Here is a 52,263-nt window from a genome sequence, read left to right as displayed (position 1 = left end):
GAACACCGCCCCGCCCTCGGTCACCGCCCCGCCCGGGCGGGGGCCCCCCCCGGGCGCCACCCCCGGGGCGGGGCGCCCGGCGCACCACCCGCCGGGCGCCTCTCGCACGCCCGGGCCTGCTATCCACCGCAGCGGGGCCGGGGTGCGCTTCATACACCAGGACAAGCGGTGGTTGCCAACGATGTATGTGGGTGCTCTGACCCTGGACATCCTGCTCGGCGACGTACATTCGCTGAAGCAGAAGCGTTCCGTCGTGCGACCGCTGGTCGCCGAGCTGCACAGGCGTTTTCCCGGTGTCGCGGTGGCCGAGACCGGCCATCTCGACCTGCACCGCAGGGCGGAGGTCGGCGTCGCCGTAGTCTCGGGCTCGGCGGGCAACTGCCAAGAGGTATTGGACGCCTGCGAGCGCCTGGTGGCCTTCCGCCCTGAGATCGAGCTGCTGTCGGCGCGACACCGGCTATACAACGACGAAGACTGAACGACTGCACGGCCTCCGGGCCGTGCGTGAGGGGGAGCGAACATGGTGGATGCAGCACGAGCGCGCAAGCTCGCCGACCGCATCCAGCAGATCGTCGCCGAGATGCTGGAGCGCCGGATCAAGGACCCGCGCCTGGGCTTCGTCACCGTGACCGACACGCGCATCACCGCCGACCTGCGTGAGGCCACGGTCTTCTACACGGTGTTCGGCTCCGAAGCCGAGCGGGCCGACACTGCGGCCGCCCTCGAGAGCGCCAGAGGCATCATCCGCTCCGAGGTGGGCCGCCAGACCGGTGTCCGCTTCACTCCGACGCTGGAGTTCAAGCACGACCCGCTGCCCGACAGCGCGCGCCAGCTCGACGATCTGATCAACGCCGCCAAGGCCAGGGACGCCGAGGTGGCGCGCAAGGCCGAGGGCGCGACCTACGCCGGCGACCCCGACCCCTACCGCAAGCCGGAGGAGGACGACGAGCCGGACCTCCTCGGCAAGCCTGACGAGGACGGGCAGCCGGCGACGTGACGCCCGACGTGCGCGACAGAACCGATCGCCCGCCCCGCATGGGTGCGGGCGCGTCGGGTTCAGACGCTGCAGGTCCGGGCGCGTCGGGTCCGGGCGCGTCTGGTTCGGGCTCGTCTGGTTCGGGCGCTGGGGGGCAGGGTCGTCTTCAGGCTCCGCCGCCCAGCGGCCCGGACGGCGCGCTGCCGCCTTCCGGCTCGGTGATCCCCGAGCCCGCCTGGCGGCGCGCGCTCGACCTGATCGGCAAGGCCGACGAGATCGCGCTGGCCTGCCACGTGTCGCCCGACGGCGACGCGCTCGGCTCGATGCTGGCCACCGGCTCCGTCCTGCGGGCCCAGGGCAAGCGGGTCGTCGCCTCCTTCGGCGACCGGCAGTTCGACGTGCCGCGCCTGCTGCGCTTCCTGCCCGGCCAGGACCTGCTCGTGCCGCCGGCGGACTTCCCGGCGGAGCCGGAGCTGATGATCACGTTCGACTCCTCGACGCCCGACCGGCTGGGCCTGCTGGGCCCCAACACGGCCAAGGCCCACGAGGTCATCGTGGTCGATCATCACCTGTCCAACACCGGGTTCGGCACGCTCAGCCTCATCGACCCGCACGTGGCCGCGACGGCCGTGCTGGCCGAGCAGCTGATCTACCGTCTCGGCGGCAGTCTGGACCGTGACATCGCCACCTGCCTGTACGCCGGGCTGGTGACCGACACCGGTTCGTTCCGCCATGCCTCGACCACGCCAGAGGTGCACCAGATGGCCGCCCGGCTGGTCGCCACCGGGCTGCGTACCGACGAGATCGCCCGCGAGCTGTGGGACCGGTCCCCGTTCGGCTACCTCAAGGTGCTCGCCGCCGCGCTCGAGCGGGCGTCGCTGGAGGACGGCCTGATCTGGACGTATGTGCCCCGGGTCGACCGGGCCGCGTACGGTCTGCCCTACACCGAGCTGGAGGGCCTCATCGACATCGTGCGGCGCACGGACGAGGCCGAGGTGGCGGTGGTGCTCAAGGAGGACGACCAGGGAGCCTGGCAGGCGTCGAGCCGGTCCAAGGGCGCGGTCGACGTCGGCGCGATCTGCGCCGTGCTGGGCGGCGGCGGTCATCACAACGCGGCCGGATTCACCTCGCACCTCAGCGTCGAGGACACCATCGCGGCGTTCCGCGCGCTGCTGCCGAGTCGAGACGGAGAGGCTTGATGGCCGAAAGTGGCTTGATCATCGTGGACAAGCCGGCCGAGTGGACGTCCCACGACGTGGTGGCCAAGATGCGGCGGCTGGCCGGCACCCGGCGGGTGGGCCACGCGGGCACTCTCGACCCCATGGCGACGGGCGTGCTCGTGGTCGGCGTGGAGAAGGCGACCCGGCTGCTCGGGCACCTGGCGCTGACGGAGAAGGTCTACGAGGCCACGATCCGGCTCGGCGTGACCACCAACACCGATGACGCCGAGGGCGAGGTCACCTCGACCACCCCGGCGTCCGAGGTACGCCCCGCCGAGGTCGAGAAGGGCATCGCCGCGCTCACCGGCGCGATCATGCAGATCCCGCCGCAGGTCAGTGCCATCAAGGTCGGGGGGCAGCGGGCGTACAAGCTGGCCCGGGCGGGCGAGGACGTCGAGCTGGCCGCGCGGCCGGTCACCGTGCGGGAGTTCTCGGTGCTGGACATCAGGGCGCACGACGCCGTCATGGACATCGACGCGGTGATCACCTGCTCCAGCGGCACCTACATCCGGGCCCTGGCCCGTGACCTGGGAGCCGGGCTCGGCGTCGGCGGGCACCTGACGGCGCTGCGCCGCACCCGGGTCGGCCCGTACGACCTGTCGCGGGCCAGGACCATCGACCGGCTGGCCGAGGAATGCGTGGTGCTGCCCATCGGGGAGGCGGTGTCGGCGGCGTTCCCGCGCTGGGACCTCACCGCCGAGGAGGCCAGGGTCGTCAGCCACGGCGGGCGGTTGCCCGCCGCGGGGCATGGCAAGGGCCCGATCGGGGTGTTCGGGCCGGAGGGCGAACTGCTCGCGCTGGTGGAGGAGCAGGGCCGCATCGCCAAACCCCTGGCCGTATTCATCTCCTAAGAGCCACCCGTGGTCTGGTGGGCGACATTCGACGGCTGCCCGTAGCGGAAGGCGCGCACCCGGTAGGACGCGCGGCTCTCCTCAGGCAGTGTGACCAGGCCGAAGGCGTTGACGTCCGGATCGAGGGCGGCGACGACGCGGAAGTCCGCCCGGCCCGATGGGCGGTCCTCCAGCAGGAAGCCCTCCTCGTCGGAGGTCCGGTCGGTCCACCGGAACGCCACGCCGTCGGCCTGCGTCACGATGGCCCGCAGATCCGACGGCGCCGCCCCCTCGCTCCTGACCGGCCGCGCCCCTTTCGGGCCGCCGGGGACCGTCCGCGGCTCCGACCAGCCGGGCTGCGGCTTGGCGTACGGGCCGCCGCCCAGCGCCACGTCCACCGGCGCGGAAGCCTGGCCGTAGTAGGGCCGCAACCGGTAGTAGAACGGCGTGCGCGGGATCAGATCGGGATGCGTGTACGTGCGCTGCTCCGGCGGCAGGAACCCCAGGATCGTGTACGGCCCCTGCGACTCGGTGGCGAACTCCAGGACGTGCCCGGAGGCGTCCGGCTCACGGCCCTCCCAGCGCAGCGTGATGTCGGTCGGCGACACGAGGGTGGCCGTCAGGCGGACCGGCGTCTGCCGCGGCGCCGAGCAGGCGGCCGTCAGCAGGAGCAAGACCACCAGAGCTGCTCTCATCGCCGCTACTTGCGCCAGAACTGGATGCCGCTCCACTCGACCGTGGCCGGACCCTTGCCGCTGCCCGTCCGGTAGGCGCCGAACTTGTCGTAGAAGCTGCCGCTCTCACTCGACACGGTGTGCTTCAGCGACCCGTTGATGTAGGTCCTATGGGTGCTGCCGACCACGTGGACGGTGTTGACGCGGACCGTCGTGCCGATCGTGGCGCCGGTGGCGATGGTGTTGCCGCCGTGCACGGAGTAGAGCCGGCCGCCGCGTTCGACGGCGAGCATGAAGAACGGGCCGGTCGTCTTGAAGGTCTGCTTCAGGCTGATGCGGGTGCCTTCCAGACTGGTGATCTTGAAGTAGCCCTCGAACTGGCGGGTGCCGCTGGAGTAGGTGGCGTAACGCCGCTCGGCCCGCTGGTCGCCGCTGCCGGTGGAGCAGCTCAGCTTGAAGGTCAGGTCGTTGACGTCACCGCATCCTCGCTCCTGGACGGTGAACGTCGGCTCGTACGAGGTCCAAGGTCCCGACTCCACCGGGTCGGCCGCGGCGGGCAGGGCTGTGACGAGTAATCCGATCGCTAGCGCGCCCGTGGTGACTAATCGCATCGTTCCTCCCGATTAGGAAACTTTCCTATCAGGATTCATAGGATCACTCGCCACACTCCTCGTCAAGAGTTGTGATGTGAGCTGTCGGAAGTGGGGGAGAGGTCCGACCTCTTATGGCTTGCGGGCCACCATGATGTCGCGGACGATCGCCTGGTCGACCCAGTGCTCGAAGTCGGGCAGATCGACCACGTCGAGCCCCGCCTCGGTGAGGATCGCGGCCAGGTCGTCGCGGGTGCCGCCATAGGTGTTCCACGAGATGCCGAGGGCACCGCCGGGCCGCAGCAGCTCCGCCCAGACGGGCACGGCCTTCCTGATGAGCTCCAGGGGACTACGCGAGAGCCCGCCGCCGCCCCTGCTGCCGTGCTGCACGCCATAGGGGGCGTCGGTGACCACGACGTCGAAGGAGCGCGGCTTGAAGAACTCGCGGCTGCGCAGGGTGTCGGCGTTGACCACGGAGACGCGCTGCGTGTCGCCGGCCTTGAACTCCTCCTTCGACCGGCTGAAGGAGACGTTCAGCCGCCGGCCGACCAGCGCCCGCTCGCGGCGTACGGGCACGATCTCGGCGGTGTGCTTGAACCGCTTGTTCTTCAACCAGGTCTTGAGGAAGCCCGTGTACGCCTCGAAGTCCTTGCTGTCGACATCGGCCCCATAGGCGTCATATCCGTACATGAGGGCCTGGTTGAGCGTGGTGCCACGCCCGCACAGCGGGTCGAACACCGACAGCCGCTCGTCCAGCCGCCGCTCGCTCGCCAGCACCGTGACGTTCAGCAGCAGCTTGGTGAAGTGCTCGTTCGTCTTGCCGGCGTACTTCTGGATCGTGATCAGATCGCTGCTGAGCCGGTCGAGCGGCGACACGGTGAGCGGCCGCAGCAGCTCGCCCTCGATCCCGTAGAGCGCGTAGACCGAGGAGAGGTTGGACAGCAGCGCGACGTCGCCGGCACCGAGCGGCGCGGCGGTCTCGAAGGTCACGTACGGCAGGCCGCCGATCACGCTCTCCCCGAGGTCCGAGACCTCGGTCTCCAGCGCCCGCCGGCCGAAGAAGGCCAGCTCGGCGAGGGTCAGGCGGACCGCGCTCTCGCCGTAGACACGGTTGAAGGCAGGCAGGATCAGAAGTGCGTATCGAGGCATGGTGCGGCCGATGCTACCCCCTCGATTGGAGCTGACGTGGCGCCGCATGGCAGGCTGGTGGGGGATTGATCCGCCACAAGCGAATGGGGCCGGGCGTGCAGGGTTCGGAAAGGTCCGCCGTCACGATCGGCGTGTTCGACGGCGTGCACCGCGGGCACCAACAGGTGGTCGAGCGGGCCGTGGCCGCCGCCCGGGAGCGCGGTCTGCGCGGTGTCGCGGTCGTCTTCGAGCCGCACCCCGCCGAGGTGGTCCGGCCGGGCTCCCACCCGGTCCGCCTGACCACGCCGAGGCGCAGGTCGGAGCTGCTGACCGGGCTCGGCGTGGGCGAGGTGTGCGTTGAGGAGTTCACGCTGGAGCTGTCCAGGATGAGTCCCGGCGAGTTCGCCCAGTCGATCCTCGCCGACCGGTTGCGGGCCGCCGTGGTCGTGGTGGGGGCGAACTTCACCTTCGGCCACCGCGCGGCCGGCACCACCGAGACCCTGGTCGCGCTCGGCGAGAAGTACGACTTCACCGTCGAGGTGGTCCCGCTGCTCGACGGGGTCTCCTCAACCGAGATCCGCGGCCGCCTGACGGCCGGTGACGTCGAGGGCGCCACGGCGGGCCTGGGCCGCCCGCACCGGGTGGAGGGCGTGGTCGTGCGCGGCTACCAGCGCGGCCGTCAACTCGGGTTCCCCACCGCCAACGTCGAGACGCCGCCCCACACGGCCATCCCCGCCGACGGGGTCTACGCGGGCTGGCTGGAGTGCGTACCCGTCGCCAACCTGCCCGCCCTCTACGCGGGTGAGCGCTGGCCCGCCGCCATCTCCGTCGGCACCAACCCCACCTTCGAAGGAGTCCCGCGCACGGTCGAGGCGTACGCGCTGGACCGCGATGACCTGGAGCTCTACGGCGTGCACGTGGCGGTAGACTTCGCCGCGAGACTGCGGGGAAACACCCGGTTCGACTCGATCGAGGAGCTCATCGCCCAGATCCACACCGACGTCGACCAGGCCCGGCGGCTGACCTCGGGCTGAATGATGACGCGGCGCTTGACCGCGATGGTAACCTTGCATGTCGGTCCAGTGACGGCGGCGCTGCGCGCTGCTCTGACGGCCTTCGCCGCGGCGACTGTAGGCACGCACGGTCGCTCGCATCAATTATCCATTCGCGCGTGCCCGTAGCTCAAAGGAGAGCCGTGTCCCTCGACACCGCTGCCAAGAAGACCATCATCGCTGAATACGCGACGGCCGACGGCGACACCGGGTCGCCCGAGGTGCAGATCGCGCTGCTCAGCAAGCGCATCAGCGAGCTGACCGAGCACCTGAAGACGCACAAGCACGACCACCACAGCCGTCGTGGCCTGCTCCTGCTCGTCGGGCGCCGGCGCCGCCTGCTGAAGTACCTGCAGAAGGTCGACATCGCGCGTTACCGTGCGCTCATCGAGCGCCTCGGCCTGCGCCGATAGAGTGAGAGGGAGCGGCGTCCGCGTCGCTCCCTTCTCATTGGAAGACCGGCGCGTCGAGCGCCGTACAACTGAATATCCGAGACACACTTAAGAGCCCCCGCGTCCGCACAAGCACCAAGCGACCCGCGACGCATGCGGGCCGGTCCTCGGTAGTGGCTTCCGGTAACAGTGACAGTTACGTCTGACCGGGCGCTTCGATCGAAGACCGGCGCTGCACCTAACGAGGGTGCCGGTGAGAAAGAGGGCGCGGGAGACTGACTGACCAAGGAGGTCCCCCGTGGAGGGTGTCCACACCGCTGAAGCCGTCATAGACAACGGCTCATTCGGCACACGTACGATCCGGTTCGAGACCGGTCGCCTGGCGCGCCAGGCGGCGGGTTCCGCCGTCGCCTATCTCGACACCGAAACGATGGTCCTGTCCGCGACCACCGCCTCGAAGTCGCCCAAGGAAAACCTCGACTTCTTCCCGCTGACGGTGGACGTCGAGGAGCGCATGTACGCCGCGGGGCGCATCCCCGGCTCGTTCTTCCGCCGTGAGGGCCGTCCCTCCGAGGACGCCATCCTCACCTGCCGCCTGATCGACCGGCCGCTGCGCCCGTCGTTCGTCAAGGGGCTGCGCAACGAGGTCCAGGTCGTCGCCACGATCCTGTCCCTCAACCCCGACCACCTCTACGACGTGGTCGCCATCAACGCCGCCTCGCTGTCCACCCAGCTCGCCGGGCTGCCCTTCTCCGGCCCGATCGGCGGCGTCCGCGTCGCGCTGATCGACGGCCAGTGGGTCGCCTTCCCGACGCACCACGAGCTCGAGCGCGCCACGTTCGACATGGTCGTGGCCGGCCGGGTGCTCGCCGACGGCGATGTCGCGATCATGATGGTCGAGGCCGAGTCCACCAAGGACACGCTGAAGCTGGTCGCCGAGGGCGCCGTGGCGCCCAACGAGGAGACGGTGGCGCAGGGCCTGGAGGCCGCCAAGCCGTTCATCAAGGTGCTGTGCGAGGCGCAGTCGAAGGTCGCGCAGGTCGCGGCGAAGGAGACCGCCGAATACGCCGTCTTCCTCGACTACCAGGAGGACGTCTACGCCGCCCTGGAGAGCGCGGTCAAGACCGAGCTGGCCGCCGCGCTGACCATCGCCGGCAAGAAGGAGCGCGAGACCGAGCTCGACAAGGTCAAGGCGCTGGCCGTCGAGAAGCTGCTCCCCGAGTTCGAGGGCCGGGAGAAGGAGATCTCCGCCGCCTTCCGCTCGGTGATGAAGAAGCTCATGCGTGAGCGGGTCATCAAGGAGGGCCTGCGCATCGACGGCCGCGGCACCAAGGACATCCGCGCGCTGTCTGCCGAGGTCCACGTGGTCCCGCGGGTGCACGGCTCGGCGCTGTTCGAGCGTGGTGAGACCCAGATCATGGGCATCACGACCCTCAACATGCTGCGCATGGAGCAGGTCATCGACACGCTCAACCCCGAGCGGACCAAGCGCTACATGCACAACTACAACTTCCCGCCCTACTCCACCGGTGAGACCGGCCGCGTGGGCTCGCCCAAGCGCCGGGAGATCGGTCACGGCGCGCTGGCCGAGCGGGCGCTGATCCCGGTCCTGCCCTCGCGCGAGGAGTTCCCGTACGCCATCCGCCAGGTCTCCGAGGCGCTGAGCTCCAACGGCTCCACCTCGATGGGCTCGGTCTGCGCCTCCACGATGGCGCTGCTCGACGCCGGTGTGCCGCTGCGCGAGATGGTCGCGGGCATCGCGATGGGCCTGATCGGCGAGGGTGACCAGTACGTCACGCTGACCGACATCCTGGGCGCCGAGGACGCCATGGGCGACATGGACTTCAAGGTCGCCGGCACCAAGGACGTCATCACCGCGCTCCAGCTCGACACCAAGCTCGACGGCATCCCCGCCTCCGTGCTGGCCGCCGCGCTGAAGCAGGCCAAGGGCGCCCGTCTGGCGATCCTCGACGTGATGCAGGAGGCGATCGACTCTCCGGCGGAGATGAACCCGACCGCGCCGCGCATCATCACCATCAAGGTCCCCGTGGACAAGATCGGCGAAGTCATCGGCCCGAAGGGCAAGATGATCAACCAGATCCAGGACGACACGGGCGCCGAGATCACCATCGAGGACGACGGCACCATCTACATCGGTGCCACCGACGGCCCGTCTGCCGAGGCCGCCCGCACGGTGATCAACGGCATCGCCAACCCGCACATGCCGGAGGTCGGCGAGCGCTACCTGGGCACGGTCGTGAAGATCGCCGCCTTCGGCGCGTTCGTCTCGCTGATGCCCGGCAAGGACGGCCTGCTCCACGTCTCCCAGATCCGCAAGCTGCACGGCGGCAAGCGCATCGAGAACGTGGAAGACGTCATGAGCGTCGGCGAGAAGGTCCAGGTCGAGATCGCCGAGATCGACGGCCGGGGCAAGCTGTCCCTGGTACCGGTCGAGGTCATCGAGAAGGAGGCCGCCGAGAAGGAGGCCAAGGGCGAGGCCGACTCCGCCGAGGGCTCCGGTGCCGAGGCGCCGGTCGCCGCCTCGGACGACAAGCCGCGCGACGACCGTCCCCGCCGTACCCGCACCCGGGTGCGCGCGCCCCGCGCCGACGGTTCCGATGGAGACGACCGCAACTCGTGAGAACCACCACGCTGCACCCTGGCCGTGACGGGGCCGGGGTGGTAAGGCGCACCGTCCTTCCCGGTGGGCTGCGCGTGGTGACCGAGACCATGCCGACCGTGCGTAGTGTCGCGGTCGGCATGTGGGTCGGCATCGGCTCGCGTGACGAGGACTCCCGGCACATGGGGGCCACCCACTTCCTCGAACACCTGCTCTTCAAGGGCACGCCCACGCGTGACACCATGGAGATCTCGGCGTCCATCGAGGGCATCGGCGGGGAGATCAACGCCTTCACCGCCAAGGAATACACCTGCTACTACGCCCGGGTGCTCGACGAGGACCTGCCGGTGGCGGTGGACGTGCTCGCCGACGTGGTGACCAGCTCGCTGATCACCCCCGACGACGTCGAGTCCGAACGCGGGGTGATCCTCGAAGAGATCGCCATGCACGACGACGACCCGTCCGATGTCGTGCACGAGCAGTTCGCGGCGGCGCTCTACGGAGACTCGCCGATCGGGCGGCCCATCCTCGGCACGGTCGAGTCGATCAACGAGCTCCCCCGCGACCGGATCGCCGACTACTACCAGCACCACTACGAGCCGCGCCGCACGGTCGTCTCCGTCGCCGGCAACATCCGGCACGAGGACGTCGTCGAGCTGGTCGTGCGCGCCTACGAACGGGCGGGCGCGCTCAGCGGACCGCTGGAGGCCGACCCGCCCCGCACGAGCGGGCCCGGCGCCCGGACGCGGTCGGGGGTCAAGGTGCTCGACCGTCCTACCGAACAGGCCAACCTGGTCCTCGGTACGACCGGCATGTCCCGTACGGACGACCGGCGCTTCGCCCTCGGCGTGCTCAACGCCGCGCTCGGCGGCGGCATGTCCTCCCGGCTCTTCCAGGAGATCAGGGAGAAGCGCGGGCTGGCCTACTCCGCCTACAGCTACACCTCGGCCTACGCCGACACCGGCCAGTTCGGTATCTACGTGGGCTGCCTGCCGTCGAAGATCGACGACGTGCTCAAGATCTGCCGCGACGAGGTCGTCAGGGTGGTCGACGACGGCCTCGACGCCGACGAGATCATGCGCGGCAAGGGGCAGATGCGGGGCGGGCTGGTGCTCGGCCTGGAGGACACCGGCTCACGGATGTCGCGGATCGGGAAGAACGAGCTGGTCTACGACGAGCTGCTGTCCGTGGACGAGGTGCTCGCCAGGATCGAGGCCGTCACTCCGGACGAGATCGCCGAGGTCGCGGCCGACGTCCTCAACCGGCCGCTCACGCTCGCCGTGATCGGTCCCTACGGCGACAAGGACTTCTCCAGCGCCATCGCCTGATGTCTTGCCGAGGCGCGTGCGACCCTCCTCCCGGAGGGTCCGCGCGGCTCGGCAGGTATAGGGTTGACCTGTGATTAAGGTAGGTGTGCTGGGCGCGCGCGGTCGCGTGGGCGTCGAGGTGTGCAAGGCGGTAGAGGCGGCCCCCGACCTCGAGTTGGTGGCCGCGCTCGACAAGGACGACGCCATCGAAGGGCTCCAAGGGGCCGAGGTGGTCGTCGACTTCACCCATCCCGACGTCGTTATGGGCAACCTCGAATGGGCGATCGCTCACGGGATCCACCCGGTGGTCGGCACCACCGGTTTCGGCGCCGAGCGGCTCGACACCGTGCGCGGGTGGCTGGCCAAGTTCCCCGGCACCAACTGCCTGATCGCCCCCAACTTCGGCATCGCCGCCGTGCTCATGATGCACTTCGCCCAGCAGGCGGCCAAGCACTTCGACTCCGTCGAGATCGTCGAGCTGCACCACCCCAACAAGGCCGACGCGCCGTCCGGCACCGCCCGCCGCACGGCCGAGCTGGTCGCGGAGGCGCGCGCCAAGGCCGGGCTGGGCCCGATGCCCGACGCCACCTCCGCCGAGCTCGACGGGGCGCGCGGCGCCGACGTCGGCGGCGTCCACGTCCACGCCGTACGCCTGAGCGGGCTGATCGCCCACCAGGAGGTGCTGCTGGGCGGCGACGGGGAGATCCTCACGATCCGGCACGACACGATGAGCCGCTCGTCGTTCACCCCGGGCGTGCTGCTCGGCGTACGCCGGGTGCGCGAGCTGCCCGGCCTGACCGTCGGCCTGGAGCCGTTGCTCGACCTCTGAACACACGTCATGCCCACGACCTGACCCGGGTCATGGGCACGACGTGAGGAGGGGATCCCGGCACCGCACAGCCGAGCCTGTGATCACCACATTAATATCCAGCGGCGCGGCGGCGTCAGACATGAGACCGTGTCGGCATGGCGCGATGGGTCGAGCCGGGGGAACTGCCCGGACTGGTCGCTGTGGAGCTGGCGGCCGACGGGCTGTTCGAGCAGGTGGGGATCGTCTTCCCGCCGGGGACGACCATGATCGAAGAGGTCACGGATCCGGCCGCGGTGCTGGTCGAAGGCGAGCCGCCTGCCGGGTTCGCGCTGATCGGCTGGGTCGACGGCAACCTGCACCTGGATCAGCTGGCCGTACACCCCTCGCGGATGCGGCAGGGGATCGGCGGGCGGCTCGTCGCGGCGGTGCGCGACCACGCGGCCGCTAGCGGCGCGCCCGCGGTGACGCTGACGACCTACCGGGATGTGTCGTGGAACGCGCCCTGGTACGCGCGGCACGGCTTCTCCGTGCTGCCCGAGGCGGAGTGGGGGCCGGAGCTGCGGGCGCTGGTCGAGCATGAGCGCGAGCTGGGCATCGAGGTGGCGCCGCGCGTGGTCATGCGGACGGTCGTGGCAGGTCGAATGATGGCGGGTTAGACCCCGAGCTCGTCGGCCAGTCGCTTCAGGTACGAGGCGAACTGCCGGCGGTCGTAGTCGTCCCACCCCACGGTGAGCTCGTCGAAGGCGCGGCGCTGCCACTGGCGCGAGCCCGCCAGGAGGTTCTCGCCATGCGCGGTGAGCTGCAGTGAGGCGCGCCGGCGGTCGTATTCGGACGAGGCGCGGGCCAGGTAGCCCGCCTTGGTGGCGTCCTTGACGATGCGGCTGGCCCCGGAGTGGTCGAGGCCGAGCTGGTGGGCCACGGTGCCGACGGTGGCCTCCTCGGTGGCGTCGTTGCCGGTGTCGACGGCCTCGACGGCCAGGATGTGCTGCACGTGGCGGGTCTCCCCGGTCTGCTCCTCCGAGGCACTGTTGATCCACCGGCGCGACCAGAAGCGCACCAGCCGGAAGAGCGCGGGACCGCCGTCGCCGTCAGCGGGGGTAAGGCCATGCGCGTTCATGTTCACACCCTACCCCTGAATGGATGCGATATGCACGTATAGTGTGTGCGAATCGCATACATTGTCTCTCGTAAGGGAAGGTGACATGTCCATCGTCCTCAATCACCTGATCATCCCGGCCGCCGACAAAACGGCCGCCGCCACATTCCTCGCCGACCTGCTCGGGCTGCCGGTCTCCGAGCCGTCCGGCCCGTTCGTGCCCGTCAGGATCAACGACGACCTGGCGTTCGACTTCGACGACCGGCACCAGGTCCAGCCGGGCCACTACGCGTTCCTGATCGACGACGACACCTTCGACGCGGTGCTGCGCCGCCTTGAGGAGTCCCCGTCGATCTCGTACGGCTCCGGCCCGGGCCACGGCTGGGACCGCGCGATCAACCACCTCGGCGGCGGCCGTGGCGTCTACGTCAGAGACCCCAACGGTCACAGTTACGAGCTGTTCACGGCCGTCCCCTAGCGGAGTAGGGTGGCGACCGTGACTGCCGGGTCGGCCAAGTGCCATGACGAGACGGGGCGCCCGGCCACGTCTTGATCACCGAGCGGGCCCGCGGCCCGCCGCCTCTCGCGTTCCCCCAAGCGGAGATCGCAGAGGAAGGAGGTGATCGCATGTCCCATGCTTGGGAAGGCTTCACGGCGCGGCACGCCGTCGGTGACGTGCTCGACGGGCGCGTGGTCAGTGTCTTTCCGTTCGGTGCCTTCATAGAGGTCGCCGACGGCATCCACGGGCTGCTCGTCGGGCCGGATCAGCGGCAGGTCGGTTCGAGCGTCTCGGTACGGATCGCCGAGGTCGACCATGACAACCGGCGACTGAGACTCACCGCGAGCTGAGGCTGATGGCGCGTGCGGGGGCCCACCGGTCCCCGCACGTCGGGTAACCGCCTACAGGGTGACCGCTTACAGCGGTGACCGACTACAGGGCTACAGGGTGATCGCGAGGCCGAGGGTGAACAGCAGGCCGTACGCCATCTGCAGCTTGCCGGTCTGCTGCAGGACACCGATCAGCGCGGGACCGACGGCGCCGTTCAGGACCGTCTTGACCGGCGCGATCGCCAGCGGCGCGGCGAGCACGGCCGCCGCGGCCAGAGGGGCGACCAGGACCATGGCCAGGGCGATCACGAACGGCACGATCAAGCACGTCGCGTACAGCGTACGAGTGCGCGCCGCGCCCAGAACGACCGCCAGCGTCCGCTTGCCCGACTCGCCGTCGGTCGCCACGTCGCGCAGGTTGTTCACCACGAGCATGGAGCACGACAGGAGCCCGACGGGGATCGAGGCCACCAGCGCGGCCCAGGACAGGTGCTCGGTCTGGACGTACGCGGTGCCGACCACGGGCACGATGCCGAAGAAGGTGAACACCGCCACCTCGCCGAGCGCGCGGTAGCCGTACGGAGACTTGCCACCGGTGTAGAACCAGGCGGCGGCGATCGCCGCGGCGCCCACGAGCAGGACCCACCACGCGCGGGTGGCCAGGACCAGAATCAGCCCGAGCACCGCGGCGACGCCGAAGCAGCCGAGCGCGGCCGCGAGCACCTGCGGCGGCGTGGCCACGCGCGAGCCGACCAGGCGCATCGGGCCGACCCGCTGGTCATCGGTGCCGCGGATGCCGTCGCTGTAGTCGTTGGCGTAGTTGACGCCGATCTGCAGCGACAGAGCCACGAGCAGCGCGACGATCGCGCGCCACCAGACGAAGCCGTCCTCACCGATCGCCACGCCGGTGCCGACCATGACAGGCACGATGGCGTTGGGCAGGGTGCGGGGACGTGCGCCGGCGATCCACTGGCCGGGGGTTGCCATATCGACGAATCCTCTAGCTGATGTCGGTGGTGAGCCTGACCATGCGAATGGGACGTCCCATGTCGAGCACCCGCTCGGCCATGTCCTCGCCCCAGCCGGCCGACTCCAGGAAGCCCAGCACCGCGTAGTTGTCGGCGAACACCCAGGTGACGATCTGCCGGAAACCGTCCTCCCGCAGGTAGTCGACGGTCGCGTTGAGCAGCCGGCTGCCATGGCCACGCCGGACGAAGTCGGGATCGACCAGCAGGGTCAGCATCTCGGCCGCGATGGTCGGGTCGAGGTCGGGATCTTCGGCGGGCGCGTGCGAGGCCAGGCCGACCACCCGCTCACCGCCGCGCGGCGTGCTCAGGGCGGCGCTGCCGCCCACGCCGAGAGCCGGGAAGCCCTCGGTGTCGAGGATGGTCTCCACCGCCACCAGCACCCGGTGCATGGGTGTGGGCGGGGCGACGATCGCCTCGTCCCACTGGCGCAGCCACATCTTCTCCGCCGCGGCCCCCGTCATCTGCTCGAGCGGCCCCTCGGGGAGGAACTCCCGATAGCCGTAGCGCCAGGCGCGGATCTGAGTATTCGCAACCTGGAGCACATCCTCGCGCCGGGCCGCCCGGACGCCTACGTCTGCCATCTCGGCCCGCTCCTTCGCCTGCCGTCCATGCCACAAGGCACGAGTTACACCGTATCGGTGTTTGAGCCTTGGAGATGACGCGAACCCTGCTTCCTCGCCCGGTAGGCGCGCGTTTTGGTGCGGTTGCCGCAGACCCGCATGGAACACCACGAGCGTGACCGGTTCTTCGAGGAGTCGATGAACGCCCACTGGCACATGCTCTCGGCGCAGACCTTCAGCCGGTGCCAGGACTGATCCGTCACGGCGGCGGCGATCCTGGCCAGACCGCCTCGGACGCCGTCCTCGACGGGGATCAGATCCGGGGTGGCGCCGACGCGTACCAGCAGCGGAAAGGCCAGTAGTCCGGGCATCTCCGGAGTTTCGCGTCTTAACCCCATCCGCAGGACTTCCCGCAGGGTGAGCGCGGCGGTGAGGTCATCGTCGGTCGCGCGGTCACGCGGGCCGATCAGGCCCCGCTCCCGGAGCCAGACGGCCAGTTCGGCGGGTGAGGCCAGCTCGTCGGCATCGGCATCGAGAGCGTAGGTGTTCACGAAGTCGCGCACGAGCTCCGCGGGCGCCAGCATGTCACCACTGTACGGCAATAGCAGGTTGCGCCATCATGGGTCGCATGATCGTTCGCACCTGGCGGGGCTGGACCCGGGAGTCTGATGCCGCGGCCTACGAGGACTACCTCCTGCGTACCGGATTTCCCGGCTACACCGAGACGCCGGGCAACCGTGGCGCCTACTTCACCAGGCGCGCCAGCGGGGACATGACCGAGTTCTTCCTGATCTCGATGTGGGAGTCGTGGGAGGCGATCAGGGCGTTCGCCGGCGACGATCTGGGTGCGGCGGTCTTCTACCCGGAGGACGACGCGTTCCTGGTCGACAGGGAGCGGACCGTGGAGCACTACGAGGTGTTCGCCAGCGCCTGAGCCAGCCGCCGCACCCCCTCCGCGAGCTCCGCCAGATGGGCGGCCGCGATGTGCGTGACGCGCAGGCGGGGTCCCGGCGGCTCCGACGGGTAGTGGATCCTGCCGGGGCTCACCAGCACGCCGTTGCGTTTCGCGGCCTCGACCAGGGCGTTCTCATCGGTTTCCGCTGGCAGCCGGACCCACAGGTGCATGCCGCCCTTCGGCAGCAGATGCAGCTCGGCCTCGGGCAGCCGCGCGGCCAGCTCGGCGGCGAGCGTGTCGCGGCGGACCAGGATCTCGCTCCGTACGTTCGCCAGGTGCCGGCGCCAGCCGGGGGACTCGACGAACTCCAGCACGGTCTCCTGCAGCGGACGCGCCACGAAGAACGACTCCACCAGCTGACTGGCCCGCAGCCGATGAGAGGCCGGACCGCGCGCGATGACGGCCGCGACCCGCGCGCTCGGGGAGAGGATCTTGGTGAGCGAGCAGATGTAGACGACCGTGCCGTGCGCGTCCATCGACACCATCGGCGGCGGCGTCCGGTCGCTGAGGTAGCGGGCGTAGTCGTCCTCGATCACGAACGCGCCCGCTGCTCTGGCCACCTGGAGCACCTGTTCCCGGCGCTCGTGGGTGAGGGTGGCGCCGGTCGGATTCTGCAGGGTGGGCTGGCAGAGGAACACCCGCGCGCCGGTGACGGCGAACGCCTCGGCCAGCAGATCGGGCCGTACGCCGTCCCGGTCCATCGGCACGGCCGTCGCCCGCAGGCCCGCCGCCCTGGCCGCGGCCAGGGCGCCCGGGTAGTCGGCGTCTCGACCAGGACCGGCGTCCCCGGGGCGGCCAGCGCCCTGAAGGCGTGCGTGAGCGCGGCCTGCCCGCCGCTGACGATCAGCGCGTCGGCCGCGGTCACGTCGCCCCCGGCCTGCGTCGCGAACCACCTGCGCAGCTCGGCCAGCCCGCTCAGCGGCGGCATCGCCCACGCCCCCGGCCTGCGCACCGCCCGCCCCGCCGCGGCGGCCAGCTGCTTGTCGGGCCTGAGATCGGGGTTGAGATAGCCGCCGGTGAGCGGGATGACGCCTTCGGGCGGCGGGGTCAGCAGCGCGGTCACCGGGCTCTCATCGACCACCCGATCGCCCAGGGCGACGGTCTGCCAGGAGAAGTCCGGCGGCTCGTTGGGCCTCGCGGGCAGCTGCGCGATGAACGCCCCGATGCCCGGCTTGGTGACCACCCGGCCCTCGGCCGCCAGCTGCCCGATGGCCCGCGAGACCGTCACGGGGCTGACGTTGTGGCGGCGCATGAGCTCTCTGGAGGAGGGGAGGCGGTCTCCCGGCCGCAGGCGGCTGAGCTCTTGGCGCAGGATCGCGGTGATTTGGGCGATACTGCTATCCTGTTCCATGAGGGATAAGAATAGCGCTATCGTAGGCGACAGAGTAGCGGTCATCGCCTTCCCGGGGTCTCCGTCTCGGTCTCCGTCTCCGCGAGGCCGGGGCACTCTCCTCGCTTTCCTCGGCGTTCTCGCCTTTTCCGGCTCCTTTCCCGCCACCGCCTACGCGATGCGCGGCTTCGACCCGTGGCTGGTCGCCATCGGCCGCGCCGTGGTCGCCGGCGTCATAGCGCTCATCTGCCTCAAAGCCGCCCGCCTTCCCCTGCTCCCGCCCCGCCACCAGTGGCGCTCCTACGGGGCGATCTCGCTCGGTGTGGTCTTCGGGTTCCCCGTCTTCAGCGGCCTGGCACTGGACCTCGGTGCCACCACCGCCCACTCCGCCGTGGTCATCGGCCTGCTCCCGGCCGCCACCGCCGTCTGCGCGGTCGTGCGCGCCGGCGAGCGCCCGCGCCCGCTCTTCTGGGTGGCCTGTACGGCAGGCGCCCTCGCCATCACCGCCTTCACCCTCACCCGTGGCCAGAGCGCGGCCGCCTGGCCCGACGTCCTCCTGCTCGGCGCCCTCGTCTCGGCGGCCGTCGGCTACACCGAAGGCGCCCGGCTCTCCCGCGAGACTCCCGGCTGGCAGGTCATCTCTTACGCCCTCGTGCTCTCCCTGCCGGTCACGGCCCCGGTGACGGCCGTACTCGCCCTCGCCACCCCCGTCCACCCGTCGCCCCAGGCTCTCGCCGGGTTCGCGTATGTGGGGGTGATCTCGATGTTCCTCGGGTTCGTCCCTTGGTACGCCGGTCTGGCCAGGGGCGGCATCGCCAGGGCGGGTCAGACGCAGCTCACGCAGCCGCTGCTGACGCTGACCTGGGCGTGGTTCCTGCTGGGGGAGAGGTACGGTCCGGCCACTGTGGCGGCCGCGGTGGCCGTACTCGTGTGTGTGGCGGTCACCCAACGCACGCGTACTTGAGGACGGTGATGTGCGTGTGGCCGTCGTCTGGCGCGCGCCCGTAGTCGAAACGCATGGCGCCACCCGCAGGATGGGAGGCGTACTTGAAAGCCATGACGTCACCCCGCAGGATAGGAGGCGGAGGTGTCACATATGGCAGACCTCACCATTCCCGAAGGCGGCTTCTGGCCGGCCCCGGAAATCCCGCAGCCGAACATCTACCCCATGGAGTGGCGGGTCGAGACGGCCAAGCTCGCGGCGATCTACGAGAAATCCAAACGGACGCTCTGGAACCCGGCCGACCTGCCTTGGGACGGGCTGAATCCAGACGACTTCACCCGTGAGCAGCGTCTCGGGATCATGTACTGGTTCGCCGTGCTGGCCAACTTCGATGCCTCGGGGCCGGCGGTGTTCGCCCGCGCCACCATCCAGGCGTTCGAGAAGCACGAGGAGGATCCGGTCCGGAAGTGCTTCTTCTCGATCACCCGCGACGAGATGAACCACGAGGAGTGCTGCCAGCGGACCATCGCCAAGCTCTGGCCCGGCGGCCCCCTCGACTGGACCCCGTCCGACGATCTGGAGAAGGCCGCCCACAACAACATCGGCTGGCTCTATCACAACGGCGGTCGCTACTGGACCGGCTACAACGTGGCCGTGGGCAAGTACACGCTGCCCGTGCTCTTCACCAGCTTCATGATGGGCGAGATGGCCGCCTCGACCCTGTTCAGGGGCATGGCCTCGGGCACCGAGCATCCCGTCTTCGGCGAGATGTTCCAGCGCATCGGCCGCGACGAGTCCCGACATCTCCAGATTTGCATGGTCATTCTGGAGAACGAGTGGCCCGGCCTGACCGACGAGACCCGCTCCCTCATCACCCGCCAACTCCGAGCCGGCTTCGTCTTCCTGTCCATGATCCTCTGGGAGCCGCCGGAGGGCTTCTGGGAGCTGCCGCCGTACTTCCTGGCCAATCACCGCGTCCTGATGGACCACGCCAGGCAGGCCGGGCTGGGCGTCCTCTCCTTCGAGGAGCAGGCGGAGAACTGGCGGCTCGCCATGGCCCGCATCCGCGCCATCGTCGAACGCTGGGGCATCGCCTTCCCTGCCATCCCCGAACTCGACCTGGAGGGCGTCCAGGTCGACTTCATCGATCCCGAGGAGATCATCCCGGTCTTCTGAGGAGACGGCACCACCGCAGCCGACGTCGACCGGATCATCAGCGCGGGTTGCGGCGACCGTTACGATCCGTTGCATGTGGGGACGCATCGATGGGCTCCGCGTGCTCGAACTCGGCATGGCCGGCGAGCAACGCACCAGGCTGACCGATCTGGTCCTGTCCGGCGCCAAGACGGCCACGGCGGGCCTGCTGGAACTCGACTACGAGGCCGAGGACGAGCCACTGGAACACGTCGGCGAGCGCCTCGTGCTCGTGGACGATGCGGGCTCACGGGCGGCTCTGCTTGAGGTGGTGGGGGTGGAGCAGGTGCCGTTCGGGGCGGTGAGCTGGGAGTTCGCGCAGGCAGAACGGGAGGGGTTCCGCTCTGTCGAGCACTGGCGCGAGGTTCATGGGCGGTACTGGGCTCAGCTAGGACACGAGGTGACCGACTCGTCGACGGTCATCTGCCTGACCTTCCGCCTTCTTGCTCCTTAGGCCAGAGCTCTTCTGGTGCGACGTAGCTCCCGCGTTGAGGGACCGTGTAGATCCACCCTTGTTCGCGCAGCAATGCCATGGCTCGCCGTACAGTCTCGCGTGCCACATTATGCTGCTGCAGCAGAGCCGTCTCCCCGGGGATCGGCCGTCTCGGGCGTAGCTCTCCGGCCATGATGCGCTGCGCAAGCTCAGCAGCTATGTGCTGATATAGCGGTATTTTGCGGGACGCGCGAGGTGCCTCGTTGAGCGCGCCGACGAACGTTCCCCCGCCTTGAACGGTATGAATGAGTCCTTCATCGCGAAGCACGCGGATAGCCCTGCGCGCGGTAGTGCGCGCCACACCAAACTCGCGCTGAATTTCCACCTCGCTTGCTACGGGGTCGCCAGGCGAAAGCGTGGCGACGCGCGAGCGGATGATCTCGATGATCTCGCTGATCTGCTGATAAGGGTGAGTGTCACCCTCGCGGTCGAGCATGTCGCCAAGGCTATACATCGCCTGGACGAGAGGTGGCGAGTTATTAATCCTCGCTCGGCCATTCCTTCGGATCAGAAACGAAAGTGCCTCGATAAGGAACGGTGAAAACCCAGCCCTGCTCCCTGAGGTGCGCCACAGCCTGGCGCGCCGTTACCTTGGCCACGCTGTACTGCTGCATCATGACCTTCTCGCCGGGAATCGCTTTGTTGGGCGCTATTTCTCCCTGCCGGATCCGTTCGGCGATCTCTTCGGCGATCTTTTGATAAATCGGCATGGTTCGTGACGCGCGTGGGGTGCCAGGCGGCCCAACAAATGTGCCTTCGCCTTGAATGGTGTACGCCATGCCCTGCTCGCGGAGCTCGCGCGCCACGCGCCTGGCCGTGGTCCTCGCTATCGCGTAGTCCTTCTCGAGTTCGGCCTCGCTCGGCACGGGGTCGCCTGCCGCGAGCTCGCCACGCTCGATCTGATCGCAGATAAGGTCCGCGACCTGCTTGTAGATGGGGACGGGCCCATCGCGATCTAGCACCTTCGGATTATAGACGAAACCATACGTGCTCGCCCAAAATGGACACGCACATTGAGTATTTGGATACGTGCTAGACCAGTAGATACGGCTGGGTTATAGTGGCGTCATGGCGTGGGAAGAGGGGGACCTCCACGGCCGCCATGTGGCAGCGGCCAGTCGCACGTCGGTGTCGATCGAGTGGGGGCAAGAAGGGTTCCGCACTCAACGGACGCGCGTGCGGGATCACACCTGCAACTGCCGGTCGGTGTTCTACGAGCTGTGTCAGGCAGGCGGTCAGCGTTACATCCGCAGAACGACGAGAAAGGGTGGGCGAGTGGTGGTGGAGGAGAGCGTCCGAATGAACGCCTCGCAAATGGACGCTCTGTGGTCCCTGCTGCTGCAGGGAGATGCTCGATGATCGCGAGACGCCGTCGGGGCGTCCTCGGCCGTCTTGCCGCCCGGCTGCGTGGCATCCGTGACCGGATGCGCTCAGCCGGTCCGGTCTCCCGGCAGACGTCATCCCAGGAACTCCGCGTTCTGCCGGGGACCCACCCGTTCGCGCAGGTCCCCTTTCCGCGCCTGGGACCTGCGACGACCTTCTGGTGGGCCGTTTCGCTGGAGTTGCGGAAGACGGCGTGTTCGAGGAGCCGCTCGCGGAACGCTGCGGTTTCGGCGCCCAGGCCGGGGCAGATCCGCGGGACCTTGCATGCGGGGACCTTGCATGTGCAGATACCGCTGTCCGCACTCAGATCGCCGACGGCACTGGTCGGTAGTCACTTGCGATGCCCGTAGCGCTGCGGGCCGCACGTTGCTGTGCGCTGATAGGGCGTGGCCGACCGCCGTAGTCGCCCCCGCCTCGATCAGCTCCCGCGGCATTCGCGTAAGCCCCCGGCGGACCGTCTTCACGCTGCCGGCCGTCCGTAGCGACTCGAGCAGGTCGGTTAGGTCCGACCGGGAAAGAGCCATCATGAACGTGTCCTTCCGGGAGGCTTCAGGCATTTCCCTTTGACCGTCACACGATGGCTCACCCCGGTGACTGATCGTTGCTGCCACTCGGCGGGGCGTCATCGACTGGGTCGCGCTGGCCCCGCATCCCGCGTCTGATACGGGGCCAGCGACGAGGCAGCCGCCCTCTACAGTCGAGCGGCTGCGATTTCAGAGAGTCTTCGTGCACTACGGGTTCCCTGATTGCCGGTGATCGCAGTTCGCCGACGCTCCGAGAACCCGCGTGGGGATGCTGAGCCTTTCCCACACGCCCGCTACTGGGTAGACCGCGCAGGGAGTCCGACCGTCCACGGTGTTACTGCGCTGGCGCGCGTAGTGGACGGACCCAGTAGCGGGTAGACGTGGTCCCATGCCCTCCGGGAGGCACGGGACCACGCTGGTGCGAGCGGTTGGCCGACTCACGTCAAGTCGACCTGCTCGCAGAGGTAGCGTCTCACGCTCTGCTGAGGGAAGCCTTGCCTTCAGAGCTATCAACGCAAACATGCCTTTCGCTGGGCTTGCGGTGGATCAGCACCCTAAGGGGTGCTCAGAACGCCGCATAAAGGCTCGGCGAGACGCGAGAGTGCGTCGAGCGAACGCGCAGGCGAGGGCTGCCGTCGGAAGTGACGTCTCGCAGAGCGGTGTAGTTTCTCGGCCACTCGGCCCTGTTCGTCCCGGGTAGAAGCCAGACAGCGAGATCGTTGATCCACCACTGGGTGGGACACCACCTCGGCGGTCGGGTCGCGCATGAGATCCGCTGGCACAGGTTTGGCCGGGGTTCGGCGGTCGGCTCGCGTTTGAGATCGGCTAGTACGGGGTTCGGTGGTCGGCTCGCGGCCGGTGCCCATCAGGGTGGGCGGGGAGTAACCCCGTACCGGAGCACTCTCCGTGGCGGTCAAAAGGGCACCCGACGCCATGCCGTTTCCGTGATGATCAAATGATCGAGGAATTGCAGCCCGACCGTCTTAGCAGCCGCGACGAGACGCGCTGTAGCCAGTAGGTCCGCTTCGCTCGGATCGAGAGAGCCGCTCGGATGGTTGTGCGCGACCCCGAATGCCGCCCCACCAGCCGTGAGCACCGCAGTGATGATGTCCCGAACCGGCACTGTGGTGTGGTCGGAGCCACCCTCGGTCAACACCACCCGCCGCAACACGGCCCCCCGAACGTCGCATGCCAGCACGACCAGCCGCTCTCGGGAGTGGCCGCGGAGCAACGGAGCGACGACCGTCGCCAGGTCGGAAGTGCTGCTGATCTTGGTCCGCTCAGGATCTGTCTGCGCTCGCCGTACGAGATGGAAAGCCGCCGCCACCCGCGCCGCCTTGGCGGGCCCGACGCCAGGCACGGCAAGCAGGCGGTGCGGCTCGGATCGGGCCAGCCCGTCGAGATCGCCACAGTGCGCGATCACCTGGGCCGCCAGATCCATCGCGCTCGACCCTCGAAAACCGGAACCGAGGAGCACGGCCAGCAGCTCCCGGTCGGCCAGCGCCGTAGCCCCGCTCGCCATCAGCCGCTCGCGTGGCCGTTCACGCAAGGGCAGGTCTTTGACTCGCATCCGCAACCTCCAGAACGGTTGTATCAACGAGCACCGACAACCTTGGCCTGGCCAGGAGGGATCGCCGGGAATGTCGCGGGGAGCGTCTTTTTGAGCTTCGATCGGGCTGACTAAGTGATCTCGCCTGGAAGTCTCTCGGGAGTTGACTTTCGGATGTGATGTGATCAGTCCGTGAGGGTGATCGCGACCTCGTGCGCCGGCCCCCTCGCAAGCCAGATCGCGCCCGCGTGCGGAGCCTCAGCGGACGGTGAGCCAGGCGCGGAGTTCGTCCATGAGTGGGACGGGCGCGTCATGGTGGACCAGGTGACCGGCGGCGTCGATCAGCGAAAGCTCGGCCGTGGGGATCAGGCTGTGCAGTCGTCGGGCGATATCGGTGGGAATCCACGTGTCGCTGGAGCCCCACAGGATCCGTATGGGGATGCTGATGCGGCCCAACTGTTCCTCGTTCTCTTCGAGGAAGCGTTCGTCATAGTGGGCGATTTGCCGGTAGAAGGCGGGCTGGCCTTCCTCCCCCGTCCACGGTTGCGCCAGGGCGTCGAGATCGTCGTCGCGCAGGCCGCGGTGGCTCGCGCCCTGAATATAGGCGCGCACGATGGCGGTATGGATGTAGGCCGGTAGCTGCGGTAGGACGCCAGGATGATCTTGTACGAACTTGAAGAAAGGCGAGCCGCTGGGCGGGATGGCCACGACGTCGACGAGCAGGAGGGAGGCGTAATCGACGCCCAGGATCAGGTGCGTGCGCAGAGATACGGCGCCGCCGAAGTCGTGGGCGATCACATGTGGCCGGTCCAACCCCCAGTGCGCGAGCAGCGCCGCGAACGCATCGGCCTGCGCGCCGAAATCCACGGGATGATCGGCGTGCTTGGAGGACTGGCCATATCCGGGCATGTCCCACAAGTAGACGGTGAAGTCGCGGCTCAAGGCCTCCGCGAACGGCTGCCACAACACTGACGAGAACGGCGTTCCATGACAGAACACCACGGCCGGACCGGCACCCGCGCGTCCCCAGGCGATCTGCCTCCCACGCCACTCGAATCGCTCCGTAAGCTCCATGGCTACTCATAGTAGTAAGCCGTCCTCGGCGGGCTGATCGCATCACATCCGAAAGCCAGCCCTCGAGAGACTTCCAGGTGAGACCACTTAGCTTGATGTTGTTTCGAGCTGAAGCCCATGTGGCGGCGCTGGCCAAAGGCGCTCGCCGGTTCGGGTGGTGGTCCGTGAGTGGTGGAGCCTCGATCTACTGGCACGCCGCCGACCAGGCCGTATGGGCCGAGCGGGCGAGGAGGGACGCCGTCCGGGATGACCTCCCAGCGCGTGGACGTACCAGCGGATGGAGTCCCAGGGGATGGACGTACCAGGGGGTGGACGTCCCTGCGTGTGGACGTTCCAGCGCGTGGTGGAATTGCGCCCCTGGGGGAAGATCTATGGCGTCGTCCAGATCACGTTCCGTTGCTCGATGATCGCCTTATGGGGTTCATCGTCTACTCCGGAGATCGCCCACGTCTCACAGACGCACGACCGGTGGGGCGCCATCGAGTTGCCGGTGCTGGAGCTGATCACCGAGCTGCAGCAGGTGATCATCGCTCGATGCCCTCGCTGCTCGCGAAGGTCATCGGAATTCCATCGCTTTGGGGGAGCGATCAGCCGCGCCGCGCGCCAGGGGCGCGGGCCCCGGTGGTGAGCCGTCGACGCTGTGCGGACGGGTTGGCCGTTGCCGCCACGAAGGGTAAGCCCGGTGGTCATCCGGCTGAGCTCCAGGCCGAAGAGGCGGGTATCGGCCCGGAGCTCTCAGATTCGGTTAAACAGGCATGCTGTACATGATCCGGAAGCGGTCTCCCGGGATCACGATGTCGCTGGTCTCCACTGGGCGGTCGCCTGCCCAATGGGTGCGTTCCACGTGCAGGACGTGGATGCCCGCAGGCAGATCGAGGGCGTCGCTCTCCGCGGGGCGGGGCACGCGGGTGTGCACGCTTTCGACGATCTCCGTGATCTTTATCCCGTGCGCGTACACCCTGGCGACCAGGCTGCGCCGTTCCTCCTCCGTGTGGGCGGCGAACTCCAGAGGCTCGTACGAGGTGGCGAGCTGGAGCGGCCGGCCATCGCCGCGGAAGACGTAGTGCGTCCTCGTCAGGGTGGTCGATTCGTCGAGCCGCAGCCGCCTGGCGATGTCGGGTCCGGCTTCGGCGGGCTCGCTGTGCCAATCCCAGGTCACACGTCGGCCCTGGGACTGCAGGTCGGCGGCGAACGGGGCGGGATGATCAAGGAAGCGCCATCGGTGCAATGGGGAAAGGTCTGGGCGTTCTCTGACGTAATGACCCGATCCCACGCGGCCGATGATGAGACCTTCGCTCGCCAGCACGCGCAGGGCGTGGCGGGCTGCGGTCTCGCCGACCTGGTACTTGCGGGTCAGTTGCGCCCGTGAGGGAATGGGTGCACCGGGGGGAAGGGTGCCGTCGGTGATCTGTCGCCGAATGTCTTCGACGACACGCAGGTAGACCGGATCTGAGGTGGCCACTAGTCCATCCCTGGGGGTTCGTGTGAGGCGTTGCCCTATGTTGCCGTATTCGACAGGTAACCGACCGTCATCGAGGTCACTTGGAGCCCCAACTTTGCGGCAGCGGAAAATTATCGAAGAAACCCTGTAACGCCGATGTAAGAGTGGCCGATTCTTCGGTAGAGGTCGTCGATGTGTGTACCCCCGAGCACATATCGGCGGCCTCTTCCCATGCGCGGTGCGAAGTCGCTCGCGTGGCGGTGCTCCTCGTCGGTGGTGGTTCGCCAGACATGTACGACATGTCGGTGGACGTCATGGCGTCTGTGCATGGCATGTCGAGCTGCGGTCGTACGGCAGGCGCGTGACTTCGCACGGCATCCAGTGATCACTGTGAGCTGAGGGCCGAAGATCCGATGCCGGGCGCGCGACCCGGCTCAAAGGGCCGTCCGGTGGCCGGAAGCGGCACACTTGGATGTGTCGAGTGCCGCCGGACATGCCCTGAGATGCCGGGGAACGGCATGACAATACGCGGCCCCAGGCAGGCAAAGCGGGGTGGCGGCGTCCACCGCTTTTGCGAATCCAGGTAGCGTTCGCACTATGGCTTCGCCAACTGGAACCACCGACGCGCCCTTCGGCCGTATGTTGACCGCCATGGTCACGCCGTTCACTCCTGACGGTGCGGTCGATTACGACGCCGTGCGGCGCCTGGCCACCTATCTGGTGGACGAGCAGCGCAACGACGGCCTGATCGTCAGCGGGACGACCGGCGAGTCGCCCACCACCTCCGATGACGAGAAGGAGCGCATTCTGCGCACCGTCCTCGAGGCGGTGGGTGATCGGGCAACGGTGGTGGCCGGGGCGGGCACCAACGACACCCACCACAGCATCTCGCTCGCGAAGGCCGCGGCCCGCGCGGGTGCTCACGGACTGCTCGTTGTGACGCCGTACTACAGCAAGCCCCCGCAAGAGGGCCTGTATCAGCACTTTGCTGCTGTGGCCGACGCAACCGGCCTTCCGGTGATGCTCTATGACATCCCCGGGCGCAGCGGCGTGCCGATCAAGATCGAAACCCTGATCCGGCTCGCGCAGCACGAACGCATCGTGGCCGTGAAGGACGCCAAGGGCGATCTGTTCCTCGGCAGTCAGATCATGGCGATGACCGATCTCGCCTTCTATTCGGGCGATGATGTGCTCAACCTGCCCTGGCTCTCGGTTGGCGCGGCCGGGTTCGTCAGCGTTGTCGGCCATGTGGTCGGCGCTGACCTGGCTCGCATGATCGACTTGTACAGGAACGGCGACGTCGTTCAAGCACTTGCGGTACACCGCCAAGTGGCGCCCGTGGTCGAAGGGATCATGATGAGCGCGGGCGGCGCGATCATGGCCAAGGCGGCACTGGGCATGGTAGGAGTGCCGGTCGGACCGGTGCGGCTGCCGTTGGTGGCCGCGACAGAGAAGCAGATCGCCGAGCTGCGTGCTTGCCTGGTAGCCGGCGGGGTGAAGTTGACAGACGCATAGGAACGGGGAGGAACCGGGAGTTTTGAGAACACGATTTGACCATGGGGGCCGGCTATGAGCCATCCACATCCTGAGCTTGGCCCCCCGCCGGCGCTGCCGGAGGGCGGCCTGCGCATTGTCGCGCTGGGCGGGCTGGGTGAAATCGGCAGGAACATGGCCGTCTTCGAATACGACGGCCGATTGCTGATCGTCGACTGCGGGGTGCTTTTCCCCGAGCCGGACCAGCCGGGCATCGACCTGATCCTGCCTGACTTCGAATACATCAGGGACCGGCTCGACGATGTCGAGGCCGTGGTCCTGACTCACGCGCACGAAGACCACATCGGGGCCGTGCCGTACCTGCTTCGCGAGCGGCGCAACATCCCGCTCATCGGATCCAAGCTGACGCTGGCCTTCATCGAGGCCAAGCTCACCGAACATCGGATCCAGCCGACCAAGATCGAGGTGGTCGAGGGCGAACGGCACAGGTTCGGGCCGTTCGACTGCGAGTTCCTGGCGGTCAACCACTCGATCCCGGACGCGCTGGCGGTGGCCATCAGGACGCCCGCCGGCATCGTGCTGCACACCGGCGACTTCCGCATGGACCAGTTGCCGAGCGACGGCCGCCTCACCGACCTGGGTGGGTTCGCCCGCCTTGGTACCGAGGGCGTCGACCTGCTGATGTCCGACTCGACCAACGCTGAGGTGCCCGGGTTCGTCACCAGCGAACGGGAGATCGGCCCGGTCATCGACGAGGTGATCCGTACCTCGGAGCAGCGGGTCATCGTTGCCAGCTTCGCGTCGCACGTGCACCGCATCCAGCAGGTCATGGATGCGGCGGCCAGACACAATCGCAAGGTCGCCATGGTCGGGCGGTCGATGCTGCGCAACATGGGCGTGGCTCGCGATCTCGGCTACCTCAAGGTGCCGCCGGGGCTGATCGTCGACTCGCGCGACATCGAGGAATGGCCGCCGGAGGACGTGGTGCTCGTCTGCACGGGTTCGCAGGGCGAGCCGATGGCGGCGCTGTCGAGGATGGCCAACCGGGATCACCCGATTCGCATCGCCGAGGGTGACACCGTACTGCTGGCGTCGTCGCTGGTGCCGGGCAACGAGACCGCCGTCAACAAGGTGATCAACGGGCTCACTCGCTGGGGTGCCCGAGTCGTACACAAGGGCAACGCCAAGGTGCACGTCTCCGGACATGCGGCCGCCGGCGAACTGCTCTACGTGCTGAATCTGACCCGCCCTTCGAACTTCATGCCCGTACACGGCGAATGGCGGCACCTGCGTGCGCACGCCAAGCTCGCCGCGCTCACCGGCGTGCCCGACGATCACATCGTGATCGCGGAGGACGGCGTCGTGGTCGACCTGGTGGACGGCAGAGCCAAGATCGTCGGTGCGGTTCATGCCGGGTACGTCTATGTCGACGGCTCGTCCGTCGGCGAGATCACCGACACCTCCCTGAAGGACCGCAGGATCCTTGGCGACGAGGGCTTCATCTCGGTCGTCGTCGTGGTCGACTCCAGCACCGGCAAACTCACCGGTGGGCCGGAGATCCACGCGCGTGGCTCCGGCATCGACCCGGCCCAGTTCGAGGAGTTCATTCCGCAGATCGAGAAGGCACTCGAGGAGAAGGCCGCCGACGGAGTCGTCGACATGCAGGAGATCCGCCGGGTGGTCCGCCGCACCGTCGGGCGCTGGGTGAGCGACACCTACCGCCGCCGTCCGATGATCATCCCCGTGGTGCTCGAGGTCTGACCTCCATACGGGTACGGCAGGCACGCGTGCCTGCCGTACCTCTGGGAGTCGCGTCGGAGATGACGTCGCGTAGAGGGTGTGGTTTCTCCGCCACTCGGCCCTGATCATTCCTGGTGGAAGCCATGCAGCGAGATCGTGGATCCACCACTCAGCGGCCCCCATTGGTGTTGCCGGATGGCACTACCGGCGCATTGCAGGGGCGTGACTACGACGGCCGTGTCGACGGTGGGGCCACCGGGAGGTGTGTCGCATCGCGCGACTGCGTCACGTGACAGCTGCGTCGCATGGCAGTGGGTTGAACACGGCAGCCGCATCAACGGTGTTTCCACCTCTCTAGCACCTACGGACTCCCTCGACGATCTGTTGGGCGGCTAGCTCAATCGCTGCTTGGTCGGCGGCTATCGAGGTCTCTCGTTGTCGCTGAGTATGTGGCCCCGCCGAATCACAGCGCCCCGAACGTCTGGTGCCCCGAACACCCGGCCTGCCCACACCCCCGGCCTGCCGACGCTCCTGGCCTGCCGACACTTCCGGTGCTCCGTGGACTCCCGCCGACTCTCGGCGCCCCGACATTCGGCGGTCACGCGGACTCCTGGTGCTCCCGTCGGCTGCTGGCGTTCCCGGTGACACCCCGTTTCTTCGTCGTCATTCCTCGGCGTCATCAAGATCGTGCGTCCCACCGACACTCCGCGCCATGCACGTTGTGTGTGTCGGCGGCTCAGGCATCTTTCCGGCGCATTAACCATGCACCGACGAGCAACGGCAGCACCGCGTAGGCGATCAGCACCATGGCCGCGGCGACAGGAGAAAGCAGCGAGCCGTACACCGAGTGCGTGAGATCGTCGCCGGTAATCTCGCGCGGGAGCGCTCCGATCATCAGCGAGCCGAGCCGTTCGCTCCAGGGCTCGGGCAGGTTGCCCACGATTATGGGGATCACGTACACGAGACCCACGAGGATCGTGATCGCTCCCGCCGTGGAGCGTAAGGTGGCGCCAAGTCCCAGCCCGAGCAGCGCGAATACCGCCACTGTAAGGCTTGACGTGATAAGGGTCGGCAGCCTGTCGAGGAAGGGCGTCGTGTAGGAGCCGCCAAAGCGGTCGCCAAGCATCCAACGGGCGGCGACGTATGTCCCGAACACCACCATCGGACCGGTGACCAGACCGAGCAGGCCGACAATCGCGGACTTTCCCGCCAGTACTGGCCAGCGTCTCGGCACGATGGCGAGGCTCGTTCTGATCAGTCCTGTTGTGTATTCGGACGTGATCGTGAGGACGCCGAGGACGCCCATGCAGAGCTGTGGCACCATCAGCACCACTTCCTCCAGGTCCGCGATGGCGGCATGAGCCTGCTGCGCCGGGGTGGCGCTGTCGTACATCCCGACCGCCGCCCAGGCGACCGCTACGCCCAGCAGAATGCCGACCAAGCTGAGCCCCAGCATCAGATAGCTGGAGCGAACAGTGCGGACCTTCAGCCACTCCGATGCCAGCACACTCACGCGTCTCTCCTTCTGAACAGGTAGAACCCCGCCGCGAGTGCGACGATCGCATAGGCGGCGAGCACCACGAGCGCGGCCCAGGGAGGTAGGAAACCGTCGCCCAGCCGCCTGGAAAGCCGTTGGTCGGCTATCTGAGGCACGAGGTTGGGCAACATGAGGGCGGCCACGCGGGTGTTCCACGGGGCTGGCAGGTAATTGGCGATGCCGGGCAGGACGAACAGCAGCGACACGACCGAAACGATCGCCGCCGCCGTGGAGCGAGTGGCTACGCCCAGGCCGAGGCCTACCAATGCGAGCACGGTGACCGACAGCCCGGAGGCGAGCAGCATCGGTAGGTCATTGGCCAGGGAGGACTCGTTGAACTGCAAGTGGCGCTCGCCGGCTATGAGGCGGCTCGTCACGTACGTGAGGACGATGATCGAGTTGGCGGCGACGAAGGTGACGGCGGCGACCACCCCGGCCTTGGCCAGTAATAACGTCCCTCTGTTGGGAACGACGGTGAGGCTTGTGCGGATCATGCCGCTGGCCTGCTCCGCGGTGATGGCCAGCACGCCGAGGACTGCCAGGCTGATCTGGATCAGTGGCAGGAAGCCCTGCTCAGGGGCCGCCGCTCGCAGCGCTCCACGTTCGTCCGCCAGGCCGCTGACGTAGAAAGTCCAGATCATGCCGAGGACCACCGTGAGCGCGGCCACTCCGAGTGCCTGGTAGGTCGAGGTGACCGAGCGCAGCTTCAACCATTCGGAAGACAGGATGGTCCTCATCGTGCGGCTCCGTACTCCACGCTGCTCGCCGTCAGGGCAAGGTAGGCGTCTTCAAGCGACGGGTAGCGCTCGGTGAGCTCTGCCACGGTCGCTTCCATGATCAGCTTGCCTCGGCCGAGGATGATGATGCGCTCGGCCGTCAGCGCCATCTCGCTCATCAGGTGGCTGGAGAGCAAGATGGTCCTGCCCTCCTTGGCCATGGAGCGCATTAAGTCGCGAATCCAGCGCACCCCGTCAGGATCGAGTCCATTGACCGGTTCGTCGAACATCAGCGTGCCCGGGTCGCCGAGCAGGGCAGCCGCGATGCCGAGGCGCTGTTTCATGCCGAGTGAGAAGCCGCCCACCCGCTTGCGTGCCACCCCAGCCAGGCCCACCTGCTCGAGAACCTCGGCCACTCGCGTCGGACCGATGTCATTGGTGCGCGCCAGGCACAGTAGATGGTCGTAGGCCCTACGCCCGCCGTGCACGGCGCTCGCGTCTAGCAGCGCGCCCACCTCACGCATGGGCCTGCTCAGCGAGGTGTATCGTCGCCCGTTGACGAGGGCCTGGCCCGAGGTGGCGGAGTCGAGGCCGAGGATCAAGCGCATCGTGGTGGATTTGCCGGCACCGTTGGGGCCCAGGAATCCGGTCACGTGGCCGGGCTCTATCTTGAAGGACAGATCGTCGACGGCGAGCGTGTCGCCGTAGCGTTTGGTCAGGCGGTTGAGTTCGATCACGCGGTAAAGAATGAGGTACGGCGGGCGCTCGCCACATCGGACCACGGTCCGACCCTCAAGGTCAGACCCCAGTCTGACGTGCAGGCCCACCCTCAACCACTACGGTCAACGCGTGAACGAATCCCCTTCCCTCTTCACCGCTCGCTTGAGCCGTCGCCAGCTGATCGGGCTGGACCTGCTGGCAGGGATGGGCTTCTGCCTCATGTTCCTCACTGCAGTGACGAGTGGCTGGGGCCTGTCGCCATGGGCGAGGCTGGCTCTTCTCCTGGGGCTGGGTTTGCCGCTGGCGGTGCGCAGAGTATGGCCGTTGCCGGTCTTTTGCCTCGTGCTGACGCTCTCCATCGTGGCCGCCGCGACGTTAGGGGTGTCATCCGCTTATATCTCGCCTGCCTACGCGCTCTATATGGTCGCCCTGGCCGATGCCCGAGGGGCGTGGGTTCCGACCTCGGCGATCGGTGTGCTCACTCTGGTCACGCTGGTCGGAATGGTGGTCGCCGGCGGTGTGCCACAGCCGGCGGGCCCTGCGTGGCTGACGAGTCTCGACCAGCCGCTCATCGGCATCGCCGCACTGGGTGGCGCGTGGACGGTCGGGCGAGCCGTACGAGAACGAAGACAGTATGCAGCGCGTGATGCCGAGCGACTGGCTGGACAGGCCGTGACAGAGGAGCGGTTGCGCATCGCCCGTGAGCTGCACGATGTGGTCGCGCACAGCGTGGGATTGATCGCCGTCAAAGCGGGCGTGGCCAATCATGTGATGGCCACCAGACCGGAAGAAGCACATGATGCGTTGCGGGTGATCGAGACCGCCAGCCGGAGCGCGCTCGTCGAGATGCGCCACTTGCTCGGCGTCCTCCGCTCGGACGAGACACCCGACCGTGGCCCCGCACCGGACCTCAGCGGCCTCCCGAGGCTGGCCGAGCAGGCCAGGTTGGCGGGAGTAGAGGTGGAGCTGGACCTCCGGTTGGCGACAGGGGGAGGCCATGGCAGTGGAGACGATGGCGCACCGCATTCGCGGGCTGATCGTGAAGAAAACCAGGGCAATCGTCCAGTCGCGCCTGGTAGCAATCGCGCAGACCGGGACAGCGCGGCAATGGAGGTTGCCGACGTTGCGACCAGGGACGGTGAGGGAGGCCAGGGGCGGGTTGGTGGCCGGACTAATGCCCAGGGTGGGACCGGTCAGGGGGTTCAGGGTGGGGCTGGTCAGGGGGTTCAGGGTGGGGCTGGTCAGGGGGTTCAGGGCGGAACCGGTCAAACGGCCCAAGGCGGGGCCAAACAGAGGACCCAGGACGGGGCCGGCCAGAGGACCCAGGACGGGGCCGGTCAACGAGCCCAAGAGGGGGCCAGCCAACGGCCGCAGGACAGAGCAGCCCAAAGGGTCCATGACAGAGCCAGCCAGAAGGCATGGGACGGAAGCGAGGGAGGCCTAGGTATACGCGGGGGAGAGGATATCTCGCGGCTCGGGATGGGGCTGCCTGAGGGTGTGGAGTTGTCGGTCTACCGGATTGTTCAGGAAGCGCTCACGAACGTGGTGAAGCATGCGGCACCGGCCCGCTGTCGGGTAACGGTGGTGGCCGATGTGATGGAGGTGCGGATCGAGGTGATCGATGACGGTCCTGGCCGTCGCACACTGCCGGTGGAGGGAACGGGACATGGACTGATCGGAATGCGGGAGCGAGTCATGATGTACGACGGAGTGTTCGAGGCCGGACGTCTACCTGGGCGAGGGTTTCGGGTATCGGCCCGGTTGCCTTATGGGGGCACTTCATGATCCGTGTTCTTGTTGCCGATGACCAGGCGCTGCTCAGGGGGAGCTTCAAGGTGTTGGTCGACTCGGAGCCCGATCTGATGGTCGTGGGTGAGGCCGCGACGGGAGCCGAGGCGGTGGCCGTTGCTCTGGAGGAGCGGCCTGATGTGGTCCTCATGGACGTGCGCATGCCAGAAATGGATGGCATCGAGGCCACTAGGCGGATCGGTGACGTGGCTCGGGTCCTGATCGTGACCATGTTCGACCTCGACGCCTACGTTTACGACGCACTCCGTGCTGGAGCCAGCGGGTTCCTGCTCAAGGACACTCCGCCGGCCGATCTGGTCGCCGCCATTCGGGTGGTCGCGGCTGGTGAGGCGTTGCTGGCTCCGAGGGTGACGCGCAGGCTCATCGAGGAGTTCACCCGCACGCCGACGTCGTTACAGGTCAAGGGGCTGCAGGGGGTTACGGAGCGGGAGCGGGAGGTACTCACCCTGATCGCTCGGGGCCTCTCCAACAACGAGATCGCCGCCCATCTTCACCTCAGCCTCGCCACGGTCAAGACCCACATCGGGCGGCTCCTGGCCAAGCTCGACGCTCGGGACCGGGCACAGCTTGTCATCGTGGCGTATGAGAGCGGGCTCGTTTCTGCGGTTCGTTGATCAGAGAGTTGGTTTGTCGGTCGGTGGGTTAGGAGCGGGCGGCGTCGAGGGTGTTGATCGGTGGGTTAGGAGCGGGCGGCGTCGAGGGTGTTGATCGGTGGGTTAGGAGCGGGCGGCGCCGTGGGTGTTGGTCGGTGGCTAGGGAGTGCAGGTGGCGCGGAGGGTGTTATGGGTCTCGATCGGTGGGCGTCGCGGAAGGGTTTCTGGGTGCTCATGTTGTCGGTGGGCTAGGGAGTGCCTGGGCTGGGCTATGACTGGGTGGGCATGGGCTCGGGCCGGAAGGTCCAGGGGTATTGGCCGGCGGGCTAGGGGCTGCGGGTGAGGTGACGGGCCGTGGTCGGAGTGAAGGGCCGTGGTCGAGATGTAAGGACGGGCCGTGGGTGTTGGTGGTCGGGGGGAAAGTGAGTGAGGCCGGGGACGGAGCGCTGGGGCGCTGTGCGGTGTTGGTCAGCGGTGCGGTGCGGTGCGGCGTGTTGGTCAGCGGTGCGGCGCTGGGTTAGGGAGCGTGGTGCGTTGGGGGATGTTGGTCGGTGGTTTGGGGAGCGCAGTATCTGAGGGATGGTCCGGTAGCGTCCCTGGAGTGACCGATGTGAGGATTGTCTTCCGGAAGTACGGCGGGGCGTTGCACTGGAACCATTCCGCGAAGGTGCTCGGCGAGGATGAGCACGGGGTGTGGGTCGCGGTGCCGGGCGGGACGGTTGCTCGTAAAGGGGAGGGGCCGCCGGTTGTGTGGGAGACCACGGCCATCATGTTGTTCCCGCGCGACGGGTGGTGGACGGCGTCCTTCAACTCGCCGCCGCATCGGGCTGAGGTGTACGTGGACATCACCACCGTTCCCGAGTGGCGTGATGGCGAGGTGACCATGCTCGACTTGGACCTCGACGTGATCAGGATGCGTGACGGGCGGTTGATCCTGGACGATGAGGACGAGTTCGCCGAGCACCAGGTGTTGCTGGGATATCCGCAACAGATGATCGACCGGGCCGAGGAGACGGCCAGGTGGTTGATGGACGCGGTGGGCGAGCGGCAGGGGCCGTTCGGGGGTGCGCATTCGAGGTGGCTTGATCAAGTGGGAGGTAGCGACGCCACTTGATCAAGTGGGTGGCAGCCATGCCACTTGATCAAGTCGGTGGCAGCCATGCCACTTGATCAAGGAGGTGGCGGACACTCACTGATCAAGAGGGTGGCGGCGACACGAGCGGCGCGGTGGGCGTCAGCGGATGAGGCGTAGGGCTTCGGCCATGGCAGCCAGACGGCGGGGGGAGGCGAGACCGGCGTGGTAGAGGTGGAAGTCCGTGGCGCCTGCCTTGGCGTACGTTCTGAGCTGTTCGGCGAGCGCGTGGCCGTCGGCGGGGCGTGGGGGAAGGGCCAGGACATATGCGCCCACTCGCTGGCCGGGGCCGCAGAGTTCGCCGAGTCTGGCCAAACGGGCGGCATCCGAAGTCGGGTCGCCCCAGCAGTTGCCCACCAGCACTTCCACTCCGGGCTCACCGGCGGGGAGGGCGGCGAACGAGCTGGCAGCCCAGGGGTCGGGGTTGGCGTGCAGGGTGATGGGTACGTTCGGCGCGGTCTCGCGGGCCACGGTGATGAGGCGGGCGCGCAGTGATGCCGACAACTCAACGCGTACGTCTCGGACATCGTTGGCGAGTGGGCCGAGGGCTGCTTCCACAGTTCCCGGAGACGATGGCGAGCCGGAAGCCGACGACGCAGCCCCTGGTGAGGCGGCAGTTGGCGATGCGGCTGCTGACGAGCCAGAAACCGGCGACGCAGTTGCGTGCGCGGCGGCAGACGGCAATGCAGGTGCAGGTGCTGGTGAGGCGGCAAACGGTGCGGAAGCGGTCGGGGCGGGAGATGCCTGGTCGGGCCTGCTCGACGCGGGAGAGGTTACGGCTCTAGCGGGAGGGCCGTCGATGGCCGCGCGTACGTGTTCTCTGGTGCCCTCTGGGTAGCGGGGAGCGCAGGCCGTACAGAAGCAGAGCGTCAGCAGGTCACTGTGTACGGACGTCCAATCGGCGCCGGCCGTCTTCTCGTGCACGCTCTGATGCCCGAAGCCCATAGGTCCGCACGCCTCGAGGATGAGCCCATCCGGTTCGCCGAGGGTCAGGATTTCGCTGACCAGACGTTCGCAGTACTCGATCACGTCCTCGAAGGCCGGACACAGCGCATATGGATAGGGATCACCGAATGCGTTACGTACCACCAGGTCAGGGTGCATGCCGCCCAGGAAGGAGTTGTGTGTCAACACCGTCCACGCGTGTACCTGCAGTCCGACGGCCTTCAGGGAGTCCCGTGCCTGCAGGTAGGCGTCCGTGGGTGTCCAGGTTGGGGAGGCCGGTGTCAGGCGTCCCCAGGAGGAGGGCCGTACTGGCAGGTAGAAAGCCGATTGTGGGACATCCAGCACCCGGTGGGCGGGGTGATACGGCGTTGCCGCGCGGGTGGAGTGATAGCTGGCCGCCAACGCGACGGCCTCGACGCCCAGCTCCGCGAGGCGCGAAGGGGCCGACGGGTCGCCGACGATGTCCCAGGGGTAGGCGTAGGCCACGTTCACCAGCGCGGTCTCCTCGCAGAGAAAGCAGGCTCGAAGCGCTGCATATAGGTGGTGTCGTCGCGTTCGGTGATTCCGCACGCGAGATATTGCTCATGCATCACGGCCAGGGCGTCCCGGTCCAGTTCGATGCCAAGGCCGGGCCCGTCGGGCACGGGTACGGCGCCGTCGACGAACCGCAACGCGCCACGCGCGACTACGTCCTGCCCGTTCTGCCATGGTGTGTGAGTGTCGCAGGCGTGGGTGAGGTTCGGCGTGGCGGCGGCCAGGTGGGTCATCGCGGCCAGGCTGATCCCAAGGTGCGAGTTGGAGTGCATGGACAGCTCCAGCCCGAACGTGTCACACAGTGCGGCGATATGCGAGGAACGTACGAGTCCGCCCCAGTAATGGTGATCGAGCAGCAGCACTCCGATCGCCTGCGTGGCGATGGCGGGCGGAAGGTGCTCGGGCGTCACCACGCACATGTTGGTGGCCAGCGGCATCGGGACCTCGCCGGCGACCTTCGACATCCCGGGGATTCCGGGCGTGGGGTCCTCCAGATACTGCAAGCTGCCTTCGAGCGCTTGTCCTACCTGGATCGAGGTCTCGACGGTCCAAGCGGCGTTCGGGTCGAGGCGGAGGGGCACGCCGGGGAAGGCATCCCGCAGGGCTATGATCGCCTCGACTTCTTCCTGAGGCGCGTACACGCCGCCTTTGAGTTTGATCGACGCGAATCCGTACTCCTTGATCAGCATCGATGCCTGCTCGACCAGCCCCGCCGGGTCGAGCGCCGCTCCGAACCTGTCGGGCTCGCCGCCCGGATGGCCCGCCCATTTGTAGAAGAGATAAGCGCTGTACGGAACGGCGTCGCGGACCCGGCCGCCCAGCAGATCGACGACGGGCACGCCCGCTGCCTTGCCGCGAATGTCCAGACAAGCCACCTCGAAGGCCGCGAACACCCGATCGATGCTCTTCTCCTGGGTCGCGGCCCCGGTCAAGCCGTGCATATCGGTCACTACGTCGCCGACGAGCGCGCTGATCCTGGCATACATCTCATTCGTGGCATGCACCTCCACGCCGACCAGCGCCTCGGCGCATTCGCGTACCTTGGTGAGGTGCCCCAGGTCGCCGTACGTCTCGCCGAGGCCGCTCAGCCCCTCGTCGGTGATCACCTCGACGATCGTCCGCAGCGCCCAGGGTTCGTGCACGCCGGCGGCGTTCAACAGCGGCGGATCCTTGAAGGCTACGGGGGTGACGTGGATCTGCCTGATGATCATATGACCGCCGTCCATATATGTGAACAAGTGCCAGGTTTGTGGACAGGTTGTCGCAACTGTAAGAATCAATATGAAGAAGTGTCAAGACTCCGAAGGGCCATTCGATGATCTACGGACACAACCCCAGGACCGGCGAGACCGTGGGCAGCGCCCTGCCTGAAACCGACCGCGCCGGGGTCGACATGGTTGTTTCCGCCGCGGCCGCCGCAGGTGCGGCCTGGCGGGCGACCCCCGCCGCCGAGCGAGCCGAAGCGTTGGAAGCCGTTGCCGACGCGCTGGCCGCGAAGGTGGACGAGCTGTGGCAGACCGCCGACAGTGAGACCGCGCTGGGAGAGGTACGGCTGCGCGGCGAGGTCGCTCGTACGGCCGGCCAGTTCCGGCTTTTCGCCCAGGTGATCAGGGATGGGGGCTATCTCGACGCCATCGTCGACCACGCCGACCCATCGGCCGCCCCGCCCAGGCCCGACGTGCGCCGGATGAAGCAGCCGCTGGCCGGCGTGGTCGCGGTGTTCGCGGCGAGCAACTTCCCGTTCGCGTTCTCCGTGGCGGGTGGCGACACCGCTTCGGCGCTGGCCGCCGGCTGCGCGGTCGTGGTGAAGGCGCATCCCGGCCACCCCAACACGTCCGAGCAGGTCGCTCGCATCGTCCGCAAGGCACTGCCGTACCCCGATCTGCTGGGACTTGTGCAGGGCATGCAGGCGGGTGCCGACCTGGTGCAGCACCCGAGCGTGGTGGCGGCGGGGTTCACCGGGTCGATCCCGGGCGGCAAGGCGATCCAGGGGCTGATCGACCAGCGAGAGGTGCCGATCCCGTTCTTCGGAGAGCTGGGCAGCGTCAACCCGGTTGTCGTGTTGCCGTCCGCGCCCGTGGCGGAGGTGGCCACCGGGTTCGCTACGTCGCTGACGATGGGGGTCGGGCAGTTCTGTACGAATCCCGGGCTGATGTTCGTGCCCGAGGGCGATGAGCTGCGCAAGGCGCTGGCCGAGGCCGTAGAGGGCACCACCGGTGGGCCGATGCTGGGCGAGCGGATCAGAGACGGCTACCTGGGCGGGCTGCGGCGGCTCGGCGAGCTGCCGGTGCTGGCCGAGGGCAAGGCTGGAGAGGGTAGCTTGGCCGTCACGCCCACGGTGTTCACCACGGATCTCGACTCGTTCGCGGCGAAGTTGCCGGGCATCGGCGAGGAGTGCTTCGGCCCGGCGTCGATCGTCGTGACTTATCGCGAAATTTCGGACCTGCGGGCCGTGCTGGAGCGGCTGGAAGGGTCGCTGACGGCCACCGTGCACGCCACCGACCCCAGCGAGGCCGGCGAAGTCGCCGAGGTGCTCGGGCGTAAGGCCGGGCGGCTGATCTGGAACGGGTGGCCCACCGGGGTGGCGGTGTGCTGGGCGATGCATCACGGCGGCCCGTGGCCGGCTTCGACGTCGGCAGCGCACACGTCGGTTGGCGCGACGGCCATCGACCGGTGGCTGGTGCCGACGGCGTACCAGGACTGGCCGGGTGAGCTGCTTCCAGAGGAGCTCAGGGACGACAACCCGCTGGGTGTCCCGCGACGGGTGGACGGCGCGCTGGGGCGTTAGTTAGGGACGGGTGTGGCAGGGACGCGCCCTGGTATGGGCGCGTCCTGATGTCTGGTGGTGCGGCGGAGGCGGGCCCTGGTATGGGGGTGGAAGGGCGCGTCCTGATGTCTGGTGGTGTGGCGGAGGCGGGCCCTGGTATGGGGGTGGAAAGGCGCGTCCTCATGTCTGGTGTTGCGGCGGAGGCGGCCCCTGGTACGGGAGCGGAAGGGCGTGTCTTGCTGCCTGGTGGTGTGGTGGAGATGGGCTTCGGCACTGGGGTAGAGGGCGCGCCTTGGCGCGTACGGATATTTGGGATGAGGCGGCGTGGGTTGGTTGCGGCGCGGGTGAAGGCAGCCGGGTGAGGCGGCCTCGACCGGTTGTGGGGTGGTGACGGCCTGAACCGGGTCGAGGCAGCCGGTGGAGGCGACGCCCAGAAGTGGTCGCGGGGCTGGGGGAAGAGCTGACTGGATAGGGACTCTTGAAAAGCCTTCGCAAAGGCTGGTCAGGCTCCGGCGATCTCCAAGCCGATGGCCAGGATTCGCTCCAGCTCCCGCAGGTCCTCCGCGGAGGGGTCGACCAGCGGAGCCCGTACGCCACCGACCTCCAGGCCCCGCAACCGGACCCCTGCCTTGACCAGCGAAACCGCATAGCCCGGGACCCGGTCCCGTAGCTCCACCAGCGGCAGGTAGAAGTCGGTGAGGAGTCGTTGCACCAGCACCTCGTCGTCTCCGGTCACCGCCTTGTGGAAGGCCAGCGCGATCTCCGGTGCGAAGGCGAAGACGGCGCTGGAGTACAGCGTCACGCCAAGTCCTCGGTAGGCGGGGACGGTCAGTTCGGCGGTGGGCAGGCCGTTGAAGAAGGTGAACTCCCGGTCCGTAGACCGCCGTACGGTCAGGATGATGCGCTGGAGCAGGTCGAAGTCGCCGAGTCCGTCCTTGAAACCGATGATCTCGGGCAGTTGAGCCAGCTCGGCCACCGCTGAGGGGGAGAAGCGGGCGGTGGCGCGGTGATAGATGATGACGGGCAGCCCACCGGCTGAAGCCACCTCACGCACGTAGCGGACCAGGCCGTCCGGGGGAGCGGTCACCAGGTAGGGGGGCATCAGCAGCAGGCCGTCGGCTCCGTTGTCCGCTGCCGCGCGGGCGAATGCCTTGGCGGTGGGCAGCGGGCCGCCCGCGCCCGAGAAGACCGGGACCCGGCCGCCCGTGGCCCGCACCGACGTGGCCACGACCTTGGTGTAGTCGGCGACGTCGAGTGCGTTGAACTCGCCTGTGCCGCACGCGGTGAACACTCCTCCGGCCCCGGCGGCGACCCCATTGGCGACGTGCTCGGCCATCGTCTCTTGGGCTATGTCGCCGTCAGCGCCATAAGGGGTCACGGGAAAGAAGAGAACACCATCTAGCCGCATCAACAATCCTTCCTAGCGGATGAGCGAATGAGCAGATAAGCGGACGCCGATGAGCTCGGAGTGGATGTGCGAGTGAGGGGATGCGGGTCGGTGGAAGCGGGCGGGCCTGAAGTGGGTGTGCGGGTGGGTGGATGCGCGTCGGTGGAAGCGGGTGAGCCCGAAGGGGATGTCTGGGTGGGTGGATGCGCGTCGGCGGATGCGGGTGAGCCTGAAATGGATGTCCGGGTGAGGGGACGCGGATCAGCGGAAGCGTGGGAGCCCGAAGCGGAAGCGGACGAGCGGGCGCAGGTGAGGGGACGCGGGTCGATGGAAGCGGGTGAGTCCAAAGCGGATGTGCGGGTAAGTGGAAGGGGGTGAGCGCGAAGCGAATGTGTAGTGGATGAACGCGGATCAGCCGAAGCGGGTGGGCTCGAAGCCGAAGCGAGTGAACCCGAAGCGAGTGAACCCGAAGCGGCAGCGGGTGAGCCCGAAGCCGATGTGGATGTGCGAGGGCGCGGATGCGGATGCGGATGCGGGTCGGCGGAAGCGGGTGGCCCGAAGCCGATCAGCGGATGCCCTCCCGGCGAAGCGTGGCAGCCAGCTTGCGCGTATGTCTGGTCACCGCGTCCGTGACCTTCTCGACCTCGTCGGGTGCCAGGCCGGCCGGCATCGAGCAGCTGATCGCGTCCGTCGCCGGGATCCGGTAGTCGACGGCCACCGCCACGCAGGCCACGCCCGGGGTGCCCTGTTCGCGTTCGTAGGCCCAGCCTCGGGTGCGTACCTGGTCCAGTTCCCCGATCAGCTTGGCCGGATCGGTGAAGGTGTGTTCGGTGATCGGCGCCAGCGGGTCCGGCAGCAGGGCCGCGACCTCGTCGTCCGTGAGCTGGGCGAGTAGTACCTGGCCGAGCGCCGTGACGTGGGCGGGCAGCCGACGGCCCACCCTCGGGATCACGTGGTGCGCTTCCCGTGACTCCCTGGTCGCCAGGTAGAGGACGTGCGCCTCGTCGCGGCGGGCGAAATGTGCGGTCTGGCCCGTCTCCGCGCGCAGGTCCTCCAGCGTCTCCTGGGCCAGGGGCAGCGCGGGGTCCTTGTCGAGGTACGCGGTGCCGGTCAGCAGGGCGTGCGGGCCGATGCCGAAGGCCGATCTGGCGGAGTCGGTCTCGACCCAGTTCAGCTCGACCAGGGTGCGCATCAGGGCGTGCAGGGAGCTGCGCGGAAATCCCGTGTGCTGCTGGAGCTCCGACAGTGTCAGGGTCTCGTGGGAGGCGGCCAGGGTCTCGAGGATGCGTACCGTCCGCTCGGCGGACTTGACCAGCTGGGGCTCCATACTCATCCCATCTTGACAGAGGCTTCAGAGTGTCAGCATATGGGATTCCATCCAGATACATGGACAGATACATGGACGCCTAACCCTTGATGGCGCCGCTTGTCAGGCCGCGCATGAACTGCCGCTGGAAGGCCAGGAACGCGATGATCGACGGCAGCAGCGCGAGCAGCGACGCGGCGAGCAGTACGCCGATACCGACCTCCTCGTCGGAGCGGAGGGAGCGCAGCGCGATGGGCAGGGTCCACATGCTCGACTCGGGCGCCACGATCAGCGGGAGCAGATACTGGTCCCAGATCATGGTGAAGCCGAAGACGCCGATGACGCCGAGCGCGGGCCGGCACAGCGGCAGGATGATGCCGAAGAAGATGCGCAGCTCGCCCGCGCCGTCGATGCGCGCGGCCTCCTCCAGTTCGACCGGCACTTCCTTCATGAACTCGGTCATGACCAGGATGGAGAAGCCCCAGGCGCCCACCGGAAGGATCATGCCCGCGTACGTGCCTATGAGATCGGCGTGGATGATGGGCATGTCGGCGAGCACCAGCGAGAGCGGGATCGCGATGATCTCCTCGGGCAGCATCATCGTCGCCAGCATGATCAGCATCACGAACGCCATGCCCCTGAACTTCTTGCGGGCGAGCGCGTAGGCGGCGAAGACGCTGACGAGCATCTGGAGCAGCAGCCCGAACCCGACCACCACGAACGAGTTGAACAGGTAGTGGTAGACGTTCTTGTTGCCGGCCTGGACGAAGTTCTCCAGGGTGAAGTCGTCGGGCCAGAGCGAGAATCTGGTCGGGTCGAGCGTCTTACTGAAGGCGCTGACCAGCAGCCCGACCAGCGGCCCGGTGAAGACGATCACCATGAAGGCGTAGACCAGCACCTTGAGGGTCGTGGCGAGCGGGCCCCGCCTGGACTCCAGGCCGAGAGCGCTGTCGAATCTCATCATGCGTTCTGCCTCCTGCGCATGACCTGGGTCAGCACCGTGAGCAGCAGGGTCACCGCGAACAGCACGATCCCGCCGGCCGACGCGGTGCCCAGGTCACCCTTCTGGAACCCGAGCTTGTAGATCAATGTCATCAGCACTTCGGACGATCCGTTCGGCCCGCCGTTCGTCAGCACGTACACCTCGACGAAGACGCGTATGCCGCGGATGGCGGCGAGGGTGAACAGGATCCAGAACACCGGGCGCAGCGCGGGCAGCGTGATGTGCCGCAGCCGGTGCCAGGTGGTGGCGCCGTCGACGGCGGCGGCCTCGTACAGCGTGCGGTCGACGCCGACCAGGCCCGCCAGGAAGATCATCATGTCGTACGGCGTGCCGCGCCAGATGCTCATGCCCATGATCGACAGCAGCGAGGAGTGCTCGCTGGCCAGGAAGGGCTGCGGATCCAGGGCGATCCAGCCGAGAATGGTGTTGATCATGCCGCTGTCGGCGGGGTGGTACATGATCCGCCAGACCTCGGCCACGGCCGCCATCGTGGTCACCACCGGCAGGAACGCCGCGGTCCTGATGAACCACAGGTAGCGTGCCGGGCCCTCGATGAGCAGCGCGAACAGCAGGCCGAGAATGAGCGAGCCCGCGGTCGTGCCCAGGGCCAGCACGATGCTGTGCCAGATGGCCGAGACGAAGGCGTCGTCGGTCATGATCGTGGCGTAGTTGGCGAAACCCACCCATCGATCACCGACGTAGCGGATCTCGAAGAAGCTCATCCGCAGGCCCTCGAACATGGGGATGAACTTGAAGAACAGGAACAGCAGCAAGGCCGGCGACAGGAACGCCCACGCGATGAGGGTCCCCCGCCGCCGCATCCGCTTGGGACGGCGGCGGGGGGTCTCCGTGCGGCTCCGTGCCTGTGTGAGCGTGGAGGTCATGATGCTTTCTGGGTCTGCAGTTCCTGGGTGAGCTTGGTGCTCAGCGTGTCCATCGCCGTCTTGACGTTGGCTGAGCAGTCGGCCCACACCGTGTTGATGGAGTCGGCGGAGTCCTGGCGGATCGGCGCCCAGTTCGGCACCGGCGGCGCGTAGACCGCGTTGGCGTAGGCCTCCTGGAACACCTTCCAGCGCGGGTCCTGGCGTTCGGCGGCCATGTCGACCTGGGAGTTGACCGGCAGACGGACGATGGCGCCGTTGGCGTCCTTGTTCATGCCGATGCGCTGGCCGTCGGGGGAGACCGCGAACTCGGCGAACTTCTTCTGGCCCTCGACGTTGTCGGAACCGGCCATCTGGTAGACGTTCTCGCCCTCACCGAGGGTGCCGGGGCCGCCCGACGGGCCCTTGGGCACCGGTACGACCTCGATCTTGTCGGTCCCGATGCTCTTGACGAACCTGGCGAGCACGTACGGGCCGACCAGGTAGATGCCGCCCTGCCCCTTCTCGAACACCTCGTGGGTGACGGTCGTGTCGTTGCTGACGGCGCCCGGGTTGACGGTCTTGGCCTTGCAGAACTGGTCCTGCAGGTACTGGACCGCCTCCACGGTCTTGGGGTCGCTCACGAGGGGGCTGAACTTGCCGCCGCCGTTGGCCTTCACGAAGTCGCCGCCGTTGGCGTAGATCAGCGAGGAGGCGTACCAGGAGGCGTAGCCGCGCTTGGTGCCCGCGGGGATCACGAAGCCGGCCGTGTCCTTCTGGCCGTTGCCGTCCGGGTCCTTGTCGGTGAAGGCCGCGGCCAGCTTGGCCAGGTCGTCCCAGGTCTTGGGCGGCTCCATGCCGACCTTCTCGCGCCAGTCCTTGCGGATGATCAGGGCGAAGGCCTGGGCGGAGAACGGCGTGCCGTAGTACTTGCCGTCGGAGCCCTGAGCGGCCTTCCAGGCCTGCTCCGACACCTTGTCACCGCCGGCCAGCTTGGCCTTGTCGACCTCCTGCAGCCAGCCCTGCGTGTGCATGTTGCCGAGTTGGGCCGTGTCGTTGATGACGATGTCAGGTAGCTTCTTCTGAGCTGCCTGCTGTTGAAGCTTCGTCTCGAAGTCGTCGAAGAGCGCGACGACTTTCGTTTTGATACCGCTGGCCTTCGTGAACGCGTCGGCCAGTTTCACGGCCGTTTTCGCGGAGTCGGAATCGGGCGCCTGCCTGATCCAGATCTCCAACGCGTCGTCCGAACTTGATCCCCCGGAGCCGCAGCCTGTCAGCGTTACGGCCAGGGCCGTCGCAATCGCGGCCCCGAGCAGCTGGCGTGACATCAGACCGCCTCCCGTTCACATATATGGACACCTGTCGCAGACGTGGAGCCTGTCCGTGTGAACGTAACGAGTGACGTAGGTCACGGTCAATATTCAGGAATGTGAATTTGGACCAGAGTTGTGTACAACAATGAGCCTTATGCGCATTCTCATGACGGGCGCCGCCGGCAAGGTCGGTACGCTGCTCCGCCCCCGCCTCGCCCGTGACGGCCGCACGCTGCGCCTTTCCGACCTCCACCCGCTGGAGACCGCGCCTGGTGAGGAGATGGTGACAGCCGATCTCGTCGACGAGGCGGCCATGGCCGAGGCGATGAAGGGCGTCGACGCGGTGATCCACCTGGGCGGCCAGAGTCGGGAGCATCCGTGGGCCGACATCGTACGGGCCAACATGGACGGCATGCACGTCCTGCTCGAAGCCGCGCGGCGGGAAGGCGTCGAGCACCTCGTGCTGATGGGCAGCCACCACGCGGCCGGCTTCCACACTCGCCCGGCCGATGGCGCGGAGCTGCCCGACTACGCCTTCCCCCGGCCCGACACCTTCTACGGCGTGAGCAAGGTCGTCATGGAGGCCCTCGGCAGCCTCTACCACGACAGGTTCGGCATGAACGTGACCGTGATCCGGCTGGGCACCTGCAACGAGGCTTCGGGCGACACGCGTGGCCTGGCCACCTGGATCTCCCCTGACGACCTCGCCCGCCTGGTGGAGGCCGCACTGACCGCGCCCGGCTATCACGTCGTCTGGGGGGTCTCCGACAACGCGCGCCGCTGGTGGTCGCTGGAGGAGGCCCGGTCGATCGGGTACGTCTCGCGGGACGACTCGGAGGGCCAGGCCGCCGCGCTGATCGCCGAGCAGGGCGAGCCCGATCTGAGCGAGCCGCTGCACGACCGCGCGGGCGGCGCCTTCACGCTGAAGGACCTCGGAGGCAAGTGGTAGGACGTTTCCCCTGCGTGACGCCCTCATAAGCTGCTGTGCAACCGGTTGTATTCAGTCACCAAACATTCATCCGACCCTTTGCTCTCGACCATTCATTGAACTGGCGAAATATAGATCACGATATATCGATAACGTCTATGTAACGCCTGCAAAGGGTTGACGAAACTTTTGACGCACCTATAGGAAGGCGCTATCCCATCCCGCCGAGCCGGGCCAGCACTGAAACGAGGGGTGCATGAATGTCTGTAACCCCGGACAGCGTGCCATCACGCGCGCAACCGCCCGGTGGGCGTCGCCGCGTCGCGCCCGTTAACGCTCACAAACGGCGTGAGGCCCGCACAGCGTACGTCTTCCTCGCCCCATGGTTCATCGGCCTGTTCGTCATCACGGTCGGCCCGATCCTGGCGTCGCTCTACTTGTCGTTCACCGACTACAACCTGCTCGAAGCGGCCAAGTGGGTCGGGTGGGACAACTACAGCAAGCTTTTCACCGTCGACACGCGGTTCCTCACCTCGCTGAAGGTGACCACGATCTACGTGGTCGTGTCGGTGCCCTTGCAACTGGCCTTCGCGCTCGCCCTGGCCCTGGCGCTCGACCGGGGCCTGCGCGGCCTGTCGTTCTACCGCTCGATCTACTACCTGCCGTCCCTGCTGGGTGGCAGCGTGGCGATCGCCATCCTCTGGCGCAAGCTCTTCGGTAGCGACGGCCTGGTCAACGCCGTGCTGGACGTCTTCGGCATCCAGGGCGCGGGCTGGGTCTCCGACCCCGACACGGCATTGGGGACACTGATCCTCCTGCATGTGTGGACGTTCGGCGCGCCCATGGTGATCTTCCTGGCGGGACTGCGGCAGATTCCGCAGAGCTACTACGAGGCGGCGGCGGTCGACGGGGCGAGCAGGTTGCGGCAGTTCCGCTCGATCACGCTGCCGTTGCTGACGCCGATCATCTTCTTCAACCTCGTGCTCGAAGTGATCAAGTCGTTCCAGTCCTTCACCCAGTCGTTCATCGTCAGCAGCGGCACGGGTGGTCCGGTCGACTCCACGCTCTTCTACACGCTCTACCTGTATCTGAAGGGCTTCAAGAGTTACGAGATGGGCTACGCGGCCGCCATGGCCTGGGTCCTCCTGCTCATCATCGCCGGCCTGACCGGCGTGAATTTCCTCGCGTCGAAGTATTGGGTCTTCTATGGCGACACGAAGTAAGCCGCTGCCGCTGCTGTTCCGCCCGCTTCCGCGGGGCAGCCGCGTCTTCAAGCACATCCTGCTGATCGGCTTCGGCCTGGTCATGCTCTATCCGCTGCTCTGGATGGTGTCCAGCTCGCTGAAGCCGGAGGATCTGATCTTCCGCGAGCCGGGCCTGTGGCCGAGCACCTTCACGCTGGAGAATTACAGCGAGGGCTGGAACGCCCTCAAGCACTCCTTCGGCTACTACCTGTGGAACTCCGCCGTCCTTACGGGCTTGACCGTGGTGGCGAATCTGGTCGCCTGCTCGCTGGCCGCGTACGCCTTCGCCCGGCTGGACTTCCCGCTGAAGAAGCTCTGGTTCGCGGTCATGCTCGGTTCGATCATGCTGCCGTACCACGTGACGGTCGTGCCGCAGTACATCGTGTTCTCCAAGCTCGACTGGATCAACACGATCTGGCCGCTGATCGTGCCCAAGTTCCTGGCCACGGACGCGTTCTTCATCTTCCTGATGGTCCAGTTCATCCGGACGCTGCCGAGGGAGCTGGACGAGGCCGCGGCCATCGACGGCGCGGGTTACTGGCGGGTCTTTCTCCAGGTGATCCTTCCGCTCTGCACCCCGGCGCTCGCGACGACCGGCATCTTCACTTTTATCTGGACGTGGAACGACTTCTTCAGTCAGAACCTTTACCTGACAAACTCGGACAATCTCACAGTGGCCGTTGCACTCCGCTCCTTCCTAGACTCCAGTGGCGAGTCGTCGTGGGGCCCCATGTTCGCGATGTCGATCGTGTCATTGGGGCCGATCTTCGGCTTCTTCCTTGCCGGTCAGAAATATCTGATTCGTGGTGTAGCGACCACCGGACTGAAGTAACACCCCCCGCAACTCTTCACCAGGAGGTAGAGCTGTGAAGCCTAGGATGATGTGGACGGTCGCCCTGCTGTCGGCGGCCGTCATGACGGCCGCCGCAGGCTGTGGCGGCGGTAGTGGCGACAAGGCGAGCGGCGACAAGATCCATCTTCGCTTCTCCTATTGGGGCAGCGACGCGCGGCAGAAGCTCACCGAACAGGTCATCAAGAAGTTCGAGGAGAAGAACCCGACCATCGACGTCGAGGGCGACTTCTCCAACTGGGAGAGCTACTACGAGAAGCTGGCCACCAAGGTGGCGGCCAACGACTCGCCCGACGTCATCAGCATCGAGATCCGCGGCCTGAGCGAGTACGCCGGCCGCAACGCCCTGGCCGACCTGGCGGGCAAGGTCACCACGGGCGACCTCGACCAGCAGGTGCTCACCAGCGGCCAGGTCGACGGCAAGCAGTACGCCATCCCGAGCGGCGTCAACACCTTCTCGATGCTGGTCAACAAGTCGGCGCTGGACAAGGCCAAGCAGAAGCTGCCCGACGACAAGTCCTGGACCTGGGACGACTGGATCAACCTGGCCAAGCAGATCTCCGCGGCCAGCAACGGGGTCAACGGAGCCGAGTACAACTACAACCCCGCCTGGCTGCAGATCTTCGCGGCCCAGCGCGGCGAGAAGTTCTACGACGGCAACAAGATCGGGGTGACGCCCGAGACGCTCAAGGCGTGGTGGGGCATCCACCAGCAGCTCATCCAGACCAAGGGCTCCGCCGACGCCGCCAAGAGCGCCGAACTGATCTCCGTGGGCCCCGAGCAGTCGCTCCTGGCCACCAACGCGGGCGCGATGGGCATGTGGTGGAGCAACCAGCTCAACGCCCTGTCCAAGGCGTCGGGCCAGGAGCTGACCCTGATGCGGATGCCCAAGACGGCGGGTGCGACCACCGGCGGCATGTTCCTGCAGCCGTCGATGTTCTACACGGCCTCCGCCAAGTCAGACCACCCCGCGGAAGCCGGCAAGTTCATCGACTTCCTGGTCAACGACCCGGACGCGGCCTCGATCCTGCTGAGTGACCGTGGCCTGCCGACCAACGCCAAGGTGCTCGCCGCCGTGAAGGGCAAGCTGCCGGCCGTCGACCAGAAGACGCTGACCTTCATCGACGCGGTCAAGGGCGAGCTGAGCCCGATCGTCGCCCCGCCGAAGGGCGCGCTGCAGATGGAGGACATCCTCAAGCGCAACAGCGAAGAGGTCCTCTTCGGCAAGACGACACCGGACGCCGGCGCGCAGAAGTTCCTGACCGAAGCCAACGCGGCCATCGCCGGCTGAGGTCTGTTCCAGGCTGGGGGCGCGACAGCCCCCAGCCTCCACTCCACGACTCGGGGAGAGAAGTTGAGCACCAGGTACGCCTTCGTCGGACTCGGCCATCGCGCCCAGATGTACGTCGACGCCCTGCTGGGTGACTGGCGGGACACCGGTACGATCGTCGGCCTCTGCGACGTCAACCAGACGCGCATGAACTACTACGTCGAGCGCATCGGCGAGCAGGTGCCGTGCTTCGCCCCCGATGAGTTCGGCAAGCTGCTGGAGCTGGCCGACGCGGTCGTGGTCACCACGGTGGACGTGACGCACGCCCGCTACGTCGTCGCCGCCCTCGACGCGGGCCTCGACGTCATCGTGGAGAAGCCGCTCACCATCGACGCCGAGGGCTGCGAGGCCATCGCCGCCGCCGCCGAGCGCAACCCGGGCAAGCTGGTGGTCACCTTCAACTACCGCTACTCGCCGCGCAACTCGGCGGTGAAGAAGCTGATCAGCGAAGGCGCGATCGGCGACGTCACCTCCGTCCACTTCGACTGGGCACTCGACACCATCCACGGCGCCGACTACTTCCGCCGCTGGCACCGCGACAAGGCCAACTCGGGCAGCCTGCTGGTACACAAGTCCACCCACCACTTCGACCTGGTCAACTGGTGGCTGGCGGCGGCGCCCGAGCTCGTCTTCGCCCAGACCGACCTGCGCTTCTACGGCCAGGCCCTGCCCAGGGGCCCGCGCCCCGCCCGTGGCCAGGGCGCGCCCGGCCTCGGCACCGACCCGTTCATCCTCGACATCTCCACCGACGAGCGGCTCAAGCGCCTCTATCTGGATGCCGAGCACGAGGACGGCTACATCCGCGACCAGGACGTCTTCGGACCGGGCGTGACGATCGACGACAACATGTCGGTCCTGGTCCGCTACGCCAACCGGGCCATGCTCACGTACTCGCTCACCGCGCACGCCCCGTACGAGGGCTACCGCGTGGTCTTCAACGGTACGGAGGGCCGGATCGAACTGGAGGTCATCGAGCGGCCCTGGACCCCGGAGCAGGCCGCGATCGACCCGAGCGCCGCGGGCAAGGAGCACATGGCCGGCGCCGGGGAGAAGCTCATCCTGCACCGGCACTGGCAGGAGCCGGAGGAGATCACCATCGAACAGGGCGAAGGCGGTCACGGCGGCGGCGACCGGCTGCTGCTCGACGACGTCTTCCGCGGCCCCGGCGACGACCCGCTCGGGCGCCCGGCGGGTTACCGCGACGGCATTCGCAGCGTGCTGGTCGGTGTGGCCGCCACCCGCTCGGCCAGCACCGGCACGCCCGTCCGCCTGGCCGCCGACGGCACCCGCCTCATCGGCGCCTGACCGATGCGTGAGGTACGCCATCTCTCCGGGCTGACCGATGCGTGAGCTGCGGCACCTCGGGCCGTTCTCCGGGCTGGCCGAGCTCGCGGAGCGCCGGTACGGCCTGTTCCCTGAGGCCGCGCCCGGCCCCGCGCTCAGGAAGGCCGCCCGCGAGGCCATCGGGACGCTCGACCTCGCCGCAGGAGACGTGCGGGTCGAGCGCTCCTGGACGACGCCGGACCTCAGCGGCGAGGAGCTCTCCTGGTCGGTGGGGTTCGGCCCGCGTACCCACGCCTACCTGCTCAAGCCCCGCGACGCGGAAGGACCGCTGCCCGGCGTGCTCGCGCTGCACTGCCACGCGGGCATGAAGTGGGCGGGCAAGGAGAAGATCGCGGACGGCCCCGAGCCGCCCTCGCCCGAGGTGCTGCGGCTGCGCGAGCAGCTCTACGGCGGCCGGGCCTACGCGAGCGAGCTGGCCAGGCGGGGCTTCGCCGTACTCGTCCCCGACGTGATCGGCTGGGGCAGCCGCCGCTTCGACCGGGCGGACATGCCCGAGCGCGTGCTCGCCCAGGCGAACGACCCCGGCATGTCCGAGGCGGACAGCTACGACGTCGCGGCCGGGCACCACGAGCATGTGCTGGAGAAGTACTGCACCCTGCTCGGCACCTCGCTGGCCGGCGTGGTGGCGGGCGAGGACCTGGCCGCCGCGGCCTACCTGCGCTCGCGTCCCGACATCGGGCGGATCGGCTGTGTGGGGCTGTCAGGCGGCGGTC

52 protein-coding genes and 1 pseudogene (1 of these 53 running past the window's edge) are annotated in these 52,263 nt (G+C 67.7%); 29 read left to right on the top strand and 24 right to left on the bottom strand.

Translation table 11 applies throughout. From position 1 onward, the window contains the following. Positions 1–181 precede the first annotated feature (181 nt). The 4 genes from AB0B61_RS25525 to truB all read left to right on the top strand — a co-directional run bounded on the left by AB0B61_RS25525 (position 182) and on the right by truB (position 3,047). Complete coding sequence (locus tag AB0B61_RS25525; RefSeq protein ID WP_357657619.1) at positions 182–478, top strand: DUF503 domain-containing protein; 297 nt, start codon at positions 182–184, stop codon at positions 476–478. A gap of 42 nt (positions 479–520) precedes the next feature. Next, positions 521–997 carry a 30S ribosome-binding factor RbfA gene (gene rbfA / locus AB0B61_RS25520; RefSeq protein ID WP_225299412.1) on the top strand — a complete coding sequence of 159 codons (477 nt, stop codon included), beginning with the start codon at positions 521–523 and terminating at the stop codon, positions 995–997. A 197-nt stretch (positions 998–1,194) separates the two neighbouring features. Next, complete coding sequence (locus AB0B61_RS25515) at positions 1,195–2,175, top strand: bifunctional oligoribonuclease/PAP phosphatase NrnA (RefSeq protein WP_358436341.1); 981 nt, start codon at positions 1,195–1,197, stop codon at positions 2,173–2,175. After that, positions 2,175–3,047 carry a tRNA pseudouridine(55) synthase TruB gene (gene truB, locus AB0B61_RS25510; RefSeq protein WP_358436338.1) on the top strand — a complete coding sequence of 291 codons (873 nt, stop codon included), beginning with the start codon at positions 2,175–2,177 and terminating at the stop codon, positions 3,045–3,047. The genes AB0B61_RS25515 and truB overlap by 1 nt, the downstream gene beginning before the upstream one ends. On the opposite strand, the gene AB0B61_RS25505 is transcribed toward truB, so the two are convergent. The 3 genes from AB0B61_RS25505 to AB0B61_RS25495 all read right to left on the bottom strand — a co-directional run bounded on the left by AB0B61_RS25505 (position 3,044) and on the right by AB0B61_RS25495 (position 5,439). Further along, positions 3,044–3,721, bottom strand: coding sequence for a fibronectin type III domain-containing protein (locus AB0B61_RS25505; RefSeq protein WP_358436335.1), 678 nt, complete (start codon positions 3,719–3,721; stop codon positions 3,044–3,046). The two genes, truB and AB0B61_RS25505, sit on opposite strands and share 4 nt — an antisense overlap. Positions 3,722–3,726: 5 nt before the next feature. Continuing rightward, positions 3,727–4,311, bottom strand: coding sequence for a hypothetical protein (locus AB0B61_RS25500; protein WP_358436333.1), 585 nt, complete (start codon positions 4,309–4,311; stop codon positions 3,727–3,729). 111 nt (positions 4,312–4,422) lie between these two features. Beyond that, complete coding sequence (locus tag AB0B61_RS25495; RefSeq protein WP_358436330.1) at positions 4,423–5,439, bottom strand: SAM-dependent methyltransferase; 1,017 nt, start codon at positions 5,437–5,439, stop codon at positions 4,423–4,425. 83 nt (positions 5,440–5,522) lie between these two features. On the opposite strand from AB0B61_RS25495, the gene AB0B61_RS25490 reads away from it, so the two are divergent. The 6 genes from AB0B61_RS25490 (at position 5,523) to AB0B61_RS25465 (ending at position 12,256) form a co-directional block, all read left to right on the top strand. After that, on the top strand, positions 5,523–6,452 hold the full coding sequence (locus tag AB0B61_RS25490; RefSeq protein WP_358436371.1) for a bifunctional riboflavin kinase/FAD synthetase: 930 nt from the start codon (positions 5,523–5,525) through the stop codon (positions 6,450–6,452). A gap of 161 nt (positions 6,453–6,613) precedes the next feature. Further along, positions 6,614–6,883 carry a 30S ribosomal protein S15 gene (gene rpsO, locus AB0B61_RS25485; protein ID WP_214642971.1) on the top strand — a complete coding sequence of 90 codons (270 nt, stop codon included), beginning with the start codon at positions 6,614–6,616 and terminating at the stop codon, positions 6,881–6,883. 277 nt (positions 6,884–7,160) lie between these two features. Then, positions 7,161–9,503: a polyribonucleotide nucleotidyltransferase gene (locus AB0B61_RS25480; protein WP_358436327.1), complete on the top strand. Its 2,343-nt coding sequence runs from the start codon at positions 7,161–7,163 to the stop codon at positions 9,501–9,503. Next, complete coding sequence (locus tag AB0B61_RS25475) at positions 9,500–10,810, top strand: pitrilysin family protein (protein ID WP_358436325.1); 1,311 nt, start codon at positions 9,500–9,502, stop codon at positions 10,808–10,810. Before AB0B61_RS25480 ends, AB0B61_RS25475 begins: the two co-directional genes overlap by 4 nt. 70 nt (positions 10,811–10,880) lie before the next feature. After that, positions 10,881–11,618 carry a 4-hydroxy-tetrahydrodipicolinate reductase gene (gene dapB, locus AB0B61_RS25470; protein ID WP_358436323.1) on the top strand — a complete coding sequence of 246 codons (738 nt, stop codon included), beginning with the start codon at positions 10,881–10,883 and terminating at the stop codon, positions 11,616–11,618. A gap of 137 nt (positions 11,619–11,755) precedes the next feature. Then, positions 11,756–12,256, top strand: a complete 501-nt coding sequence (locus AB0B61_RS25465) for a GNAT family N-acetyltransferase (RefSeq protein ID WP_358436320.1) — start codon at positions 11,756–11,758, stop codon at positions 12,254–12,256. Here the strand turns inward: AB0B61_RS25465 and AB0B61_RS25460 are convergent. Continuing rightward, positions 12,253–12,717 (bottom strand): MarR family winged helix-turn-helix transcriptional regulator, encoded by a 465-nt coding sequence (locus AB0B61_RS25460; protein WP_225299431.1) that lies wholly within the window; start codon positions 12,715–12,717, stop codon positions 12,253–12,255. The two genes, AB0B61_RS25465 and AB0B61_RS25460, sit on opposite strands and share 4 nt — an antisense overlap. Positions 12,718–12,802: 85 nt before the next feature. Here AB0B61_RS25460 and AB0B61_RS25455 point away from each other — a divergent pair, with 85 nt between their 5' ends. Together AB0B61_RS25455 and AB0B61_RS25450 are read left to right on the top strand one after the other, a co-directional pair. Further along, positions 12,803–13,174 (top strand): VOC family protein, encoded by a 372-nt coding sequence (locus AB0B61_RS25455; protein WP_358436318.1) that lies wholly within the window; start codon positions 12,803–12,805, stop codon positions 13,172–13,174. Between the two features lie 149 nt (positions 13,175–13,323). Beyond that, positions 13,324–13,545: a S1 RNA-binding domain-containing protein gene (locus AB0B61_RS25450; protein WP_358436315.1), complete on the top strand. Its 222-nt coding sequence runs from the start codon at positions 13,324–13,326 to the stop codon at positions 13,543–13,545. A 90-nt stretch (positions 13,546–13,635) separates the two neighbouring features. On the opposite strand, the gene AB0B61_RS25445 is transcribed toward AB0B61_RS25450, so the two are convergent. Genes AB0B61_RS25445 through AB0B61_RS25435 form a run of 3 tightly spaced genes read right to left on the bottom strand, consistent with a single transcriptional unit; the run spans position 13,636 to position 15,696 of the window. After that, positions 13,636–14,511 carry a 1,4-dihydroxy-2-naphthoate polyprenyltransferase gene (locus AB0B61_RS25445; protein WP_358436312.1) on the bottom strand — a complete coding sequence of 292 codons (876 nt, stop codon included), beginning with the start codon at positions 14,509–14,511 and terminating at the stop codon, positions 13,636–13,638. A 13-nt stretch (positions 14,512–14,524) separates the two neighbouring features. Continuing rightward, a complete protein-coding gene (locus AB0B61_RS25440; RefSeq protein WP_357657600.1) occupies positions 14,525–15,133 on the bottom strand; it encodes a GNAT family N-acetyltransferase in 609 nt (202 codons plus the stop codon). A gap of 44 nt (positions 15,134–15,177) precedes the next feature. Beyond that, positions 15,178–15,696 carry a CGNR zinc finger domain-containing protein gene (locus AB0B61_RS25435; protein WP_358436309.1) on the bottom strand — a complete coding sequence of 173 codons (519 nt, stop codon included), beginning with the start codon at positions 15,694–15,696 and terminating at the stop codon, positions 15,178–15,180. Between the two features lie 44 nt (positions 15,697–15,740). Here AB0B61_RS25435 and AB0B61_RS25430 point away from each other — a divergent pair, with 44 nt between their 5' ends. Next, complete coding sequence (locus tag AB0B61_RS25430) at positions 15,741–16,046, top strand: hypothetical protein (protein ID WP_358436306.1); 306 nt, start codon at positions 15,741–15,743, stop codon at positions 16,044–16,046. Here the strand turns inward: AB0B61_RS25430 and AB0B61_RS25425 are convergent. Together AB0B61_RS25425 and AB0B61_RS25420 are read right to left on the bottom strand one after the other, a co-directional pair. Next, entirely contained in the window at positions 16,022–16,705 is a 684-nt protein-coding gene (locus AB0B61_RS25425) for a PLP-dependent aminotransferase family protein (RefSeq protein ID WP_358436302.1), read from the bottom strand. The genes AB0B61_RS25430 and AB0B61_RS25425 overlap by 25 nt on opposite strands. Next, positions 16,600–17,418, bottom strand: coding sequence for a GntR family transcriptional regulator (locus AB0B61_RS25420; protein ID WP_358436300.1), 819 nt, complete (start codon positions 17,416–17,418; stop codon positions 16,600–16,602). The genes AB0B61_RS25425 and AB0B61_RS25420 overlap by 106 nt, the downstream gene beginning before the upstream one ends. Between AB0B61_RS25420 and AB0B61_RS25415 the strand changes: the two genes are divergently transcribed. From AB0B61_RS25415 to AB0B61_RS25405, 3 genes are all read left to right on the top strand, one after another. Then, on the top strand, positions 17,417–18,361 hold the full coding sequence (locus tag AB0B61_RS25415; protein WP_358436297.1) for a DMT family transporter: 945 nt from the start codon (positions 17,417–17,419) through the stop codon (positions 18,359–18,361). The two genes, AB0B61_RS25420 and AB0B61_RS25415, sit on opposite strands and share 2 nt — an antisense overlap. Positions 18,362–18,493: 132 nt before the next feature. Next, positions 18,494–19,516: a hypothetical protein gene (locus tag AB0B61_RS25410; protein ID WP_357657591.1), complete on the top strand. Its 1,023-nt coding sequence runs from the start codon at positions 18,494–18,496 to the stop codon at positions 19,514–19,516. A 73-nt stretch (positions 19,517–19,589) separates the two neighbouring features. After that, a complete protein-coding gene (locus tag AB0B61_RS25405) occupies positions 19,590–19,988 on the top strand; it encodes an ASCH domain-containing protein (RefSeq protein ID WP_358436295.1) in 399 nt (132 codons plus the stop codon). Here AB0B61_RS25405 and AB0B61_RS25400 read toward each other — a convergent pair. From AB0B61_RS25400 to AB0B61_RS25385, 4 genes are all read right to left on the bottom strand, one after another. Beyond that, positions 19,954–20,463, bottom strand: coding sequence for a winged helix-turn-helix domain-containing protein (locus tag AB0B61_RS25400; RefSeq protein ID WP_358436293.1), 510 nt, complete (start codon positions 20,461–20,463; stop codon positions 19,954–19,956). The two genes, AB0B61_RS25405 and AB0B61_RS25400, sit on opposite strands and share 35 nt — an antisense overlap. Positions 20,464–20,506: 43 nt before the next feature. Then, positions 20,507–20,989, bottom strand: coding sequence for a GntR family transcriptional regulator (locus tag AB0B61_RS25395; protein WP_358436291.1), 483 nt, complete (start codon positions 20,987–20,989; stop codon positions 20,507–20,509). A gap of 1,858 nt (positions 20,990–22,847) precedes the next feature. After that, positions 22,848–23,504, bottom strand: coding sequence for a DNA repair protein RadC (radC, locus tag AB0B61_RS25390; protein WP_358436289.1), 657 nt, complete (start codon positions 23,502–23,504; stop codon positions 22,848–22,850). A 237-nt stretch (positions 23,505–23,741) separates the two neighbouring features. Further along, complete coding sequence (locus AB0B61_RS25385; RefSeq protein ID WP_358436287.1) at positions 23,742–24,557, bottom strand: alpha/beta hydrolase; 816 nt, start codon at positions 24,555–24,557, stop codon at positions 23,742–23,744. Between the two features lie 322 nt (positions 24,558–24,879). Here AB0B61_RS25385 and AB0B61_RS25380 point away from each other — a divergent pair, with 322 nt between their 5' ends. After that, on the top strand, positions 24,880–25,185 hold the full coding sequence (locus AB0B61_RS25380) for a hypothetical protein (RefSeq protein ID WP_358436285.1): 306 nt from the start codon (positions 24,880–24,882) through the stop codon (positions 25,183–25,185). Between the two features lie 117 nt (positions 25,186–25,302). On the opposite strand, the gene AB0B61_RS25375 is transcribed toward AB0B61_RS25380, so the two are convergent. Continuing rightward, the gene (locus tag AB0B61_RS25375; RefSeq protein ID WP_225299458.1) at positions 25,303–26,019 is read right to left on the bottom strand and encodes a GntR family transcriptional regulator; all 717 of its coding nucleotides are present in this window, start codon (positions 26,017–26,019) and stop codon (positions 25,303–25,305) included. Positions 26,020–26,595: 576 nt separating this feature from the next. Between AB0B61_RS25375 and dapA the strand changes: the two genes are divergently transcribed. Further along, a complete protein-coding gene (dapA, locus tag AB0B61_RS25370) occupies positions 26,596–27,513 on the top strand; it encodes a 4-hydroxy-tetrahydrodipicolinate synthase (protein ID WP_358436283.1) in 918 nt (305 codons plus the stop codon). A gap of 54 nt (positions 27,514–27,567) precedes the next feature. Then, a complete protein-coding gene (locus tag AB0B61_RS25365) occupies positions 27,568–29,253 on the top strand; it encodes a ribonuclease J (RefSeq protein WP_357946854.1) in 1,686 nt (561 codons plus the stop codon). A gap of 715 nt (positions 29,254–29,968) precedes the next feature. Here the strand turns inward: AB0B61_RS25365 and AB0B61_RS25360 are convergent. From AB0B61_RS25360 to AB0B61_RS25350, 3 genes and pseudogenes are all read right to left on the bottom strand, one after another. Beyond that, a complete protein-coding gene (locus AB0B61_RS25360; RefSeq protein ID WP_358436281.1) occupies positions 29,969–30,745 on the bottom strand; it encodes an ABC transporter permease subunit in 777 nt (258 codons plus the stop codon). After that, positions 30,742–31,506: an ABC transporter permease subunit gene (locus tag AB0B61_RS25355; protein WP_358436279.1), complete on the bottom strand. Its 765-nt coding sequence runs from the start codon at positions 31,504–31,506 to the stop codon at positions 30,742–30,744. Before AB0B61_RS25355 ends, AB0B61_RS25360 begins: the two co-directional genes overlap by 4 nt. Before the next feature lie 77 nt (positions 31,507–31,583). Next, positions 31,584–32,222, bottom strand: a pseudogene (locus AB0B61_RS25350) (ATP-binding cassette domain-containing protein); the annotation flags it as partial. Positions 32,223–32,334: 112 nt separating this feature from the next. Between AB0B61_RS25350 and AB0B61_RS25345 the strand changes: the two are divergent. From AB0B61_RS25345 to AB0B61_RS25335, 3 genes are all read left to right on the top strand, one after another. Further along, complete coding sequence (locus AB0B61_RS25345) at positions 32,335–33,990, top strand: histidine kinase (protein ID WP_358436277.1); 1,656 nt, start codon at positions 32,335–32,337, stop codon at positions 33,988–33,990. After that, the gene (locus AB0B61_RS25340; RefSeq protein WP_358436275.1) at positions 33,987–34,628 is read left to right on the top strand and encodes a response regulator transcription factor; all 642 of its coding nucleotides are present in this window, start codon (positions 33,987–33,989) and stop codon (positions 34,626–34,628) included. Before AB0B61_RS25345 ends, AB0B61_RS25340 begins: the two co-directional genes overlap by 4 nt. Before the next feature lie 580 nt (positions 34,629–35,208). Further along, complete coding sequence (locus AB0B61_RS25335) at positions 35,209–35,721, top strand: DUF402 domain-containing protein (RefSeq protein ID WP_358436273.1); 513 nt, start codon at positions 35,209–35,211, stop codon at positions 35,719–35,721. Positions 35,722–35,841: 120 nt separating this feature from the next. Here the strand turns inward: AB0B61_RS25335 and AB0B61_RS25330 are convergent, their stop codons facing one another. Further along, positions 35,842–36,297 carry a hypothetical protein gene (locus AB0B61_RS25330; RefSeq protein WP_358436271.1) on the bottom strand — a complete coding sequence of 152 codons (456 nt, stop codon included), beginning with the start codon at positions 36,295–36,297 and terminating at the stop codon, positions 35,842–35,844. Positions 36,298–37,172: 875 nt separating this feature from the next. Beyond that, a complete protein-coding gene (locus AB0B61_RS25325) occupies positions 37,173–38,429 on the bottom strand; it encodes a glucarate dehydratase family protein (protein WP_358436269.1) in 1,257 nt (418 codons plus the stop codon). A 104-nt stretch (positions 38,430–38,533) separates the two neighbouring features. On the opposite strand from AB0B61_RS25325, the gene AB0B61_RS25320 reads away from it, so the two are divergent. Further along, entirely contained in the window at positions 38,534–40,006 is a 1,473-nt protein-coding gene (locus AB0B61_RS25320) for an aldehyde dehydrogenase (NADP(+)) (protein WP_358436267.1), read from the top strand. A gap of 481 nt (positions 40,007–40,487) precedes the next feature. On the opposite strand, the gene AB0B61_RS25315 is transcribed toward AB0B61_RS25320, so the two are convergent. From AB0B61_RS25315 to AB0B61_RS25295, 5 genes are all read right to left on the bottom strand, one after another. Next, positions 40,488–41,393 carry a 5-dehydro-4-deoxyglucarate dehydratase gene (locus tag AB0B61_RS25315; protein ID WP_358436264.1) on the bottom strand — a complete coding sequence of 302 codons (906 nt, stop codon included), beginning with the start codon at positions 41,391–41,393 and terminating at the stop codon, positions 40,488–40,490. A 544-nt stretch (positions 41,394–41,937) separates the two neighbouring features. After that, positions 41,938–42,699 (bottom strand): IclR family transcriptional regulator, encoded by a 762-nt coding sequence (locus tag AB0B61_RS25310; protein ID WP_358436261.1) that lies wholly within the window; start codon positions 42,697–42,699, stop codon positions 41,938–41,940. Between the two features lie 79 nt (positions 42,700–42,778). Further along, positions 42,779–43,642 carry a carbohydrate ABC transporter permease gene (locus tag AB0B61_RS25305; protein ID WP_358436258.1) on the bottom strand — a complete coding sequence of 288 codons (864 nt, stop codon included), beginning with the start codon at positions 43,640–43,642 and terminating at the stop codon, positions 42,779–42,781. After that, positions 43,639–44,565 carry a sugar ABC transporter permease gene (locus AB0B61_RS25300; RefSeq protein ID WP_358436255.1) on the bottom strand — a complete coding sequence of 309 codons (927 nt, stop codon included), beginning with the start codon at positions 44,563–44,565 and terminating at the stop codon, positions 43,639–43,641. The genes AB0B61_RS25305 and AB0B61_RS25300 overlap by 4 nt, the downstream gene beginning before the upstream one ends. After that, the gene (locus tag AB0B61_RS25295) at positions 44,562–45,869 is read right to left on the bottom strand and encodes a sugar ABC transporter substrate-binding protein (protein ID WP_358436253.1); all 1,308 of its coding nucleotides are present in this window, start codon (positions 45,867–45,869) and stop codon (positions 44,562–44,564) included. The genes AB0B61_RS25300 and AB0B61_RS25295 overlap by 4 nt, the downstream gene beginning before the upstream one ends. Before the next feature lie 139 nt (positions 45,870–46,008). Here AB0B61_RS25295 and AB0B61_RS25290 point away from each other — a divergent pair, with 139 nt between their 5' ends. From AB0B61_RS25290 to AB0B61_RS25265, 6 genes are all read left to right on the top strand, one after another. Next, positions 46,009–46,803: an NAD(P)-dependent oxidoreductase gene (locus AB0B61_RS25290; RefSeq protein ID WP_358436250.1), complete on the top strand. Its 795-nt coding sequence runs from the start codon at positions 46,009–46,011 to the stop codon at positions 46,801–46,803. Positions 46,804–47,042: 239 nt separating this feature from the next. Then, positions 47,043–48,005 carry a sugar ABC transporter permease gene (locus tag AB0B61_RS25285; protein WP_358436247.1) on the top strand — a complete coding sequence of 321 codons (963 nt, stop codon included), beginning with the start codon at positions 47,043–47,045 and terminating at the stop codon, positions 48,003–48,005. Continuing rightward, entirely contained in the window at positions 47,989–48,858 is an 870-nt protein-coding gene (locus AB0B61_RS25280; RefSeq protein ID WP_358436244.1) for a carbohydrate ABC transporter permease, read from the top strand. Before AB0B61_RS25285 ends, AB0B61_RS25280 begins: the two co-directional genes overlap by 17 nt. Positions 48,859–48,892: 34 nt before the next feature. Continuing rightward, positions 48,893–50,167 (top strand): extracellular solute-binding protein, encoded by a 1,275-nt coding sequence (locus tag AB0B61_RS25275; RefSeq protein WP_358436242.1) that lies wholly within the window; start codon positions 48,893–48,895, stop codon positions 50,165–50,167. Positions 50,168–50,230: 63 nt separating this feature from the next. Continuing rightward, the gene (locus AB0B61_RS25270; RefSeq protein ID WP_358436239.1) at positions 50,231–51,511 is read left to right on the top strand and encodes a Gfo/Idh/MocA family oxidoreductase; all 1,281 of its coding nucleotides are present in this window, start codon (positions 50,231–50,233) and stop codon (positions 51,509–51,511) included. Between the two features lie 37 nt (positions 51,512–51,548). Continuing rightward, positions 51,549–52,263, top strand: the 5' portion of a protein-coding gene (locus AB0B61_RS25265) for an alpha/beta hydrolase (RefSeq protein ID WP_358436237.1). It continues 374 nt past the right edge of the window; the window shows 715 of its 1,089 coding nt (coding positions 1–715); the start codon lies at positions 51,549–51,551; the stop codon falls past the right edge of the window.

The sequence above is a fragment of the Nonomuraea sp. NPDC049158 genome (assembly GCF_040648335.1).
Classification (GTDB): domain Bacteria; phylum Actinomycetota; class Actinomycetes; order Streptosporangiales; family Streptosporangiaceae; genus Nonomuraea.
Note: the sequence above shows the minus strand (reverse complement) of the source record. Positions and strands in the feature narration are given on the sequence as shown.

What these genes read in the sequence shown, in the direction of transcription:
- AB0B61_RS25430 (WP_358436306.1), top strand. Translation starts at nt 15,741, where the DNA reads ATGATCGTTCGCACCTGGCGGGGCTGGACCCGGGAGTCTGATGCCGCG.
- AB0B61_RS25440 (WP_357657600.1), bottom strand. Translation starts at nt 15,133, where the DNA reads ATGGCAGACGTAGGCGTCCGGGCGGCCCGGCGCGAGGATGTGCTCCAG.
- AB0B61_RS25525 (WP_357657619.1), top strand. Translation starts at nt 182, where the DNA reads ATGTATGTGGGTGCTCTGACCCTGGACATCCTGCTCGGCGACGTACAT.
- AB0B61_RS25315 (WP_358436264.1), bottom strand. Translation starts at nt 41,393, where the DNA reads ATGCGGCTAGATGGTGTTCTCTTCTTTCCCGTGACCCCTTATGGCGCT.
- rbfA (WP_225299412.1), top strand. Translation starts at nt 521, where the DNA reads ATGGTGGATGCAGCACGAGCGCGCAAGCTCGCCGACCGCATCCAGCAG.
- AB0B61_RS25320 (WP_358436267.1), top strand. Translation starts at nt 38,534, where the DNA reads ATGATCTACGGACACAACCCCAGGACCGGCGAGACCGTGGGCAGCGCC.
- AB0B61_RS25325 (WP_358436269.1), bottom strand. Translation starts at nt 38,429, where the DNA reads ATGATCATCAGGCAGATCCACGTCACCCCCGTAGCCTTCAAGGATCCG.
- AB0B61_RS25365 (WP_357946854.1), top strand. Translation starts at nt 27,568, where the DNA reads ATGAGCCATCCACATCCTGAGCTTGGCCCCCCGCCGGCGCTGCCGGAG.
- AB0B61_RS25500 (WP_358436333.1), bottom strand. Translation starts at nt 4,311, where the DNA reads ATGCGATTAGTCACCACGGGCGCGCTAGCGATCGGATTACTCGTCACA.
- radC (WP_358436289.1), bottom strand. Translation starts at nt 23,504, where the DNA reads ATGCGAGTCAAAGACCTGCCCTTGCGTGAACGGCCACGCGAGCGGCTG.
- AB0B61_RS25455 (WP_358436318.1), top strand. Translation starts at nt 12,803, where the DNA reads ATGTCCATCGTCCTCAATCACCTGATCATCCCGGCCGCCGACAAAACG.
- truB (WP_358436338.1), top strand. Translation starts at nt 2,175, where the DNA reads ATGGCCGAAAGTGGCTTGATCATCGTGGACAAGCCGGCCGAGTGGACG.
- AB0B61_RS25490 (WP_358436371.1), top strand. Translation starts at nt 5,523, where the DNA reads ATGGGGCCGGGCGTGCAGGGTTCGGAAAGGTCCGCCGTCACGATCGGC.
- AB0B61_RS25435 (WP_358436309.1), bottom strand. Translation starts at nt 15,696, where the DNA reads ATGCTGGCGCCCGCGGAGCTCGTGCGCGACTTCGTGAACACCTACGCT.
- AB0B61_RS25385 (WP_358436287.1), bottom strand. Translation starts at nt 24,557, where the DNA reads ATGGAGCTTACGGAGCGATTCGAGTGGCGTGGGAGGCAGATCGCCTGG.
- AB0B61_RS25310 (WP_358436261.1), bottom strand. Translation starts at nt 42,699, where the DNA reads ATGGAGCCCCAGCTGGTCAAGTCCGCCGAGCGGACGGTACGCATCCTC.
- AB0B61_RS25410 (WP_357657591.1), top strand. Translation starts at nt 18,494, where the DNA reads ATGGCAGACCTCACCATTCCCGAAGGCGGCTTCTGGCCGGCCCCGGAA.
- AB0B61_RS25305 (WP_358436258.1), bottom strand. Translation starts at nt 43,642, where the DNA reads ATGATGAGATTCGACAGCGCTCTCGGCCTGGAGTCCAGGCGGGGCCCG.
- AB0B61_RS25355 (WP_358436279.1), bottom strand. Translation starts at nt 31,506, where the DNA reads ATGAGGACCATCCTGTCTTCCGAATGGTTGAAGCTGCGCTCGGTCACC.
- AB0B61_RS25400 (WP_358436293.1), bottom strand. Translation starts at nt 20,463, where the DNA reads ATGCTCGACCGCGAGGGTGACACTCACCCTTATCAGCAGATCAGCGAG.
- AB0B61_RS25450 (WP_358436315.1), top strand. Translation starts at nt 13,324, where the DNA reads ATGTCCCATGCTTGGGAAGGCTTCACGGCGCGGCACGCCGTCGGTGAC.
- AB0B61_RS25495 (WP_358436330.1), bottom strand. Translation starts at nt 5,439, where the DNA reads ATGCCTCGATACGCACTTCTGATCCTGCCTGCCTTCAACCGTGTCTAC.
- AB0B61_RS25300 (WP_358436255.1), bottom strand. Translation starts at nt 44,565, where the DNA reads ATGACCTCCACGCTCACACAGGCACGGAGCCGCACGGAGACCCCCCGC.
- AB0B61_RS25295 (WP_358436253.1), bottom strand. Translation starts at nt 45,869, where the DNA reads ATGTCACGCCAGCTGCTCGGGGCCGCGATTGCGACGGCCCTGGCCGTA.
- AB0B61_RS25285 (WP_358436247.1), top strand. Translation starts at nt 47,043, where the DNA reads ATGTCTGTAACCCCGGACAGCGTGCCATCACGCGCGCAACCGCCCGGT.
- AB0B61_RS25290 (WP_358436250.1), top strand. Translation starts at nt 46,009, where the DNA reads ATGCGCATTCTCATGACGGGCGCCGCCGGCAAGGTCGGTACGCTGCTC.
- AB0B61_RS25460 (WP_225299431.1), bottom strand. Translation starts at nt 12,717, where the DNA reads ATGAACGCGCATGGCCTTACCCCCGCTGACGGCGACGGCGGTCCCGCG.
- AB0B61_RS25505 (WP_358436335.1), bottom strand. Translation starts at nt 3,721, where the DNA reads ATGAGAGCAGCTCTGGTGGTCTTGCTCCTGCTGACGGCCGCCTGCTCG.
- AB0B61_RS25405 (WP_358436295.1), top strand. Translation starts at nt 19,590, where the DNA reads ATGTGGGGACGCATCGATGGGCTCCGCGTGCTCGAACTCGGCATGGCC.
- AB0B61_RS25415 (WP_358436297.1), top strand. Translation starts at nt 17,417, where the DNA reads ATGAGGGATAAGAATAGCGCTATCGTAGGCGACAGAGTAGCGGTCATC.
- AB0B61_RS25340 (WP_358436275.1), top strand. Translation starts at nt 33,987, where the DNA reads ATGATCCGTGTTCTTGTTGCCGATGACCAGGCGCTGCTCAGGGGGAGC.
- AB0B61_RS25420 (WP_358436300.1), bottom strand. Translation starts at nt 17,418, where the DNA reads ATGGAACAGGATAGCAGTATCGCCCAAATCACCGCGATCCTGCGCCAA.
- AB0B61_RS25280 (WP_358436244.1), top strand. Translation starts at nt 47,989, where the DNA reads ATGGCGACACGAAGTAAGCCGCTGCCGCTGCTGTTCCGCCCGCTTCCG.
- AB0B61_RS25445 (WP_358436312.1), bottom strand. Translation starts at nt 14,511, where the DNA reads ATGGCAACCCCCGGCCAGTGGATCGCCGGCGCACGTCCCCGCACCCTG.
- dapA (WP_358436283.1), top strand. Translation starts at nt 26,596, where the DNA reads ATGGCTTCGCCAACTGGAACCACCGACGCGCCCTTCGGCCGTATGTTG.
- AB0B61_RS25465 (WP_358436320.1), top strand. Translation starts at nt 11,756, where the DNA reads ATGGCGCGATGGGTCGAGCCGGGGGAACTGCCCGGACTGGTCGCTGTG.